57 protein-coding genes and 5 pseudogenes are annotated in these 54,871 nt (G+C 42.4%); 35 read left to right on the top strand and 27 right to left on the bottom strand.

All coding sequences use genetic code 11. The features are described 5' to 3' along the window. Positions 1 to 124: 124 nt before the first annotated feature. Positions 125 to 895 (bottom strand): annotated as a pseudogene (locus B9G53_RS13505) (transposase); the annotation flags it as partial. Positions 896 to 988: 93 nt separating this feature from the next. Continuing rightward, positions 989 to 1,503 (bottom strand): annotated as a pseudogene (locus B9G53_RS28515) (IS5/IS1182 family transposase); the annotation flags it as partial. Between the two features lie 190 nt (positions 1,504 to 1,693). On the opposite strand from B9G53_RS28515, the gene B9G53_RS13495 reads away from it, so the two are divergent. Both B9G53_RS13495 and B9G53_RS13490 read left to right on the top strand, forming a co-directional pair. Continuing rightward, entirely contained in the window at positions 1,694 to 1,972 is a 279-nt protein-coding gene (locus tag B9G53_RS13495) for a Uma2 family endonuclease (protein WP_094533129.1), read from the top strand. A 75-nt stretch (positions 1,973 to 2,047) separates the two neighbouring features. Next, complete coding sequence (locus B9G53_RS13490) at positions 2,048 to 2,719, top strand: phosphatase PAP2 family protein (RefSeq protein ID WP_094533127.1); 672 nt, start codon at positions 2,048 to 2,050, stop codon at positions 2,717 to 2,719. Here B9G53_RS13490 and B9G53_RS13485 read toward each other — a convergent pair. Then, complete coding sequence (locus B9G53_RS13485; protein ID WP_094533126.1) at positions 2,716 to 3,702, bottom strand: diacylglycerol kinase family protein; 987 nt, start codon at positions 3,700 to 3,702, stop codon at positions 2,716 to 2,718. The genes B9G53_RS13490 and B9G53_RS13485 overlap by 4 nt on opposite strands. Positions 3,703 to 3,922: 220 nt before the next feature. Here B9G53_RS13485 and B9G53_RS28510 point away from each other — a divergent pair. Continuing rightward, positions 3,923 to 4,051 (top strand): annotated as a pseudogene (locus tag B9G53_RS28510) (transposase); the annotation flags it as partial. 49 nt (positions 4,052 to 4,100) lie between these two features. Here the strand turns inward: B9G53_RS28510 and B9G53_RS13475 are convergent. After that, positions 4,101 to 6,755 (bottom strand): response regulator, encoded by a 2,655-nt coding sequence (locus B9G53_RS13475; protein WP_094533124.1) that lies wholly within the window; start codon positions 6,753 to 6,755, stop codon positions 4,101 to 4,103. 80 nt (positions 6,756 to 6,835) lie between these two features. Beyond that, on the bottom strand, positions 6,836 to 8,446 hold the full coding sequence (locus B9G53_RS13470; RefSeq protein ID WP_094533123.1) for a methyl-accepting chemotaxis protein: 1,611 nt from the start codon (positions 8,444 to 8,446) through the stop codon (positions 6,836 to 6,838). A gap of 308 nt (positions 8,447 to 8,754) precedes the next feature. On the opposite strand from B9G53_RS13470, the gene murD reads away from it, so the two are divergent. The 3 genes from murD (at position 8,755) to B9G53_RS13455 (ending at position 12,615) form a co-directional block, all read left to right on the top strand. Beyond that, complete coding sequence (gene murD, locus B9G53_RS13465) at positions 8,755 to 10,155, top strand: UDP-N-acetylmuramoyl-L-alanine--D-glutamate ligase (RefSeq protein WP_094533121.1); 1,401 nt, start codon at positions 8,755 to 8,757, stop codon at positions 10,153 to 10,155. 86 nt (positions 10,156 to 10,241) lie between these two features. Then, positions 10,242 to 12,122: a penicillin-binding protein 2 gene (locus B9G53_RS13460; RefSeq protein ID WP_094533120.1), complete on the top strand. Its 1,881-nt coding sequence runs from the start codon at positions 10,242 to 10,244 to the stop codon at positions 12,120 to 12,122. Positions 12,123 to 12,261: 139 nt separating this feature from the next. Beyond that, on the top strand, positions 12,262 to 12,615 hold the full coding sequence (locus B9G53_RS13455; RefSeq protein WP_094533118.1) for a VOC family protein: 354 nt from the start codon (positions 12,262 to 12,264) through the stop codon (positions 12,613 to 12,615). Positions 12,616 to 12,660: 45 nt separating this feature from the next. Here the strand turns inward: B9G53_RS13455 and B9G53_RS13450 are convergent, their stop codons facing one another. From B9G53_RS13450 to ndhC, 3 genes are read right to left on the bottom strand one after another with little or no spacing between them, the layout of a single operon-like run. Further along, positions 12,661 to 13,200, bottom strand: a complete 540-nt coding sequence (locus B9G53_RS13450; protein WP_094533117.1) for an NAD(P)H-quinone oxidoreductase subunit J — start codon at positions 13,198 to 13,200, stop codon at positions 12,661 to 12,663. Beyond that, the gene (locus tag B9G53_RS13445; protein ID WP_094533116.1) at positions 13,190 to 13,930 is read right to left on the bottom strand and encodes an NADH dehydrogenase subunit K; all 741 of its coding nucleotides are present in this window, start codon (positions 13,928 to 13,930) and stop codon (positions 13,190 to 13,192) included. Before B9G53_RS13445 ends, B9G53_RS13450 begins: the two co-directional genes overlap by 11 nt. Beyond that, positions 13,927 to 14,289, bottom strand: coding sequence for an NADH-quinone oxidoreductase subunit A (gene ndhC / locus B9G53_RS13440; protein WP_094533114.1), 363 nt, complete (start codon positions 14,287 to 14,289; stop codon positions 13,927 to 13,929). Before ndhC ends, B9G53_RS13445 begins: the two co-directional genes overlap by 4 nt. Before the next feature lie 495 nt (positions 14,290 to 14,784). Here ndhC and B9G53_RS13435 point away from each other — a divergent pair, with 495 nt between their 5' ends. Next, entirely contained in the window at positions 14,785 to 15,519 is a 735-nt protein-coding gene (locus B9G53_RS13435; RefSeq protein ID WP_094533113.1) for a heme oxygenase (biliverdin-producing), read from the top strand. 50 nt (positions 15,520 to 15,569) lie between these two features. On the opposite strand, the gene hemH is transcribed toward B9G53_RS13435, so the two are convergent. Both hemH and B9G53_RS13425 read right to left on the bottom strand, forming a co-directional pair. Then, positions 15,570 to 16,721 (bottom strand): ferrochelatase, encoded by a 1,152-nt coding sequence (hemH, locus tag B9G53_RS13430; RefSeq protein WP_094533112.1) that lies wholly within the window; start codon positions 16,719 to 16,721, stop codon positions 15,570 to 15,572. A gap of 262 nt (positions 16,722 to 16,983) precedes the next feature. Then, positions 16,984 to 17,727: a cobalt-precorrin-6A reductase gene (locus tag B9G53_RS13425; protein WP_094533110.1), complete on the bottom strand. Its 744-nt coding sequence runs from the start codon at positions 17,725 to 17,727 to the stop codon at positions 16,984 to 16,986. 302 nt (positions 17,728 to 18,029) lie between these two features. Between B9G53_RS13425 and B9G53_RS13420 the strand changes: the two genes are divergently transcribed. From B9G53_RS13420 to B9G53_RS13400, 5 genes are all read left to right on the top strand, one after another. Beyond that, a complete protein-coding gene (locus B9G53_RS13420; RefSeq protein WP_094533108.1) occupies positions 18,030 to 18,995 on the top strand; it encodes an acetyl-CoA carboxylase carboxyltransferase subunit alpha in 966 nt (321 codons plus the stop codon). A gap of 288 nt (positions 18,996 to 19,283) precedes the next feature. Then, on the top strand, positions 19,284 to 20,417 hold the full coding sequence (locus B9G53_RS13415) for a cache domain-containing protein (RefSeq protein ID WP_094533106.1): 1,134 nt from the start codon (positions 19,284 to 19,286) through the stop codon (positions 20,415 to 20,417). A gap of 21 nt (positions 20,418 to 20,438) precedes the next feature. After that, entirely contained in the window at positions 20,439 to 21,545 is a 1,107-nt protein-coding gene (locus B9G53_RS13410; protein WP_094533103.1) for a hypothetical protein, read from the top strand. A gap of 111 nt (positions 21,546 to 21,656) precedes the next feature. Then, positions 21,657 to 21,875 (top strand): hypothetical protein, encoded by a 219-nt coding sequence (locus B9G53_RS13405; protein ID WP_094533101.1) that lies wholly within the window; start codon positions 21,657 to 21,659, stop codon positions 21,873 to 21,875. Next, positions 21,833 to 22,189, top strand: a complete 357-nt coding sequence (locus tag B9G53_RS13400) for a type II toxin-antitoxin system PemK/MazF family toxin (protein WP_176453206.1) — start codon at positions 21,833 to 21,835, stop codon at positions 22,187 to 22,189. The genes B9G53_RS13405 and B9G53_RS13400 overlap by 43 nt, the downstream gene beginning before the upstream one ends. A gap of 76 nt (positions 22,190 to 22,265) precedes the next feature. Here B9G53_RS13400 and B9G53_RS13395 read toward each other — a convergent pair whose 3' ends face one another. From B9G53_RS13395 to B9G53_RS13385, 3 genes are all read right to left on the bottom strand, one after another. Next, positions 22,266 to 22,547, bottom strand: a complete 282-nt coding sequence (locus B9G53_RS13395; RefSeq protein WP_094533097.1) for a hypothetical protein — start codon at positions 22,545 to 22,547, stop codon at positions 22,266 to 22,268. A 199-nt stretch (positions 22,548 to 22,746) separates the two neighbouring features. Next, the gene (locus B9G53_RS13390) at positions 22,747 to 23,364 is read right to left on the bottom strand and encodes an ImmA/IrrE family metallo-endopeptidase (protein WP_176453205.1); all 618 of its coding nucleotides are present in this window, start codon (positions 23,362 to 23,364) and stop codon (positions 22,747 to 22,749) included. Beyond that, complete coding sequence (locus B9G53_RS13385) at positions 23,351 to 23,764, bottom strand: helix-turn-helix transcriptional regulator (protein ID WP_094533094.1); 414 nt, start codon at positions 23,762 to 23,764, stop codon at positions 23,351 to 23,353. The genes B9G53_RS13390 and B9G53_RS13385 overlap by 14 nt, the downstream gene beginning before the upstream one ends. 149 nt (positions 23,765 to 23,913) lie before the next feature. Between B9G53_RS13385 and B9G53_RS13380 the strand changes: the two genes are divergently transcribed. From B9G53_RS13380 to B9G53_RS28055, 4 genes are all read left to right on the top strand, one after another. Next, on the top strand, positions 23,914 to 24,153 hold the full coding sequence (locus B9G53_RS13380; protein WP_094533092.1) for a DUF2188 domain-containing protein: 240 nt from the start codon (positions 23,914 to 23,916) through the stop codon (positions 24,151 to 24,153). A gap of 83 nt (positions 24,154 to 24,236) precedes the next feature. After that, a complete protein-coding gene (locus B9G53_RS28060; RefSeq protein ID WP_217901581.1) occupies positions 24,237 to 24,962 on the top strand; it encodes a multiubiquitin domain-containing protein in 726 nt (241 codons plus the stop codon). Further along, positions 24,962 to 26,350, top strand: a complete 1,389-nt coding sequence (locus B9G53_RS13370; protein ID WP_094533090.1) for a ThiF family adenylyltransferase — start codon at positions 24,962 to 24,964, stop codon at positions 26,348 to 26,350. Before B9G53_RS28060 ends, B9G53_RS13370 begins: the two co-directional genes overlap by 1 nt. Positions 26,351 to 26,354: 4 nt before the next feature. Beyond that, positions 26,355 to 26,708, top strand: a complete 354-nt coding sequence (locus tag B9G53_RS28055; RefSeq protein WP_141211775.1) for a DUF6527 family protein — start codon at positions 26,355 to 26,357, stop codon at positions 26,706 to 26,708. Between the two features lie 138 nt (positions 26,709 to 26,846). Here B9G53_RS28055 and B9G53_RS28050 read toward each other — a convergent pair whose 3' ends face one another. Next, positions 26,847 to 26,984, bottom strand: a complete 138-nt coding sequence (locus tag B9G53_RS28050; protein WP_217901580.1) for a hypothetical protein — start codon at positions 26,982 to 26,984, stop codon at positions 26,847 to 26,849. Between the two features lie 20 nt (positions 26,985 to 27,004). Between B9G53_RS28050 and B9G53_RS13360 the strand changes: the two genes are divergently transcribed. Further along, complete coding sequence (locus tag B9G53_RS13360) at positions 27,005 to 27,349, top strand: type II toxin-antitoxin system RelE/ParE family toxin (protein ID WP_094533086.1); 345 nt, start codon at positions 27,005 to 27,007, stop codon at positions 27,347 to 27,349. Then, a complete protein-coding gene (locus tag B9G53_RS13355; protein ID WP_094533084.1) occupies positions 27,336 to 27,641 on the top strand; it encodes a DNA-binding protein in 306 nt (101 codons plus the stop codon). The genes B9G53_RS13360 and B9G53_RS13355 overlap by 14 nt, the downstream gene beginning before the upstream one ends. A 13-nt stretch (positions 27,642 to 27,654) precedes the next feature. On the opposite strand, the gene B9G53_RS13350 is transcribed toward B9G53_RS13355, so the two are convergent. Continuing rightward, positions 27,655 to 28,275 carry a type I restriction endonuclease subunit R gene (locus B9G53_RS13350; protein ID WP_094533082.1) on the bottom strand — a complete coding sequence of 207 codons (621 nt, stop codon included), beginning with the start codon at positions 28,273 to 28,275 and terminating at the stop codon, positions 27,655 to 27,657. A gap of 335 nt (positions 28,276 to 28,610) precedes the next feature. On the opposite strand from B9G53_RS13350, the pseudogene B9G53_RS29075 reads away from it, so the two are divergent. From B9G53_RS29075 to B9G53_RS28045, 6 genes and pseudogenes are all read left to right on the top strand, one after another. Beyond that, positions 28,611 to 28,875, top strand: a pseudogene (locus tag B9G53_RS29075) (PDDEXK nuclease domain-containing protein); the annotation flags it as partial. Positions 28,876 to 28,899: 24 nt separating this feature from the next. Next, complete coding sequence (locus B9G53_RS13340) at positions 28,900 to 29,514, top strand: LysE family translocator (protein ID WP_094533080.1); 615 nt, start codon at positions 28,900 to 28,902, stop codon at positions 29,512 to 29,514. A gap of 123 nt (positions 29,515 to 29,637) precedes the next feature. Continuing rightward, positions 29,638 to 30,123 (top strand): CGLD27 family protein, encoded by a 486-nt coding sequence (locus B9G53_RS13335; RefSeq protein WP_094533078.1) that lies wholly within the window; start codon positions 29,638 to 29,640, stop codon positions 30,121 to 30,123. Between the two features lie 325 nt (positions 30,124 to 30,448). Next, complete coding sequence (locus B9G53_RS13330; RefSeq protein ID WP_094533076.1) at positions 30,449 to 30,805, top strand: nuclear transport factor 2 family protein; 357 nt, start codon at positions 30,449 to 30,451, stop codon at positions 30,803 to 30,805. After that, positions 30,786 to 32,054, top strand: a complete 1,269-nt coding sequence (locus tag B9G53_RS13325; RefSeq protein ID WP_094533074.1) for a folylpolyglutamate synthase/dihydrofolate synthase family protein — start codon at positions 30,786 to 30,788, stop codon at positions 32,052 to 32,054. Before B9G53_RS13330 ends, B9G53_RS13325 begins: the two co-directional genes overlap by 20 nt. Positions 32,055 to 32,156: 102 nt before the next feature. Further along, positions 32,157 to 32,387, top strand: coding sequence for a hypothetical protein (locus tag B9G53_RS28045; protein WP_254923652.1), 231 nt, complete (start codon positions 32,157 to 32,159; stop codon positions 32,385 to 32,387). Between the two features lie 497 nt (positions 32,388 to 32,884). Here the strand turns inward: B9G53_RS28045 and B9G53_RS13315 are convergent, their stop codons facing one another. Next, complete coding sequence (locus B9G53_RS13315) at positions 32,885 to 33,955, bottom strand: LOG family protein (RefSeq protein ID WP_094533072.1); 1,071 nt, start codon at positions 33,953 to 33,955, stop codon at positions 32,885 to 32,887. A gap of 182 nt (positions 33,956 to 34,137) precedes the next feature. Here B9G53_RS13315 and B9G53_RS13310 point away from each other — a divergent pair, with 182 nt between their 5' ends. From B9G53_RS13310 to B9G53_RS13285, 6 genes and pseudogenes are all read left to right on the top strand, one after another. Beyond that, positions 34,138 to 34,437, top strand: coding sequence for a 2Fe-2S iron-sulfur cluster-binding protein (locus B9G53_RS13310; RefSeq protein ID WP_094533070.1), 300 nt, complete (start codon positions 34,138 to 34,140; stop codon positions 34,435 to 34,437). Between the two features lie 155 nt (positions 34,438 to 34,592). Next, entirely contained in the window at positions 34,593 to 35,723 is a 1,131-nt protein-coding gene (gene dnaJ / locus B9G53_RS13305; protein ID WP_094533068.1) for a molecular chaperone DnaJ, read from the top strand. A 78-nt stretch (positions 35,724 to 35,801) separates the two neighbouring features. Next, a pseudogene (locus tag B9G53_RS13300) lies at positions 35,802 to 36,218 on the top strand (DnaJ C-terminal domain-containing protein); the annotation flags it as partial. Positions 36,219 to 36,365: 147 nt separating this feature from the next. Next, positions 36,366 to 36,599, top strand: a complete 234-nt coding sequence (locus tag B9G53_RS13295; RefSeq protein WP_094533064.1) for a sulfurtransferase TusA family protein — start codon at positions 36,366 to 36,368, stop codon at positions 36,597 to 36,599. Positions 36,600 to 36,612: 13 nt separating this feature from the next. Next, positions 36,613 to 37,686: a small ribosomal subunit biogenesis GTPase RsgA gene (gene rsgA / locus B9G53_RS13290; RefSeq protein WP_094533062.1), complete on the top strand. Its 1,074-nt coding sequence runs from the start codon at positions 36,613 to 36,615 to the stop codon at positions 37,684 to 37,686. A 154-nt stretch (positions 37,687 to 37,840) separates the two neighbouring features. Beyond that, entirely contained in the window at positions 37,841 to 38,479 is a 639-nt protein-coding gene (locus B9G53_RS13285; protein WP_094533060.1) for a PsbP-related protein, read from the top strand. A gap of 56 nt (positions 38,480 to 38,535) precedes the next feature. Here B9G53_RS13285 and B9G53_RS13280 read toward each other — a convergent pair whose 3' ends face one another. The 4 genes from B9G53_RS13280 to B9G53_RS13265 form a co-directional block, all read right to left on the bottom strand. Then, positions 38,536 to 39,156, bottom strand: a complete 621-nt coding sequence (locus B9G53_RS13280; protein WP_094533058.1) for a heme-copper oxidase subunit III — start codon at positions 39,154 to 39,156, stop codon at positions 38,536 to 38,538. An 88-nt stretch (positions 39,157 to 39,244) separates the two neighbouring features. After that, on the bottom strand, positions 39,245 to 40,912 hold the full coding sequence (gene ctaD, locus B9G53_RS13275; protein ID WP_094533056.1) for a cytochrome c oxidase subunit I: 1,668 nt from the start codon (positions 40,910 to 40,912) through the stop codon (positions 39,245 to 39,247). 63 nt (positions 40,913 to 40,975) lie between these two features. Further along, the gene (locus B9G53_RS13270; protein WP_094533054.1) at positions 40,976 to 41,959 is read right to left on the bottom strand and encodes a cytochrome c oxidase subunit II; all 984 of its coding nucleotides are present in this window, start codon (positions 41,957 to 41,959) and stop codon (positions 40,976 to 40,978) included. 188 nt (positions 41,960 to 42,147) lie between these two features. Next, positions 42,148 to 42,369 (bottom strand): hypothetical protein, encoded by a 222-nt coding sequence (locus B9G53_RS13265; protein ID WP_094533052.1) that lies wholly within the window; start codon positions 42,367 to 42,369, stop codon positions 42,148 to 42,150. Between the two features lie 5 nt (positions 42,370 to 42,374). Here B9G53_RS13265 and B9G53_RS13260 point away from each other — a divergent pair, with 5 nt between their 5' ends. Further along, positions 42,375 to 42,599 carry a hypothetical protein gene (locus tag B9G53_RS13260; RefSeq protein WP_094533050.1) on the top strand — a complete coding sequence of 75 codons (225 nt, stop codon included), beginning with the start codon at positions 42,375 to 42,377 and terminating at the stop codon, positions 42,597 to 42,599. An 88-nt stretch (positions 42,600 to 42,687) separates the two neighbouring features. On the opposite strand, the gene B9G53_RS13255 is transcribed toward B9G53_RS13260, so the two are convergent. The 7 genes from B9G53_RS13255 to B9G53_RS13230 form a co-directional block, all read right to left on the bottom strand. Then, positions 42,688 to 44,130 carry a uracil-xanthine permease family protein gene (locus B9G53_RS13255; RefSeq protein ID WP_094533048.1) on the bottom strand — a complete coding sequence of 481 codons (1,443 nt, stop codon included), beginning with the start codon at positions 44,128 to 44,130 and terminating at the stop codon, positions 42,688 to 42,690. 310 nt (positions 44,131 to 44,440) lie between these two features. Beyond that, positions 44,441 to 44,674, bottom strand: coding sequence for a hypothetical protein (locus B9G53_RS26810; protein ID WP_141211774.1), 234 nt, complete (start codon positions 44,672 to 44,674; stop codon positions 44,441 to 44,443). A 2-nt stretch (positions 44,675 to 44,676) separates the two neighbouring features. After that, entirely contained in the window at positions 44,677 to 45,324 is a 648-nt protein-coding gene (locus B9G53_RS13250; protein ID WP_094533046.1) for a hypothetical protein, read from the bottom strand. A gap of 58 nt (positions 45,325 to 45,382) precedes the next feature. Beyond that, positions 45,383 to 46,171, bottom strand: a complete 789-nt coding sequence (locus tag B9G53_RS13245; RefSeq protein WP_094533044.1) for a YoaK family protein — start codon at positions 46,169 to 46,171, stop codon at positions 45,383 to 45,385. A 116-nt stretch (positions 46,172 to 46,287) separates the two neighbouring features. Further along, positions 46,288 to 46,833: a hypothetical protein gene (locus tag B9G53_RS27380; RefSeq protein WP_176453201.1), complete on the bottom strand. Its 546-nt coding sequence runs from the start codon at positions 46,831 to 46,833 to the stop codon at positions 46,288 to 46,290. Positions 46,834 to 47,383: 550 nt separating this feature from the next. Beyond that, positions 47,384 to 47,629 (bottom strand): hypothetical protein, encoded by a 246-nt coding sequence (locus B9G53_RS13235; protein ID WP_094533040.1) that lies wholly within the window; start codon positions 47,627 to 47,629, stop codon positions 47,384 to 47,386. 150 nt (positions 47,630 to 47,779) lie between these two features. Further along, a complete protein-coding gene (locus B9G53_RS13230; protein ID WP_094533038.1) occupies positions 47,780 to 48,961 on the bottom strand; it encodes a HEAT repeat domain-containing protein in 1,182 nt (393 codons plus the stop codon). Between the two features lie 345 nt (positions 48,962 to 49,306). Between B9G53_RS13230 and B9G53_RS13225 the strand changes: the two genes are divergently transcribed. From B9G53_RS13225 to recQ, 4 genes are all read left to right on the top strand, one after another. Further along, the gene (locus B9G53_RS13225; RefSeq protein ID WP_094533036.1) at positions 49,307 to 50,296 is read left to right on the top strand and encodes a permease; all 990 of its coding nucleotides are present in this window, start codon (positions 49,307 to 49,309) and stop codon (positions 50,294 to 50,296) included. A gap of 256 nt (positions 50,297 to 50,552) precedes the next feature. Next, entirely contained in the window at positions 50,553 to 51,617 is a 1,065-nt protein-coding gene (locus B9G53_RS13220; protein ID WP_217901579.1) for a hypothetical protein, read from the top strand. Positions 51,618 to 51,741: 124 nt separating this feature from the next. After that, positions 51,742 to 52,431: a Uma2 family endonuclease gene (locus B9G53_RS13215; RefSeq protein ID WP_094533034.1), complete on the top strand. Its 690-nt coding sequence runs from the start codon at positions 51,742 to 51,744 to the stop codon at positions 52,429 to 52,431. Positions 52,432 to 52,434: 3 nt separating this feature from the next. Then, the gene (gene recQ, locus B9G53_RS13210; RefSeq protein ID WP_094533031.1) at positions 52,435 to 54,660 is read left to right on the top strand and encodes a DNA helicase RecQ; all 2,226 of its coding nucleotides are present in this window, start codon (positions 52,435 to 52,437) and stop codon (positions 54,658 to 54,660) included. Positions 54,661 to 54,871: the final 211 nt, after the last annotated feature.

Below are 54,871 nucleotides of genomic sequence, written 5' to 3'. Positions count from 1 at the left end.
ACTTCTACCAGAAGACTTGAAACAGTATTTTCCATTTTGGCAACGTTCTGATACTTTACCCAAATGGGATATAACCATTGTTCCTAATTGATTGGTATCTTATTTCCTCGCAAGTCCCTTAGTTAGACCATTGCTGGATTTGCACCTGTCCGAGTTGCTCATCCTCTAGAGTACACTCTGACTGTGTTTTGCCCCAACTATCAGCATTGGCAAGTTGGAATTTATGACCATGTTTACGAGGACGACCACAGCCACTATAGGCTTCAGGGGCTTTGTATAAGCATCGATTCGGACGTAGACGCAGCAATAAGTCTGCTGGTATATCATCTGTCAAATTGACAAAGGCAGCACTGCCATACTCGCTGTCATAAGTAGCGATCGGTCTTACGGACAAATCTCGACATACTTGCCTTAGTTGAAAAGCGGCTCTTTGCGCTGCTGTCTCAAAACTACTGATTCGCTCATGACATAAAGGGATTGCCCAACTCCCTGTCATCTCTGGTATCCATCCCAAGGTGCTGTAGTCATGACCTAGCATGATGGGTTTGTTGCCTTCAACCAAATTTGGTTGATGCACAAAACTCCTGTCTTTTAGGGTTTTGGCATGGGGTCTTCCCCATCCTGTATGGTCTCCTGCTAGTAGTGGTCTTATATCTTTGGGTATTTGTTCGACACACAGTCGTCTGAGTCTTCCTCTTCTTGGTCGGTTATCTTTTAACGATTCATACAGACTTGACCATTTCCGTCGATACACTGCTGATAATGATAATTCCGCAAATGATTTCACGCTTGGACTAGTCAATACTGCATCCATTAGGTCAAATATTGCATCTCGTCCATTCCCTAAAAATCCATATACCTGTTGACGAAAGTCCTGTAGTTTATCAATAATCATGGCTGTAGATATGTCTTTCTTTTTTATCTACTTTAGGCAGTTTGTATCTCTTTTACTCTGCCTTTTTTTCCTTTTTTAGTCTAAACTCCAGTTACTCAACTCTGACAGTAATACACCTGCGGATACCAAAGACTCAATATGACCGAGATTGCGACGCACATATCCCAATTGCTGCCGAATTGCTTTGCGTAGCTTTTTACGGTTGGGTTGACGTTGTTTGGTGATGGTTAGATAGACTGTCCTTGCTTGAAGACGATAGGTGCGGGGTTTCTTTGGAAACTGTGCTTTCACTTGTTCGTAAAGAGCATCAATGATCTTATCAGTTTGTGCTCTTGCTTGATTCAATAGGTTGATGTCAGTGGGATAGCGAATATCGACTGGTGTGACAGTGGCATCTTTTTGATGATTAGTGCTCCCAGTGCCATCCGAAAGCTCTTGGCTGGTGCTCCTTCTCCTGCGCTGAATTGTTCGGCATATTCACTCTCAAAACTTTCCCATGGGATTAGTTTCGCTAACTTTACCCATCGATTCTCTCCTGATAGTTTTCCACTAAATGGAAGATAGAAGTTCTCGAATGATAGTTTTCCTTTTGCGGAACTTCGGCACATAAAATTTTATTGATGCAAGGGTTTTTCTTGCTTTTGGGCTTTTTCCTTGCACTCTATTAGCTTTTGCAACCTTTGAAAACTACTGATTGCAACTGTTTCTGCCTTTTTCAGCAAGCCCTAATTATAACTATTGTTACTGCGATCCTCGCGATTGCTATGCTAGGGAGTTTTTACAAAATATCCTTGCGTAATCGCTGAAGTCTTATCCCCTGCTACAGAAAGTCGCGATCGCGGGATTAAGTTACGCAACTATCTAAAGATCGACTCATTGCAAGAATATATGCTTATCAATTCAGATTCTCCGAGTATTGAGTTCTATCGTCGTAGCGATCGTACAGAGGTTTGGGAATATCTAACAATCAATAGTTCTGATTTAACCGTTAACAATCCTGAAGTTCAATTAGCTAGCATAGATCTTAATCTTCCACTATCACTCATTTATGAAAATGTTGATTTTAAGCGAGCATAACCGCCTATTTCCCAAATAATGAATAGCCTATAATACTTATTAAATCACATTAATCCTTGTATTAGGAGATTGCCGATGGCGCAGGTTAGTACTCGTCTTTACTGGTTGTTCCAATCACTCATTGCTTTCACTCCCTATCTGCTGGCAGGTTTGCTAGCAGGCACGCTCGTTTTAGCGCTAGGTGTTTTCATTGCTCGTTTCCTTCTCTGGGATTGGTTACTACCTTTTGAAGAGTTGTGCTTGTTAACTCTCAAAGAATGGACTAATCCAACCCTAGACCGATATATGCTGGCTCTAACTTGGATGGCACAGGGCGAAATTACCATTCCTATACTCATTGCGATCGCAGGAATTCTTATTTATCGTGACGAGGCAGTTCCAGCTCTGATTTTAGCGATCGGGCTAAGCGGTTCATGGTTGCTTAATGGAATTTTCAAGTCTTTCTTCCGACGTAAAAGACCTGATCTATGGGCTTCTTCTAAACGTCCGATGGATTACAGTTATCCCAGCGGTCATTCCATGAGTGCAATTTCCTTTTACGGTTTATTAGCGGCGATCTTAACGCAGTCTCTAAGTATTCCTTTAGGACTTACTGTTCCCTTAGCTGCGTTTTTAACCTTGGGGGTGGGCTTTAGTCGAGTGTATTTTGGCGTGCATTGGCCAACAGATGTCCTGAGTGGATGGGTTGCAGGCGGTATATGGCTTGCATCCTGCTTATACGGACTAGTTCAAATTAGTGGCATTTAAACTGAGATGGATGGGCGATCGGTGGAAATACCATCAGCTTGCTCCGTCAAACCATAACTATTGTTTGCGTCAACGAACTTTAATAGCAACTCAGGCGTAGGTACACAAATCAAAAGAGCGTCTGGAATAACTTCAACAGTGATTGGGGTAACTCCTAGATACTGTCCGTCTGCATGAACTTCTAAGGGGGGATAACTCTTAATCTCAATTTTAGCAGCTCGATGAGTATTGAGTCGCTCATGGGGAAGGCGTTCCCCCCGCATAGCTTTAAAGAAGTGACACAGATGATCCCATTTGGAGGGGTTATCAATATATATTACATCCAGTTTTCCATCATTCATTTTTGCGTCAGGCGCTAAGGCAAATTGCACCCCATAGCGAGGACTGTTGCAGATATTGACTTGCAAGATGCGTAAACGACGCATCCGTATGCCATCGAGGCGCAAGACCAAGCGGTGTTGTTTAAACTGTAAAAAAGTTTGGATACCTGAGAAGATACTTTTAAAAGCAGCCCAATAATTTTTCTTGATTCCTTCTTTGACTTCATCTCCACAAGGAAAGAGTGTCGCTTCTAGCCCCACGCCTACCACTTCCACAAAGTAATGATTGTTTGCCTTGCCCATATCAAACCGACCCCGCACTCCCTCTACCAGAGTCTGAATGGCTTGAGATAAATCGTTGGGAATATTTAAGCTAGCGGCAATGTTATTACGTGTTCCCATCGGAATAATGCCTAGCACAGTTTGAGTATGCATTAATCCTCTCGCTACGGCTTCAATTGTGCCATCGCCTCCCGCTACGATTACAAGCTCAGCACCTGCTTTAGCAGCCTCAGCCGCAAGTCTCTCTCCATCTTCATCGGGAGCGGTCGTACAGAGTTCAGCTTCGATGCCTTGATTGTGCAAAGCTTCGACAATTTCAGTTGACAGATCAGGTTTGTCAGCAGGGCCAGAAGTGGGATTGATGATGAGTCGGGTATGCATCTCTGTCGTTTTCCTATTGGTTTGAAGTTGGAAATATTAGGATAAAAGCTTGCTTATGCACACTTACTTAACAAAAAGTCTACAGTTCATTGTTTTAGATACGTCCAAAAAATGAGCCAATAGATCTAAAGTCTACGGACTATAGCAGTTTGTTGAGACTTTCCCTTCCCTCTATAAGCTGATATAACGAACTGACGAGATTACCCTCCCGACTCATAGAGGACTACATTTGGTTGTACTGTATCTGGTCTACGGTGAGTGGCGAGTACCGTGGAGTTTTAGAGTATGGCGAGGTAAGGGATATCCGAGTCCATCGGACTTAGCTTGTAAGTTGTTGGCGACAGTACCAAAGTAAAAAAAGCGCCATCTCTCTTTATTTGGGGTTTATGTCCACTGATTTAGACAAGACTTTTTAGTTCGATTAAAGCGCTAACTTTAGTGACTAGTTCTAAGGTTGAAAAACCTTTGGTAAGATAATCAGTTGCACCGAGACGGGCTGTCTCGCGTGACCATTCTTCCGCAAGACGGGATGAAATCACCAGAATCGGCATATCTAATCCTGCTTGACGACAGCGATCAATCAGCGTGAATCCATCCATACGCGGCATCTCAATATCCGTAATTAGCAAAGCAGGTTGACTGTGGCGTTGTAGCCATTGCCAAGCCTCCATACCATCATCGCAAGTTGTAATTTCGTATCCTTGTGGCGACAAGCCACTTTCAATGCGGCGACGCATTAGAGCGGCATCATCTACGACTAAAATTTGCCGATCGCTGGATAGATCAAGGAAGGAAGCTGTTGACTGAGAACTAGAAATTGTGAGGTGTTCAGTGCCTGATGAGAAGAAGGCTTCCACAAAGGAAAGTGCATCAATAACAGGAATCAGCTTCCCGTCAGGCATCAAGCTCATCCCGATTAAACCAATTGGAGCAACCAGAGGCGCAGGAATTGGATTTACCAATAGATCACTCTGTCCAGCTAGGGTATCGGCAATTAACCAAACGCCGCGATCGCTATCTGATTGTTTCGTCCGCACGGCGATCGCCGATGGTAAGAGTGTTCGGGTTTCAGTTTGTCCTTGCCAATATTGATAGAGATCGATCGCAGGTACTTTTCCTTTCTCTTCTTGTACTTCAATGGTGTAATCGGAGCGATCAGTCTTTTGCCAGAGCAGACTCTCAACGAGGGTAGTTGTGTAAATTTCGGAAGTGGGAACTGCAAAGGTGCGATCGCCTGCTTGCAAGAGCATACAGCGTACAAACAAATGCGGTACGGGAATCTGAATCGTAAAAGCTGTCCCTTTACCCATTTGAGAGATGAGGCTGAGCTTCCCATTCATCAGTGCGACTTGGCTTGCCACCACATCCATACCTACACCCCGACCAGAAATATCGCTAACGACTGTCGTAGAGGTAAAGCCTGATTGACAGAGTACGCTCAATAGACGTTCAGGAGTGCTAGTATCCATCAGTGGTAATCCTTTGGATTGGGCAATTTGACTAATGCGATCGGGATCAATGCCCCTACCATCATCACGAATACTAAGATCAAACATACTGCCGCGACGTTTTAGAGACATTTCGATTTTGCCCTGTAGCGGTTTGCCTAATTTCTCTCGTTCGGGCGCATCTTCGATGCCATGATCGTAGGAATTACGCAATAAATGTAGTAGCACAGGTTCTAAACTGCGAAGTGTGCCTGCATCAAGTTCCAGTTGCTCACCAATAATCGTAAACTGAACGACTTTGCCAACGCGAGTCATTAAATCTCGTAAAATCCCTCTCGATCTAAAAGCTAGGGTTGAGAAGGGAACAAGGCGACTTTCTTCGATGGTTTGTTGGAGATTGCGTAAGCTGCGGTCAAGGATTTGGATACTGTCGGCTGTGCGCCTTGCCGATTCACCTGTTTCTGAGCCTAATTCAATTAAGCGCAGACTAATTTCTAGTAAGCGGTTAATGGCGGTATATCCTTGACGATAGCGCTCAATTTTTAGTCCATCTTGCTCCCCTGATGCGTCTAGCAATGCATAATCATCTTGAACTTCGCGTAATTGGGTAATGTATTGAACACTATTTTGCGCGAGTGAGACTAACGGCAATAGATTGGAGTAAACCGATTGATAGAAACCTTGTGTAGCACGGGTTGCCATTAAGGTTTCCACTAGATACTGGGACGATCGCTCTAGGCGATCGAGTGGCACAGGAATTTGAATGTCCGCTGTTGGCGAAACTGATGCATTAGTCAAGGCTGGGACTTCATTCCCAGCAATTAAGTTCGATTCTATGCTTAGAGAGGGCGCTAGTGCTCCTTGTTCAGCTTCAAAAATTCCACCTTGACGAGCGCTTTCTTTGACCTTTTGCAGAAATGGCATCCATTCTGCGTGCCATTTTTCACAATCTAGGCGATCGCAAAGTTCAGTCCCCTTTTGTAAAAATTCATGCCAAGTAGCCGCTAAGTTTATTTCTGCACCAATTTCTTGCAATTGAGCCATAGTTTGTTTGGCGATCTCACAAGCTTCTTGAGAAACCTCACCTGTGAGTGGCAAATCTTCGATCGCCATTTCTAGCTCAAGCGTCACCAAATCAAATCCCTGATCAGCAAATTCTTGCTGAACTTGGCGCATTTCGTTCCATTCAGGTAGATATTTAGATTGAATCCGATCACGTAGGGTTTGAATATAGTTAACTGCTGCTTCGGGATCACTTTGATCGCCCATCTGAACTGCACCGATCAGCAATTCACCAGCTTCAATCAAAGACTTTGCTAATTCACCATCAGTTAAGGGCGGTGCAACATCTAGATAACGCAGATCGGAAAGAACGTCCTCTAATATCGTCGAAACTTGAAGTACTGCTTGAAATCCTACGGTGACAGAACCACCTTTAATCGTATGTACACAGCGATATAGCTGCTGAATATCTTCGCGCCAACTGGCAATACTTAACTGATGGACAGTCTGCACATAGAGTTGCAAATATTTCTGGGTATCTAATTCAAATAGAGTACGCAGTTCTTCTTGCAGTTGTAAATCATCAAATTCAGAATTTGGCATTATTTCGCTATTCGCTATCAATTTGTGATTAGGGTTCTGTGATAGATTTTAGTGACTCAGCGAAGCCGAGCCACTAAAATCTATCGATCAGTAATCGATTCCATCTCGTCCATTTCCGTAATCTGCGTTTCTAGCATTGGTGGTAAACGGAAAAACTGCACCCTTTCTAGTAGTTGACGAGCCAACATGCCCATCTTGCCCGATTGATCGCGGGTAAATTGAGCCTGAGAAGCAGAACGTTCCGCGATCGCTTCAATATCTTGGATCGAGGCTAAACTAAATTTGACAGCTTCCGCAATTGATCGCGATGAATCAGTTACAGCTACGCCAATTTCGGCTAGTTCCTCAGTTACAGTGGCGATGTTGGTAAATGACTGCTCCGAACTATTCACACTGTTAGTGAAGTCCGACACAAGGCTATTCACGTCGCGCACGTCTTGATCAATCCCCGACACAACCACATCCACAAATCCCGTCCTTTGTTGCAGTACCACTAGCCCCTGATTGGTTTGGGTTGCCAAGTTATTTACCTGTGAGGCGATCGCTTCAAATTCCCTTGCGACGGAGACAAATTGTTCAGGATCGCGTTGTTCTAGCGCCCTTGCCGCCACCATGGAGGCATTGGTCGCCAAAACCTGAGTTAAAGATGCAAGGCGTTTTTGATCCAACACAAATTGTTTCGCAAGAGCCACGAATTCCCCTAGATTTTTAATTCTTTGCACCATCTGCACCGTTGCTGCTTGCAGAGACTCAATCGAAGCCGTCAAGTAAATAATTTGTTCCTCCCCTTGCCGCACGGCTGATCGCACCCTCTGCACAGCTTTGTTGGCAGCGATCGCTTGTTGGGCTGCATCTTGAGCTAATTGGTTTACATCCTCAATTCCTAAACGGGCTTGCACCACCAGTGCTTCCTGTTGCTCAGCATTTTGGGATACCGCGATCGCTAACTGCTCAAGGCGATTAGTCCGAAGAGTTACCTGTTGTGCAGTCTGCAATACGGCTGCAAGCACCTCCGCTAATTGCTCTGATAGACGATTGAGAGTATCCGCAATTAAACCAGTAGCGTGGGGACTAACTTCAGCCTTAGCTGTTAAATCTCCCATCTCCAGTTCGGAAACCACATCCAACAGGTGCGAAATTTCATCTTGAAAAATATTATTTTGGGCTTCAGCCTCGACCTGAGCCGTAGACTGCTCCTGCTTATTTTGGGCAAGGTTAAAAGTCATCTGGTTAAAAATATCAGCTAACTTGCCAATTTCATCCTTAGCCCCAAGCTCCACGGTTGCGCCAAAGTCCCCTGCGGCATATTGTCTAGCGATCGCTTCTAGCCCCCGAATCCTTTTGCTAAGCGTACTACCGATAAATAAACCGAATATCGCACTAATCACAATCAAAATTACCCCTAAGCCAAACACAAATAAGGTGGCATCGGATAATTGCCTTTGCGCCTCTTGGTTGACAATCGGCGCGAGACTATTATTTAAATACAAAGCGGCGATCGCAAAGCCTATTAAGGATAAAAAGCTAGTTGAACCGATCGCAAAGAGGATTTTGGCGCTAATCGGTAAATTATTTAACCAACTACTCCTATTGGAAGCTTGTCTAGATATCGGGGCAGCAGCAGCAACGGCAGCCTTCCTCTTTCTTTTTGCATTCGCTTTCTTGCTTGAAAAGGGAGGTTTATTTGCCATATATCAACATATTCAACAGTTTAGCAATGTCAAAGATCAGAATAATTTGGAGTTTACTGATTAGTAAACCGTCAATTATCTTGTCTTTTAGGTTGGATGTTAACAACATACAGCTTTGTGTTGAAACTCTTGAGTGTGCTTCGCAACAATGTCAAAACCAATTTTAGAGTTTTCAACGCCTACGGCGTTGAAAACTCTAAAATTGGTTTTGCTGCTCTCTTAGCAGCCATAAAACAAATGTCAGCAAGTTCCTGTATTCTTGACTATTAACTTTTTAATTTAATAAATTTACAAATCAAGCGATCGCCATGCATCAAGCGTATGTACTGGGACTGGGACAGTCTGGAATTTCTGCGGCAAAACTCCTCAAAGCTGATGGCTGGCAAGTGACAGTTAGTGATAGTCAGGCAAGTGCTAGCCTAGAACAGCGTAAGCAAACCTTAGAGTCAGCAGGAATTGCAGTTGAGCTTGGAGGATTTCCTGACTTTGCCAAAATAATTGAGTCGGGGCAAAGTGTGGATCTTGTCGCTGTTAGTCCGGGGGTTCCTTGGGATTGCCCTGCCGTTGAACAGGCGCGATCGCTCGGTATTGATACGATTGGCGAGATCGAACTAGCTTGGCGCTACCTTAAGCATATTCCTTGGGTGGGTATCACAGGAACTAACGGCAAGACAACCGTGACATCTTTGACGGCAGCAATTTTTCAGGCGGCGGGGCTAAAGGCGATCGCCTGTGGCAATATTGGCTTTCCCGCTTGCGAAATTGCGTTACAGGTCTTGCATAAACAACTTCAGCCCGACTGGATTATTGCGGAGTTAAGCAGTTATCAGATCGAATCTACGCAAAGCGTCAAACCTCAAATTGGCATCTGGACAACCTTTACCCCCGATCACCTCAATCGTCACTATACCCTTGAAGCCTATCGAGATATTAAGGCAAGCTTAATCGATCAGTCCGCCCATATCGTCCTCAATGGTAATGATCCGTACTTGGAGAATTTTGGGGCAGCCATGTGGCCAAAAGCGATCTGGACAGGGATTGATGATCAGGTGGTGGAGGCGATCGCCGATGGTGCTTACATTGACAAAGGCTGGGTCAAGTTTCGTGGTGAGCCAGTTTTCCCAATCTCCCATTGGCAGCTTTTGGGAATTCATAATCGTCAAAATTTATTGATGTCGGTAGCCGCCGCCAAGCTAGCTGGGATTGACGCAAAACATATCGATCTTGCCATTTCTAATTTTCAAGGTGTTCCCCATCGCCTTGAGCATGTGTGCTTTTATGAAGGAATTGCCTTTATTAACGACAGCAAAGCCACAAACTATGATGCTGCGGAAGTAGGTTTAAAAGCAGTAAAGCCCCCTGTGGTCTTGATTGCTGGTGGTCAACCGAAGCAAGGTGATGCCAGTGCATGGCTAGAGCAAATTCGTCAAAGAGCGATCGGCGTATTATTAATCGGCGAAGCTGCGTCATTGTTTGCGGAAATGCTCAAAGACGTAGGGTTTAAAAATTATGAAATTGTCGAAACTCTTGAGAACGCAGTCCAACAAGCATCGTACATTGCCCATAGCCGCGCCCATAACCACCCTAGTCAGCCTTTACCAACTGTGCTATTCTCACCCGCATGTGCTAGCTTTGACCAGTTTGCTAACTTCGAGCAACGTGGCGATCGCTTCCGTCAACTTTGCCAAGAGCTTAGGGCTTCACCATAAAATAAAGACCAGATGTTTGATGGCGCGGCAATGCCTCGCTACTAAACATCGGTTCTTGTAGACAGAATTTCGCCAAAATTATAGTCATGAACCCATCGCTTCCACCTAGAGATCTTGCCACTATTAATCTTTTTAAACGTCGCACAGTGCTGATCTGGATGATTTTGGCTCTGTCAATGATTGGGTTAATTGTGCGCTTAGTTTTTTTACAAGTGGTGACATCATCTGACTTACTCGAAAAGGCGCGAAGACAGCAAATGTTTACTTTGCGACCATTTATTCCCCGTCGCACGATTACCGATCGCAAAGGTGCAGTTTTAGCTCTAGATCGCCCTGTCTATACATTATTTGCCCATCCCCATCTTTACAAAGAAAAACCTGAGGCGATCGCGGAAAAGCTTGCGCCGATCCTCAGACGACCCGCCGACAAATTGCTCAGTATTCTCAATCGTGATACGACTTCTACTCAAGTCGAATATTGGCTATCGGAGGAAAATGCTGATCGCATTTTTAACTTGCGTCTAGATGGTTTAGATCTGGTTCAACAGCGCCATCGACTCTATCCACAACAGGATCTTGCCGCTGAACTACTCGGCTATGTGAATGTCGATCATCGTGGTCAAGCTGGGATTGAACTTAGTCAAGAAAAATTATTAGAGCGTACCGATCAAGCACCTGCGGTTACCCAAGATGGCTCTGGGAAATTAATTCCTAATCGGATTCCTGCGGGAATGCTCCAAACCGATCGCACAAGCTTGCAAATGACGATTGATTCGCGCATTCAACGGACGGCTAGGCAAATTCTCAAGCAGCAGATGGTTAAGTTTGGTGCTAAGCGTGGATCAGTGATTGTCATGGATGCCAGAGATGGTGGATTACTCACCCTCGTAACTGAGCCAACCTACGATCCCAATCGCTACTATGAGTCCGATGTCAAACTCTTCAAAAATTGGGCCGTTTCGGACTTATATGAACCGGGTTCTACTTTTAAACCGCTCAATGTGGCGATCGCCCTCGAAGCAGGAGCAATTCAGCCTGATACCGTATTTAACGACGAAGGTGCTTTAACGATTGGCGGCTGGCCAGTCGCTAACTTTGACTACGAACAAGTCGGTGCAGTTGGGTCCCTCAGTATTAGTCAAATCCTAGAGCGATCGAGCAATGTGGGGATGGTGCATATCGTTCAGCGCATGAAGCCTTCAGTTTATTACGGTTGGCTAGAGCGGATTGGGCTGGGAGATATCTCTGGTATTGATCTCCCGTCGGAAACACCTAGTACCCTCAAGCCCCAAGAGCAGTTCCTTGAATATGTGATCGAGCCAGCAACAGCCTCCTTTGGACAAGGTTTCTCGCTTACACCAATTCAGATGGCGCAATTGCACGGTATTCTCGCCAGTGGCGGTAAGTTGCTCACGCCCCATGTGGTCAAAGGTTTAATTAATGAAGAAGGCGAAGAGTATTATCAGCCCAAATTGGCAACGCCTCGGCAGGTAATTTCGCCAGCTACGGCTCAAAGAGTTGTGGAAATGATGACTAATGTTGTCGAGAAAGGAACAGGTTTACCTGCGCGAATTCCGGGATATCGGATTGCTGGTAAAACTGGAACAGCTCAAAAAGCTTCAACCACTGGTGGTGGTTATGCCAATGCCAAAATCACTAGTTTTGTCGGTATTTTTCCCGCTAAAGAACCTCGCTATGTGGTGTTGGCGGTAATTGATGAGCCTGTTGGTGATGATGCGTTTGGTTCTACCGTAGCGGCTCCCATTGTCAAGACAGTAATCGAAGATATTATTGTCAGTGAGGGGATTCCACCAAGCCATCCTGAAGAAGTTATCTCCAAAATCCCAATTCTGGCTGAACCCACAGTCTCTCCATCCCCATCTCCTCAAGATCCAAAACCTTCTCCGAGTGCTTCCCCTAGTAATTCCCCAAGCGCTGAACCGACCCCATCCCGCGATCGCCCTTAAATAACGTGAGTTCGAGATATTTAAAGTTAAAGCAGTAAAAGCTTTGCTTACTGCTTTAACTTCCTAGAAAGGGCAAGTTTTGCGCCTCCTTTCTCACAGCTAGTTTGAAATTAACCCGAATTTACGTTACTTACTAATCATGAACCAGCACGAAAAAATTAACTATGTTGAATTTCCTGCAAAAGATATCCAAGCGACAAAGGATTTCTTTCAACAGGTTTTTGGATGGATATTTGAAGATTTTGGCTCCGAATACATTGCTTTTTCTAATCAAGGAATTGATGGTGGTTTTTACCATTCAGCCTTAGAGTCTTCCACTAGCAATGGTGCAGCGCTGATTGTTTTCTATAGTCAAGGGCTTGAAACTACTCAAACAAAAATTGAGCAAGCTGGTGGTGTGATTATAAAACCAATTTTTTCCTTCCCCGGTGGTCGTCGGTTTCACTTTACGGAACCAAGTGGCAATGAATTTGCAGTGTGGTCAGAGATCTAGCTTGATATCCACCTAAAAAAGAAGCACCCTTTGGGTGCTTCTTTTTTAGTATGCGTCTTGTAACTCGTAGAAGTCTGGTGTGACGTAATCCTTTCGCATGGGATAGCCGATCCAGTCTTCGGGCATGAGAATCCGCTTGAGATTGGGATGCCCTTCGTAGATGATGCCATACATATCGAAGGTTTCGCGCTCTTGCCAATCAGCAGTTTTCCAGATCCAGTAGACCGATGGACAACGCGGATCAGTGCGCGGAAGAAATACCTTGATACGTACTTCTTCGAGGCGATCGCTTTTATTAATCCCCTCATCGCTGAGCTTAGCCAGATGATAGACACTCACCAAACTATCGCCAGCACCAGCATCATAACCACATTGCATCATCAAGTAGTTAAAGCCGTATGCATAAAGCGCAGTCGAGAATGGCAATAGAAATTGGCGATCAATTTTGAGAATGGGAACACCCTGCTTATCCAAACCCAAAAACTCATGCTCAAAGCCATTGCTAGTTAGCCATTGCGAAACTGGGTCAGTTACCTCAGTTGTAGCTAATGCTGCTTCTTGATTTCCTGATTGATTATCTGCCAACGGTTTCTACCTCCTTCTGAGCCATTTGCAAAGCGGGCAAAGGAATACCCGACTCGACTAATTCCTTAGGTGGAGCCATACGGCTAGGCATTTCTAGGTATTGTCCAGTTAGGATTGGGCTAACTACCTTCATTTCATGCTTCACCGCATAGTAGCGATGGGTGCGATCAAGGGTAGCTCTTTCTTTAAAGCCTTCCGTACCGATTTTTTTACGCAATTTGATGATCGCGTCCATGATTGCTTCAGGACGAGGCGGACAACCTGGGATATACACATCAACGGGGATCAGCTTATCCACACCGCGCACTGTTGTATAAGAGTCGGTGCTAAACATGCCACCTGTGATTGTGCAAGCACCCATCGCAATTACGTATTTCGGTTCTTGCATCTGCTCATAGAGACGCACTAGCGCGGGAGCCATTTTCATGGTGACTGTCCCTGCGGTAATGATCAGGTCGGCTTGACGAGGACTAGAACGGGGCAGTAGACCAAAGCGATCGAAGTCAAATCTGGAGCCAATCATGGCAGCAAACTCGATGAAGCAGCAGCTAGTACCGTAGAGCATTGGCCAGAGGCTAGACATTCTCGACCAGTTGTAAAGATCGTTGAGGGTAGTCAAAACGACATTATTTGATAAGTCTTGGGTGACTTGTGGTGTAGCAGCGGGATTGATGAGGCGTTGGGTTTGTTCTTCGATGCTGAAGTCCAGACCAACGTTTTCGGATTTCATGACCATTCTAAGGCTCCTTTTCTCCAAGCGTAGACTAGACCTAATACAAGAATGCTAATAAAGATTAATGCTTCCACAAAAGCAAGCAAGCCTAGTTTACTAAATGCGACTGCCCAAGGGTATAGAAATACCGTTTCTACGTCAAAGATAACGAAGGCAAGTGCAAACATATAATAACGGATATTAAATTGTATCCAAGCTCCCCCAATGGGTTCACAGCCAGACTCGTAGGTGGTACGACCTGCGGCTCCCGATTGTTTTGGGCTTAACAGAGCCGATAGTGCTAGCCCCGATAGTGGGACAAGCGTACAAACGATGATGAATACCAGTAAGTATTCGTATCCGCTTAAAACCAAAATTTATTACCTCTTCAAGCTAGCTTGACTAAATTCTAAGTTGTACCTTAAGCACTTGGACAAAATAAATTCACTAAACCTGTAAAGTTGCGCTCCTGCGGAGCGCAACTTTACAGGTTTAGTTTTGCAATTTATTTTGTTCATCTAGACGTAAGCCTATTGTTTTACAAGAATTCTTGCTGATACAAATTTAGGAGATCATGACTACATTATATGGGAGCGATGGTAGATGAAAATTTGTTACAGACTAGAAATTTGTCTATGGGTTGGCTTATATAATTGAAACTTATGTCAAATGCTGTCGATTTGAGGCTTTAGCAGCGATCGCAGTTTTTGATTGACCTGCAATTATTTTTGATTAATTTATTCCAGCATATATTTCCATAATCGCTTTTATTGCTGTTTTTATTACTAATTTAAAATTCATGCTAGACGGTGCAAAGCTTTGTCTAGTATGAGCAAAGACACTATTTTAATTAAAAAAGTTTAGGAGAATCCATGAGTCAAGGTTTAGCAACTCTTTTGCGTGTAGGCACACAAAAATCTCACTCGGCTGCCGAAAGTACCGATTTTATTAAATGTTTTTTAAAGGGCGTAGTTGATAAGACATCCTATAGCAGACTCGTCGGAAACCTTTACTTTGTTTACAAAGCGATCGAAGCAGAGTTTGAAGTTCACAAAAATGATCCTGTTCTCAGCAAGCTTTATTACCGTGAATTGTGGCGTGAAAAGAGTCTGGAACTCGATATGTTGTTTTACTTCGGCTCCAACTGGCGCGAAGAAGTAAAGCCCACTCCTGCTTGCGAAAAGTATCTTGCCCGTATCCATGAGATCTCAGCTAATGACCCTGTGTTGCTAGTTGCTCATGCTTACACTCGTTACATGGGAGATCTTTCTGGTGGTCAAATCCTTAAAAAAATCGCGAAGGAGTCGATGGGCTTGAACGAAGGCGATGGGACTGCTTTTTATGAGTTTGATGACATTCGCAATCATGGCGAATTCAAAAAACGCTATCGTGAAGCTCTGGATACCTTGCCTGTGGACGCAGCAACGGCTGAGCGGATTGTGGACGAAGCCAATGCTTCATTTCATATGAACATGGCGATGTTCCGTGAGCTAGAAGGTAACTGGTTACTGGCTCTAACTAAGTTTGGCTGGAATTCTCTAATCACGAAGATCAAGGGTGAACCCAAAAACACCTCTGTTCGTCGTGAATCTAATGCTGCTAGCTAATTAATAACAATAAAAAAGGGGCGCTAAGCGCCCCTTTTTTATTGAAAAATTTATTGAAAGATTTGTCCGCGTCCTAGCCAAAGCTCTAGGAGCAAGATCAGAAAACCTAACATTGCTAAGCGTCCGTTCCAAACTTCGGCAGATTGGGTCATTCCCCATTCCCAACGCTCTTGAGGATATAGCTTGGTATTCTTTTGTGGTTGGATCGTTTCCGCAAAAGCTATAGGGCGATCGCTTAAAGCTTTCATCACTACGTCGGCTAAAGCTTGGATAAAAGTGGGGTCAGTATCAGGGGCAGGAACTCGTGCAAAGGTTTCAATGCCAGCATGTTCAGCGATTTCACGATATTCCATATCGATTTCTTCGAGGGTTTCGATATGCTCCGATACAAAGCTAATCGGAACTACAACTAATTCCTTGACACCTTGTTTGGCAAGTTCCTCGATCGCCACATCGGTGTAAGGCTGCAACCATTCAACTGGCCCCACACGACTTTGATAGGCGAGCTTATAGGGGTTGGGGCGATTAAGTTTTTGCATAATCAGTGCGGCACAGGTTTCGATTTCCTTTTGATAGGGATCACCTGCTTCTTCGATGTAGCTGACAGGTACACCATGAGCGCTAAAGAAAATATAGGCTTCGTTAGGATTTTTAACTTGATCGAGTTTGGTCGCAATCAAGTTTGCCATTGCTTGCAAGTAGCCTGAATTGTTATACCAAGAAGGAACAACTGTATATTTGATTTTTTGTAATTCGGGGTCGGCTTTCCAAATCCGATCTAGTAGTCTAAAGCTAGAACCTGTGGTGCTAATCGAAAACTGGGGATATAAAGGCAAAATTACTAATTCTTCAATTTTGTCCCGTTTGATTTGGGCGATCGCCTCTTCAGTGAAAGGATGCCAGTAGCGCATTCCCAAATAAACATGGACATCATGACCGTTTTGCTGAAGCTGCGATCGCAATGCTGCTCCTTGTGCTTCGGTAATCCGCCGTAATGGTGAGCCGCCACCAATTTTTTTGTAATTTTCCTGAGATTTTTTTGCACGCAGGGTCGAAATTAACCAAGCCAAAGGTGCTTGGAGTAATGGCGAAGGCAAGCGAATAATTTCTGGGTCAGAAAATAAGTTATACAAAAATGGGCGGACATCTTCTAATTTGTCTGGCCCGCCGAGGTTCAGCAGTAAAACACCTAGTCGCCCCATATCAATCGCTATATCCCTTTATAATTTTGGATCTGTTATTAAGATCAAGTTTCATTAATTATAACTAGGGGCAGGAGCGTTATACCGTTTTGTGCTGATCTTAAATGTATAGCAATGAAAGTTTTGCTTAGGACATAAACCCCAAATAAATGAAGGCGGCGCGAAGCGCCGCCTTCATTTATTTGGGGTTTGATTTGTTCTAGCTATCTCTTTTATTGCTATACATTTAAAAAAAGTGGCTTCCCAATTCATTTTCAAAAATCTAAAGCTGGTTTAACCATGCGATCGCCTCTTCGATACTTGTGACCTTTTCACCTATAGGCATGGCTGGACGCTGCACCATTATGATCGGAATTTCTAATTCTCTAGCCGCAGTAATTTTGGCATAGGTCGCATTGCCACCACTATTTTTACTAACGATCGCTTCAATATGATAGTTTCGCAATAACTTTCGTTCCTGTTCTAAACTAAATGGACCACGATCAAGCAAGACTTTGCTATTAGGAAGTTCAATTTCAGGCGGATCGATGGAGCGCATTAAGTACCAGATATGCGGGCTAATATGCGATCGCTGTAAAAAAGGCTCTAGTTGTTGTCTCCCTGATGTAATAAACACGCGATTTACAGATTCAGGAATTGCACTTGCTGCGGCTTCTACACTTTCTACTTCAATCCAATTGTCGCCAGTTGTTTTTTCCCATTGGGGACGAACGAGCATTAAGTGAGGAATGTTAACTGATTGTGTAGCGATCGCGCCGTTAATGGTTATTTGACCTGCACAGGGATGAGTCGCATCAATGAGAACATCAATTGAGTTTTCTTGTAAATAGTGAGCTAATCCTTCTGCACCACCAAATCCACCAATACGAACTTGTCCAACTAGAGCGGCTGGCTTTTTTGTGCGCCCTGCGAGGGAGCTAATTACTTCTATTTCGGGAATAGTGGCAAGTTTAGCGGCGAGTTTCACAGCATCACCAGTGCCACCCAAAATGAGAACTTTTTTCATGATTAGAAATATTGGGAAATTATGCCTTGCTGATTATTGAAGTTGCGAGCTATATGTTATCCCTTTTCTAGTCAATAAGCGATCGCGAAGTACAGAGCAAACCAGCAACACGGCTTGTCATTTATAGCAACTCAAAACCCACAAAGATAAATGGCGGCGCGAAGCGCCGCCATTTATCTTTGTGGGTTTAAGGTTCTACTTGATCTTGAATACGAAGTTCTTTCATAAATTTTAAAATATGCTTTTAACTATCCCTTTGTCTGCTAATCTGAGAATTGGTATCTACTATACAAAATTGCATCATGGCCGATCGCCAAATCCTGCTTGACTTTGAAAAGCCCATCGTTGAACTAGAAAACCGTATCGCCCAAATCCGCGAACTCGCGAATGACAACGATGTGGACATGGTTGGTCAGATTCAGCTTTTAGAGCAACGAGCCGAGCTTTTGCGGCGAGAGATTTTTTCGGGATTGGGTGCAATGCAACGGATGCAAATTGCAAGGCATCCCCGTCGCCCTAGTACCCTTGACTATGTGCAAGCCATAACCGATGAGTGGATGGAGCTACATGGCGATCGCAGAGGTAATGATGATCCAGCTTTAGTTGGGGGGTTAGCAAGAATTTGTGATCGCCCTGTAGTTATTTTGGGGCATCAAAAGGGGCGTGATACTAAGGACAACATGACCCGCAACTTTGGCATGGCTTCCCCAGGGGGATATCGCAAAGCATCAAGATTGATGGATCATGCAAATCGCTTTAAATTGCCAATTATTACCTTGATTGATACCCCTGGGGCATACCCTGGAGTATCGGCTGAGGAGCAGGGACAAGGCGAGGCGATCGCCGCAAATTTACGACAAATGTTTGGTCTAGGTGTACCAATTATCTGTACCGTCATTGGTGAAGGCGGATCGGGTGGAGCCTTGGGGATTGGCATTGGCGATCACATCATGATGTTTGAAAACTCGGTCTATACGGTGGCGACTCCTGAGGCCTGTGCAGCAATTTTGTGGCGCGACTCGGCAAAGGCTGGCAAGGCGGCGGAAGCGTTAAAAATCACGGCTCCTGACTTGAAGCGTTTGGGCATTGTCGATTATGTGATTGATGAGCCACTCGGTGGGGCGCATCGTCTGCCACTACAGGCGGCGGAAAATCTCAAAGCTGCCCTAGTCGAAAATCTCGATCGCTTAAGTAAGTTGTCTGTGGAAGATTTACAAGAGCTACGTTATCAAAAGTTCCGTAAGATGGGCGTTTTTCTCGAATCTTGAAACTTGACTTGAAATACTAAGCCTCAAATGATTTTTAGCCCTATACCCATGCAGACAAATGTACCGACACTTGTTTGCATGAGTATTAGCTGAGCTTAGTATCATCCCAAAGTTCAAAATAGTTACTTACTTTCGAGAATTGATGTCAGCAATTCTCATTATAGAGATTGCTTTTTTATAATGAGAATTGCTGAATTGACATTTAGCAAGAGATTATAACAGCAAGGTTACGTGGAACTTAGCTGCTATAATTGCGAAAATTATTTTGAAATTTTCTCGGATGGGTTCATGCAGTTAAGGATTAAAGTTCCATTACTGATTACTTTAGTTGCTTTGATTACATCGCTGTCATTGTCATTATTCTTTTATGCCACTGCTTTACAATCAATTGAGAATAATCAAAAAGCAGAACTAAACACAACGGTTACTTTAATTCAAAAATATACTGAGGAGCACACAAAAAAAGCTTTGTCTAGGGCAGAAATGGTTGCATCACTTCCTTCGGTGCAACAGGCTTTTCGGGCAAGAGATCGTGATCAATTAGCTCAGATACTTCTACCCGCTTTTGTGATTCAACGCGATCGCTATGATGTTCGTGAAGCCCATTTCCACTTAGCACCAGCAACATCCTTTTTGCGTTTATTTTACCTCAAAAAATATGGCGAAGATATGAGTAGTTTTCGCGAAACAGTCTTAATCACTAATCAAAAACAGGAACCGCAAAGTGGGGTTGAAATAAGTCGGCATGGATTAAATATTCGTGGGGTTGTACCAATAGCTGATGCTCAAGGGGCGATTGGAAGTTTTGAGGTCGGCATGAGTTTTAACGGTGTTTTAGATGCGGTCAAACAAGTAACTGGTTTTGAATTGGGAGTATTTATTGACAACGATCTAATGACGAAAGTCGCGACTGGACTTCCTGCACCCGAAAGCGATCGCGTGATTGGGGGCTTACGAAATGAAAGTTCTACTAACTGGAGTTTGGTGCGATCGCTCGTTTCCCCTGATTTGTTGCGCAAGGTCAACGATACGACTTTAAAATTGCAAAAAATTGATGGTGTTGACTATGGCGTTGCTCTATTACAACTACTGGATTTTAAAGGCAAGAAAATAGGTGTAGTTGTTGCTGGCAAAAGCTTTGAAGGTTTAACCAGTCAAGCCAATGCTGTTCTCATTAATGCTATGGTCATTTCATTATTTGCTGTAATCATTTTAGGTGGAACAGCGACGATTTTATTTAATGGATTATTGATGCGACCGATGATTGCTGTTGGTAATTGCATCACGAGTATGGCGATCGATGATGTTGCTAAACCTATAGATGATCTTGCCTCTCGTCGGGATGAAGTTGGGAAAATTGCTAGAAGTTTGGAACTAATCCAACAAAGATTAATTGGATTAAAACAAGACATTAATGGATAGAGCAAGAATAGCTAAAAATCAATGATTAATCTCCGTCGTTTTCTATTTACGCTAGGGCTTTGCTTACTATTGATTGTAGGGATAGGAGCCGCAAGTGGCTATTCTCAAGAAGCTGCTCCCATTGTTGCTGTGAAGCCAAATGTCACTGTGCCGAATAATGCTTTTCCAAGCAATGTCCCAAAGCCGATTAAGGTCGAGGTTGCTTTAGTGATTAACAACATCTCAAAAATAACTGATGCTGCGGGTACGTTCTCCGCAGATATTGATCTACGTTTACGTTGGCAGAATCCTAATCAAGCTTTTGATCCAAAAAACACAGGTGTTAATGAGCAGAGCTTCATTGCCGAAGAGGCGATCGCTAAGCTCGCTAATATCTGGAATCCCCAAATCGCGATCGCTAATTTGGCGGAAAAGCCACTAAAATCTGAATCAGAACTATATTTAAACGCTAATGGTTCTGTTGTATATCTTCAGCGATTAACTGCTACGTTTGAAGCTAAGTATAAATTGGCGGATTTCCCTTTTGACCAACAAGTTTTACCAATTCGCCTGATATCTAGGTACAACAGTAATAAAGTTGTTTTCTGGCAGACTCAGGATGACATTGATTTTTCTGGCATACCGCAGGAAATTCAATTATCAGGTTGGCATACTGGTGATGTCAACTTCTTATTCTCTAACTTTAAGGGTTTAGATGGAGAATCTCATCCTCAATTATTAGCCCAAACTATGGTGAAACGGATTCCCACTAGTCATATCCCAGGAGTATTTATCCCTCTGTCTTTAGTGTTGCTCGTACCAACCATCATCGCTCTATGGAGTAATGCTGACTTGGATAAACGAATTTCTGCTTGGTCAGGTAGTATTTTGACGATGGTTGCCCTCAGTTTTACTATATCGATCCGCTATCCAGCATTAAGTATCGATAGCGTATTTTTTCAAGTTCTTTGGTTAGGATTTGCCTTCCAGTTTTTAGGTCTATCTATCAACTTTACGATCATGAATCCAGCAATGGAAAGATTTTTTGGTGGCAAATATGTGGTTGCGGAAATAACAAATTTTTTGCGATGGAGTTTGCCATTGGCGCTATTAATTTTAGTCTCACGGGTAATTTTGCTGGCATTATAGATTTAGGCTGATCGCTCTTTTTAATCCGATCGCACTAATCATCTCTCCAAAAGGCGATCGTTTTTTGTTTTGTGCTACCATCAGTAGTATTGTGAGTAGTACAAAATAGTTATGAAAGTATCTATTTCTCTTCCAGATGAGTTAGTCCATTACGTTGACGATCGCGTAGAAAATCGTAGTCGGCTCATTGAGGGGTTACTGCAAGCATGGCGGAAGCAGCAGGAAAAGCAGGCGATGGTTGAGGCTTGTTTGTTGTTGGATGAATTGACAAATGATGAGGATGCAGCATGGCAGCAAGCGGCGGTTATCGATTGGGAAGTATCTGGTTAGTTAGTTTCGATCCTTCGATTGGTACAGAAATTCGCAAAACTCGTCCTGCGGTGATTATTTCTGGAACTGCTTTTAATCAGCGTAGTAAGGTAACTGTGTTACCGATAACTTCTGCTAATCCTAGCGATCGCTTACTTCCAGTAATTGTGCCTTTGGTTCCTTCTATTACAAATGGACTTAGCAGTAATTGTTTTGTGGTCTGTGTCGATCCGATGACTTTTGATAAACGAAGATTGATTCAATGTCTTGGTCAAGTAGATCCGAATCAATTGGAAGAGATACAGCAGATTTTGGTTAGGTATTTAGAACTTTAACTAGAAACGATATTTCAAGGGGCGATCGCACCAAATAATCTCTACAAAAGGCGATGAGATTTTTAAGCAGGGTCTATTATTTTTTGAAGTGATTCTGCGATCGCTTCATATTGTTGAGGTGTGAGGCTGATGCGATAAATTTAACGGGCAGACCTTCTAGTAGTTCTCCTTCTTGCCATTCATAGGGTTCATAGTTATCTAAACTTGACAAGTCGCTCTCTAGCCAGTCTGTATCTTCTTGAGTGCGTGAGTTTTCAGTTTGCCACACTAGATAGTTTAAAAAGCTAAGAACTTCTCGCAGCTTATTATCAGGGATAGTTTCTAAGCGCTGTACTATCTCGCTTTTAATTGTGTTCATACTAATTTTCTCGATTCACACTCAAGTTAGTTTTAGTTTAGCAAAACCTAGCAGTAAAGGCGATCACACCAATAATCTCTACAAATGGCGGCTACATGACTTTGCATATTCATGAGTCTATGGAGTTCAGTTCGTATTTAACGACCAAAGTTACGGAAGAGTTCGACAGAGATATTCAACTTAGCTTTTCACTTTTAATTTAGTTGCGATTATAACGTGGGATATTGTAAAGCTTGTCTTCAAGCTGCCGCCATTTCACATCTTTGAAATCGTCATCCTTAGCAAACTTAAAAAAAACTGCTTTTTTTACCAGTGCAGCATAGGAAAGAGTCGTTAGTGTCTTTTGTTTTAAATGAACCAATTTTTCAGCAGGACAAGATATACATTTTACAGATATATCCATGAAGTTTTCTCTAAAGTCCTTGTCTGGGAAAATTAATTCAGCAGCGAAGACTTCAGCACCTATTTCAATAAGCTCGTTTTGATTATGGTTGCCACAATATAATGAACCTAAATCTTTATCTTTCAAAAAGTGCTTGAGTTCATGACCCATTGTAAAAATTCTAGGCTCATCAGGTAAATCACGATTAAGCATAACTGATGCACTAGATCCGTTGTAGAAAAATGCACCTCTCAGCTTTTTTAATTTAACGCTTGAATGACTCCCTGGACGAGGCCATAAATCAATATCAATTTTATAATGCTTGTATATGCGTCGAAGATCCGACTTAAGTACACGAGGTGTCGCAATGTGAAAATCGCTGCGGATTGAACGAGCCAAACTTTTAAGCTCTTCGTAATACTCAGTTCGACTCATTCTGCTTTTTACCTCTACGGCTACTTTTGACTTTACTTGCTTGTTGTTGAAGATTTCTAGCTTTTCTATACTCAGCATATTTTTTGAGTTCTTCTATATCTTCTGGGGGGAGTTGTTGAGCGGCTCTCAATAAAGCAGTTATTTCAGCATCTCCAGAACGCTCTTCAGGTGGAAAGAATTCTAAGATAGATACATCAAGGCATCTAGAAAGCTTTTCAAGATCATCAAGAGTTGGACGATAAACAGCCGTTTCCCATCGGGAAATTGTGTTTGCAGTTGTCCCAACTTTTTGAGCTAGAGCTTCCTGAGATAGTTTTTCCTTAGCACGGAGTGCCCGAATGCGATCTCCTACATACTCAATTATTGACATTACAAATACATAGTGAAATTTTAAAAACATTGGTTTTATCCTCCTATAGGATAATCTTTCCTGTTGGCATTGACAACCCTTGAACCATCAATTATCCTGTAAAAGGATAAAGTTATACGCAAAAAGGATTTTTTGTGTTGACTTTTCTGAATAATCCTTATTTACAGGAGCTTTTGGCTATGTCTAATGATCGCTATGTTGTCAAACACCCTGACGGATGGGCTGTAAAGAAATCACACGCTGAACGAGCAAGTGAGGTTTGTGATACCCAGCGCCAAGCTGAAATCCGAGCTAAAGAGATTGTCTCTAACCTTGGTGGTGGAGAAGTCAGAATTCAGGGAAAAGATGGACGTTGGCGGGACTCCGATACGGTTTCTCCTGCTAACGACCCTAATCCTCCTCGTGATCGCAAACACTAGATTCATTAACCTCACCTACAAGCAGATGTAAGTAGGTGAGGTTCTCTCAAACTATTTATCAATTACAAAACTGGAGAATTTCCATGCAAGAAACTGAATATGATTTTTCCGAAGAAATTGTCGATCTTGAGCAGTTTGCTAAAGAAGGCAAAGTCCCTCCCACACGTTGCAAAGGCTATCGAATTCGCATTGACAAACAGACTTACGTTGTCACTGAACCTTCTAAAACTGGACGTGAACTTCTTGAATTAGCTGGAAAACAACCTGAACGTTTTAGCATTCGTCAAAAGTTCAAGGGTGGTCAAGTCAAGAAAATTGAACTTGATGAGCGAGTAGACTTTACAACTGTTGGCATTGAAAGATTTATGACATTGCCACTTGATCAGCAAGAAGGTTACACAGCCCGTCATCACTTTGATCTCCCAGAAAATGATCGAGAATACCTTGATTCCTTGGGCTTAGTTTGGGAGACAGTGATGGAAAACAATGTCCAACGAATAGTCATCCACAAATACCCTCTGCCAAATGGCTACAACCAGCAAGATGTATCGCTTTACCTTCTTATTAGTGCAGGATATCCTGATGCACAAATTGATATGGCTTTCTTTCATCCTGTAATAACTCGTGCAGATGGTAAGCCGATTCCAGCAACGAGTACGAGTGCAGCTTTTGATGGTAAAAAATGGCAGCAGTGGTCACGACATCGAACACCTGCCAATCCTTGGAGAGCAGATGTGGACTATATCGGAACACATATGGCTTTGGTTGAACATTGGCTGGAACGAGAATTTTTAAAGGGAAAAGCCTAATGAAAACAACACTAACATTGACTGATAAACAGCGTAAAATCCTACAAAAACACCTATTTCCAGATGATGGAAATGAAGCTGTCGCGATCGCTTTATGTGGGCGATTAACGAGTGAGCATGAAAATAGACTTATTGCTCACGCTATTCACCCTATTCCCCATGAATACTGTTCAGTAAGAGCACCAGATAGGGTTGCATGGTCTACAGAAATTTTGATTCCACTGCTTGAAGAAGCAATTAAGCATAATTTGGGGGTTGTAAAAATTCATGGACATCCTGAACATTATCCTTGGCACTCTGAAGTTGATGATGACTCAGATCGAAATCTTTTTCCTTCTATATACGGATGGTTAGACGACGGTTATCCTCATATCAGCGCAATACTGTTGCCTAGTGGTCGAATTGTAGGGCGAGTAGTTAATGCTGACGGAAGCTTTGATAATTTGGAAACCGTCAAAGTTGTAGGAGATGATTTATCTTTCTACCATGCTACACAAGACAACGGTCTTACGCCTGAATTTGCAAAGCGTACCGAGCAAGCTTTTGGGAAAGGTACATTTGATCTCTTAAAAACTTTAAAAGTTGGAGTGGTTGGATGTTCTGGTACAGGTAGTCCAGTAATTGAGCAATTAGCACGGCTGGGGATTGGAGAATTAGTTTTAGTCGATCCCGATAGCATTGAAGAGAAAAATCTCAATCGGATTCTAAATTCAACTATTGAAGATGTACTTCAACAAATTCCTAAAGTAGAGTTGATGAAACGCACCATCAAAAATATTGGCTTAGGAACATCAGTTGAAACTCATGCTCAGAATCTCTTTGATCCTAGAGTTGTCAAAGCAATAGCCAGTTGTGACATTGTTTTTGGATGTATGGACAGCGTTGATGGTAGACATTTACTCAACCGTCTTGCCACTTTTTACTCGATTCCCTATATTGACGTTGGTATTCGCTTAGTTGCTGATGGAAAGGGCGGTATAGATCAAATTTGTGGAGGTGTTCATTATCTGCAACCAGCACAATCACTCCTAGAGAGAAGACTATATACCCAAAAAGATTTAGAAGCTGCCAATCTTCTAAGAGTTGATCCTGAAAGTTACAAAGAAAGATTAAAAGTCGGCTATATCTCAGGTGTAGTCGAAGATAGACCTGCTGTCATCAGTGTCAATATGTTTTTTGCTTCTCTTGCAGTCATGGAGATGTTAGGACGCTTACATCAATATCGCAATGAGCCAAATTCAGAATATTCTATTTGGCAAGTAAGTCTAAGTGATAGTTTTCTAGAACATTCTTCAGACAATTCTACAAGTTCATATTTAGAGAATTACATTGGGAAAGGTGATGTTCATCCGTTACTAGGAATGCCTTCATTAAGCGAAAGGAGATAAAGTGATGCAGTGGTTTCAAAATCTCTGGCAATTTATCAAACAACATTTATGGAGAAAAGAACTTCTCTTTAAAGTGTATAAAGTTGATGATTTACCAGAAACCCTAATCTCTTCTAGACTATATGTTGTTGGTGAAGGCGATTACCTTTGGTATGCAGCAATGTTATGTCCTTGTAATTGCCAAGCTATTTTATACATGAATCTTTCTCCTGATGAGCGTCCAAAATGGTCTCTTTCATCCGATGTTCATAACAAAGCAACTCTTAAACCGTCAATTTGGCGAAAAGTCGGTTGTGAAAGCCATTTTTGGCTACGGGACGGAAAAATATACTGGTGTACAAGATCATCGATTAGATGATGGACATAACTATTTTATAGAGGCGATCGCTAGATGTAAAAATTTAGCGATCACTTTAGCTACAATTTTCATAAAAAGACTAGACTCAGAATCCTTATGGCAGAATTAGCATAGTCAGTCTCAGAACTAACAAAGTAACTATATGGCTGAAACAGTTGTTTTGCAAATACTAGAAGCATTGTACCAACGACTAGCGATCGCGGCAGGAGCAACCCAGCGATCGCCTAACAAAACACAAAAAGTCTCTAGTTCCATGACAAAATTAAAAAGTTTCATTTTATAAGCAATACAGGTTCATGGAAGCACGTCCACAAGAGGTGATCTTTTACGCTACCGAAGACGACGAGCGTCCCTTTGAGCTTTGGTTAGAGTCACTACGCGATCGCCAAGCAAGAGCTAGAATTAAAGCACGCCTTGATCGAGTTGAAAATGGAAACTTTGGAGACTACAAACCTGTTGGCTCAGGAGTCATGGAACTCAGGATTGACTATGGACAAGGTTATCGAATATATTTTGCTCAAGCAGGAGAAACCATAGTTCTTTTGCTATGTGGCGGTGACAAAAACACCCAAAATCAAGATATCATCAGAGCTAAGCATTACTGGGTAGACTTTCAGAGGAGAGAAAATGCCAACCTATAAAAGCTATCATTCTTACCTAATTGAATCCTTAAAAGATCCATTAGAAGCTGCTGCTTACTTAGATGCAGTCCTAGAAGATGGTGACTTTGAACATATTTTATTGGCTTTAAAAAATGTTGCAGAAGCTCAACAAGATATTACTAACAATTCAAAAAACAATAATCTGAATTTAGATATCAACCCTCAGCTACTTCCAAAACAACAACCCAGTGAGTTAATGACCATTGCTAAATTACTCAACCAATTAGGGCTAAAACTCTCGGTAACTGTTCAAGAAAAACAACCTGCCTAGTAACATCCAAACATCAAACTTCTATTTCTGCAATCTTGCGTAAAACTCGCCAGGCAACCTCTAACTCACCCTGATTAACCAGAGGAGACAAAACCTGAGACATTCCATATTGCTTACCCTCTAGCTTCACAAACACAATATCATCACCATTAGTCAACATCGCAAAAGTAGAGCGATCACTATTTGGACTAGCCATCAAATAAGCAAGAGTTTGTGGCAAAGCAGACCAAACCGAAAGCATTGTTTTCTTTGATTCTAAAACAATAATCCACAGGCGATCGCGCAATACCAACACATCAATTCGCCCCTGTAGAGTTTCTTCACTATCCGATATCTTGATCAGCACAGACTCTTCTGCCTTGAGAAGGAAAGGAGGATCATATAAACCAGTAATCGTTAGTAATGGAGAAACCAGCAACAACATCACCGTGCTTTTTAGCAAATGTCCACCAGAGCGATGATAAATATAACGCCGCCATAGAACTTCTAAACTAGCGCGATCGCTAGAATTCATCTCAGGAAGCTCGTCATACCATTCTGTAAAAAAATCCTTCAATTCACTACGACTCAAGCCAAATTTTTGTTCTGCTTCAACGATTGTTGTCACAGCCTCAGTAACAGCTAGTGTTTGCATAGTGAATACCTTGAGTTAGTACTCAGTCTCAAAATCAACTTTGCTTAGATTGTAGAATAAAATTGGTATAACCTGTCGAGAAACATATAGCTGAAATAGTTGTTTTGCAAATACCTCGCCAATTCAAGGATGAAATGCAACGCCTAGCGATCGCCATCTATCTACCCTAATACTTATTCTCAAAATAGAGAAGCACTATGAACGAAGCCGATCGCAACTCACCACAGATTAATTCAGATATTCAAGAAACAGCACAAAAACTCTTCAGCGAAATTAGTCAGCTTATTGATGCAGCCAAACAACGTGCCACCGTTGCTGTTATTAGAAATGCTGAACTTGTGCGTAAACCCGAAAACCCCATTGCCATCATTTAGAACAACTGCGTCAAGAGCAGCAAATATCACCCGATCTACTGCTCAAAGATCCCTACATCCTAGACTTTTTAGATATAAGCGATCGCTTCTCGAAGATGCCATTATCGATAATGATGACTTTTATATTGACCTGCTATTCTAGAACCTCAAACTCAAACGCCTTATGGCGATCGACCTCAAACTAGATAACTTTCGCCACGTATACAAAAGCAAAATGGAACTTTACTAATGAATCCCTAAGCAGTTTCCCATGATGACACTTAGCAATATTATTTCCCTCTTTACTGCCATGGTTATCTTGGCAGCAATTCCTAGTCTCAGTGTGTTAACTGTAACCACAAGAGCGGCTACCTATGGATTTATCCACGGCGTTTTCACAACCATCGGCATCGTAACAGGAGATATCATTTTCATCCTGATCGCCATTTGGGGTTTATCGTTTCTTTCTGAAACTATGGGAAGTCTCTTTGTTTTGATCAAATATCTTGGTGGTGCTTATTTGGTGTGGCTAGGAATCAGTCTATATAGGTCAAAAGCACAAGAAATTAAAGCTGATCAGCCTGTAAAGTCTTCATTGTTTTCTAGTTTTGTAACTGGGTTGGTCATTACTTTAGGTGACCAAAAAGCGACGTTATTCTATCTTGGCTTTCTGCCAGCCTTCCTTGATATCTCGAAAATATCTCATTTAGATACGATCGCCGTTATCTTAGTTGCCACATTAGCTGTAGGTGGTGTGAAGCTTATGTATGCACTTATGGCAGATAAAGTGAGTGCGATTGCTAGTTCTAAAACCAAAACCAGAATCAACCTAGTTGCTGGTTGCGTAATGATTGCTGTCGGCATATTTGTGATTGCTAAAGCATAGTTTCCCAATTTTTAGTGATGCGGCTTCTCCTCGTCACTAAAAATTTTACTGCGCGTCCTTTAGTTCTTAAACCTATTGAAACGAGTTACACTGACAGAATATTTGCTCATCATCATATAACCCATGACCTGTCCAGTTCCCAAAGACCAACAACCACTCAATGAATATATTGAACTTAAGGAAGCGTTCTTTTATCGTTGGGCAAAGCTAGCGCGATCGCAATATTTGCGAATGTTGTTGTTCATGTGGCTAGGATTTACCGTTATTTTTTCGCCAGTGGCGATGAGCATTGAGTCCCCCAGCCGACATTTATGGCAATTTATCTGTGTGGCAAGTATTGGCGGTGCTGTAGGGCTGATTTTACCAGTGCTGTTATTGCTATCAGGATGGAGTCACGTCAAGCAAAGACTGGATAGCGCGAAGATTTTTTATGAAGAGTCGGGTTGGTATGATGGGCAAACATGGGAAAAGCCAGAAGCCGATCTAGTCAAGGATCGATTGCTAGTCGCTTATGAAATTAAGCCAGTCATGACGAGATTACAAAAAACACTTTTGGGAATCATTGTTTTTCTTGCCCTTGGCTTTGGCACTCTAAATATTTTCGGCTAAATGTCATTTTATAGCTATAGCTATTCTTGTTAGGACATAAAACCCAAATAGTGTGAGGCGGCGCGAAGCGCCGCCTCACACTATTTGGGTTTTGATTTGTCCTGATACAGGTGGCTATAGCTATAAAAGTCATTTTAAAAAGATGGAGAAAAGTGCTATGCACTTTTCTCCATCTTTTTTATGCCCTATAGGGGGAAGTTAATTTGCTAGTAAAAGGCTTAATATATGTTTACAAACTAATAGAATGTATAGCAAAACTCTAATAAAGCATGCTTAGTTTCGTTAAACGAAGTTTTTAGCTTTAAAGTAGTTGAGGTAAGGGAATATGACAGTTTTAGATCAATATTTTAAACTTTCTGATCGCGCTAGTGACGACGAACAAGCATTTAATGAGTTGGTAGAGTTGTTTGCGGAGCAAGCTGAAGTTCATCCATCTGGGGCGCGAAAAGTAGTTGGCAAAGATGAAATCGCCCAACTGTACCGTAAGTTTTTTCAATCTTATTCAGGAATGCAACGTGTTTGGACGACCAGAAAGACGGAAAATGGACTAGAAGCAATTTGGGCGATCGCAGGTAAGCGTGATAGTGGTGAACTATTCGCGATGCAAGGACGACATATTGCCGAAGTCGATGCCCAAGGCAAAATCTACGCCTTAGAAGTTCATGTCTCCAAAGCTAATTAATCCATCTCCTGAAGAATATCTTGCCAGTTTCGATAAGTTTGGCATTCATCTCGGTTTAGACCGAATTTATCAACTGCTCGATACTTTAGGAAATCCCCATCAACAAGTTCCCGTGATCCATGTCGCAGGCACAAACGGAAAAGGTTCTGTTTGTGCTTTTTTGCTGTCAATTTTGCAGGCTGCGGGTTATCGGGTGGGGCGTTATACTTCACCGCATTTACTGGATTGGCGAGAACGGATTACGATTAATGGCGAATGGATTAGTAATCAGGATTTGCTAGAGGCTTTGGAGCAAGTAGAAGCGGCGATCGCTCCTGAATTTCCACCCACTCAATTTGAAGTGATTACGGCAGCGATGTGGTGGTATTTTGCTAGACAGAAAGTTGATATTGCGATCCTAGAAACGGGTTTAGGGGGAAGATTAGACGCAACGAATGTATGCGATCGCCCTTTAGTTTCGGTGATTACTTCCATTGGTCTAGATCACTGTCAGCAATTGGGAAATACATTAGGAGAGATCGCTTCCGAAAAAGCAGGAATTATTAAACCAAAATGTCCTGTCGTTATTGCTGATAATCATCCTGAAGCGATCGCTGTTTTGCAAGCAAAAGCAACAGAAAATGCTGTGCCTAAAACCTTGGTAAATGCAGCGATGAGAACAACTACAGGTGCTATCTATCAAGGTTTTGAGTATCCTTTGCCATTATTAGGAAATCATCAGTTAATTAATTCGGCAGTAGCGATCGCCACGATCCACTCATTACGAGATCAGGGTTGGCAAATTAGTGATGCGGCAATGCGTACAGGGATGGCAAATACTCAATGGTCAGGACGCTTACAATGGGTGGAATTTAACTTAAATGGCAAGCCCTATAAAATCCTAATTGATGGAGCGCACAATGTAGCGGCGGCGGAATATCTACGTCAATTTGTCGATGAGGCTTTCCCTAATCAGCGCAAACGTTGGGTAATGGGGATTTTGAATACGAAGGATCAGTTCGGTATTCTCAAGGCACTTTTAGATCGCGATGATTTACTTTTTCCTGTACCTGTACCTAACACGGCAACTACCTCACCACAGGATTTGTCTCAAATTGCATCTTCTCTTCTCACGGTTAAGCCACATCCTTATGAAAGTTTAAATTTAGGACTAGCATCAGCTTTTGAGGATCAGCAAAATGATGTGATTATTCTTTGTGGATCTTTATATCTAGTAGGAGAATTTCTCAGTCAACTAGCAATAGCTTAGGGCTTCGCCGTAAAAAAGGAACCAGATTTTTGATGGGATAAAGTCGGTAGAAGATTTAGTTATTACTCAGCGTAACTTTGAGAAGCTTGTCGAGTCCGACCATTGCTAGCAGGAGACCATACAGGATGGGGAAGACCCCATGCCAAAACCCTAAAAGATAGGAGTTTTGTACATCAACCGAATTTGGTTGAAGGTAACAAACCAATTGTGTTGGGGCATGACTACAGCACCTTGGGATGGGTACCAGAAATGTCAGGGAGTTGGGCAATCCCATTGTGTCACGAGCGTATCAGTAGCTTTGAGACAGCACCCAAAGAGGCGCTTTCCAACTGAGACAGGTATGTCGAGATTTAACGGTAAGACCGATCGCCACTTATGACAGTGAATATGACAGTGCCGCCTTTATGAATTTGACCGAGGATATTCCAGCAGACTTACTACTGTGACTACGTCCGAATCAATGCTTATACAAATCACCTGAGGCATATAGTGGCTGTGGTCGTCCCCGCAAACATGGTGACAAATTCCAACTTGCCAATGCTGCTAGTTGGGGAGAAGCCCAATCAACTTCTACCCTAGAGGATGAGACTATCGGGCAGGTGCAAATCCAACAATGGTCTAATTTACACTTTAAGAAATCTGCCCAACGACATTTCCAAGTTATTCGAGTCACCCATCCCCCTTGCGCTAGTTGTTAGCTTGGGTGGACGAACAGATGCCAACTTTGCCTCAGCTTTGGCGCTTGTACTTACGTCGTTTCGCCATCGATCATTGGAATCGCTTTGCCGAACAACGTTTACATTGGACTCTCCTATAAAAGCATTTTTAGCCTAACGTTGTTCGGGATGACAAATTAGCGGATTGCCACTATCACAAGTGTCATTGATTGCGGCGATTAACTCATATAAACGTCCAAACCCATGCTGATTGAAGTGCATCGCTAAACGCGGCAAATCAATAATATGTGGCTCATTTGCCTCCTTGGGGAGAGCCGCGCTACGTTCGATCTTGCCCCTGATTAAAATATCGCTGAAATTATCATTTAGACGCTCTAAATGTTCATCAGTAATTTCAACATGCAACCGAATTACGAATAAATCTCCAACCCATCGGCAAGAGTGATAAACACTATAAAACGAAGCAATAAATTGGCAAGCTTCATCAATATCGTCAGTGATTTTGTACAAACTTCGATCTTCTTTCGTAATCAAGCCCCTTGAAAGCAAATTATTCTGGACAAATACATCCCAATCATTCCAATAGTCACCACCTTTTTTGTCCATTAATACAATCGGGCGCGGCGTTGTTCTCCCTGTTTGGCAAAGTGTCAAACATTCAAAAAACTCATCTTGTGTGCCAAATCCCCCTGGGAAAAGAGCGATCGCATCACTCTCTTTTATAAAATAAAGTTTGCGCGTAAAGAAATAGCGAAACCTAACTAGCCGTGAAGCTTCAGACAAAAATCCATTACTTGATTGCTCAAAGGGGAGGGTGATATTTAAGCCAAAAGAATTATTACCTGCGCCTTCATTACCAGCCGCCATGATGCCGCCCCCAGCACCAGTAATCACCATAAATCCTTGCTTGGTAATTTTCTCAGAAAACTCAAAAGCCTGACGATATTCAGGTGCATTCACGTCAGTACGAGCTGAGCCAAAGATGCTCACTTTTCGATTAAAGCGATGGGGATAAAACATGGAGATCGCTTTTTGCATATCCTGCAAAGAACCCGTCAGAATTTTCCAGTCTAACCGCTCTGCATCGGTCTGACTCAGTTGGGCGATCGCTTTTAAAGCCCTATAAATTAGCTCTCCATGCTCAGTTGATTCAAGACTATCAACTAGCTTATGTAAATCATGAGAAAGAGCTTCGATGTCTGAACTTGAAGGAATTTTAGCCATATAGATTAATATTAAGCCGCGCTTGGCATGTAATCGCCCCCTCTCTATTTTTGATGGCACGGCGAAGCCGCGCCATCAAAAATCGGTTCTTTATTTTACGGCGAAGCCCTAATGTTTATTGTTCCCCTTTTGATAGGATAATAAGTAAGTAATAAAAATTAACAAAAAATTAACACTCAGCTATGGCAAACATTACGTTTGTGAATGAAGGAAAAGAGGCGATCGCGATGGACGGCGCAAACCTTCGCATAAAAGCTCTCGAAAACAACATCGACATCTATAAATTTGTTGCGAAGCTCACTAACTGTAATGGTTATGGACAATGTGCCACCTGTGTTGTCGAGATTGTCGATGGGCTTGAAAACCTATCGCCCAAAACTGAATTTGAAGAAAAAAAGCTTAAAAACAAACCAAATAATTATCGTCTCGCCTGTCAAACCTTGGTTAATCAAGGAAATGTGAGTGTCAAGACTAAGCCGTAGTTTTTCGATTTAAAGCTTGGCAAAGCCGAGCTTTAAATTGAGATATGTGCGGTAAAACGTACTCTTTCTTATATGACCGAACCAACGATTAAGTGCTACGTTAGTTAAACTAGAATAATTGTCTATGAATCCTTTAGGCGACAGAGAAACCCCCTATGGCGCGTGATTATTACGAAATCCTCGGAGTTGATCGCAATACTGACAAAGAGGAAATCAAACGAGCATATCGACGTTTAGCTCGAAAATATCACCCCGATGTCAACAAAGAAACGGGGGCAGATGAACGATTTAAAGAAATTAACCGTGCTTATGAGGTTCTCTCAGAGCCAGAAACCCGTGCAAGGTACGATCGCTTTGGCGAAGCTGGCGTATCAAGTGGCGGAGGTGGCTCACCTGATATGGGCGATATGGGCGGATTTGCCGATATCTTTGAGAGCTTCTTTAGTGGATTTTCTAATACGGGACAACAACAAGCACGCCGCCGTAGTGGTCCCACGCGCGGAGAAGATCTACGCTTTGATCTGAAGCTAGAATTTCGCGAAGCAGTTTTTGGTGGTGAGAAACAAATCAAAATCTCCCATCTAGAGACCTGTGCAACCTGTAGCGGTTCAGGCGCAAAGCCGGGGACACGTCCTCGCACTTGCGGAACCTGTAGCGGTACGGGGCAAGTGCGTCGGGCGACACGAACCCCCTTTGGTAGTTTTACTCAAGTGTCTACCTGTCCAACTTGTAACGGCACTGGTCAAACTATTGAGGACAAGTGTGAAAGCTGTAATGGGCTAGGACTAAATCAAGTTACCAAAAAGCTAAAAATCACGATTCCCGCAGGTGTCGATAGTGGAACCAGATTAAGGGTATCCAGTGAAGGTGATGCGGGACAACGTGGTGGTCCTTCGGGCGACCTCTATGTTTACTTGTTTGTACAAGCGGACAATGAGTTTGAGCGTGAAGGTATTAATGTTTTATCGGAAATCAAGATTAGCTATTTGCAAGCAATTCTCGGTGATAAAATTGCCATTAATACTGTGGATGGCAAGAAGCCACTCACGATTCCAGCAGGGACACAACCAGATACAGTCTTGACGCTAGAGGGGTTGGGTGTGCCTAAGTTGGGCAATCCTGTCGCTCGGGGTGATCATTTAATTAGAATCAAGATCGATATCCCCACTAAAATCGGTAGTGAAGAACGCGAAGTCCTTGAAAAACTTAAGGAAAAGCAGTTTGGTAATGCCGCGAAAGGTGGCATTGGTGACATTTTAGGCGGTATATTTGGCAACCAAAAGTAAGAGTAGCTTTCTAAAGTCCATGCAAAGCATGGACTTTAGAAAGCTAGACCGAAAATACCTGTAGCAGAGAAAGAGGTTGACATGGGTATATTTAACAATATTCTTGAAAGTTTCTTTAGTGGCTTTTCAGATATAGGTCAACAGCAACAAGACCGCCGCCAAAGTGAATCAACTAAAGGCGAAGATATCAGGCTTGACTTAAAACTGGAATTCCGTGAAGCCGTTTTTGGTTGCGAAAAACAAATCAAAATTGTGCATCTAGAAAATTGCAGCATTTGTAGCGGATCTGGAGCCAAGCCTAGTACTCGACCACGCACCTGCATTGAAGAGAAGTGCGAAAACTGTAACGGGTCGGGACTCAATCAAGTTACCAAAGAGATGAAAATCACAATTCCTGCAGGTGTCGATAGTGGCACAAGATTGCGGGTTGCAAACGAAGGGGATGCAGGATTACATAGCATTCCATCAGGCGATCTGTATATATATTTGTTTGTGCAACCTGACAATGACTAGGTAATCGTGGTGAAATAGGTGATATTTTGGGTGGCACATTAGGCAACCAAAAGTAATATTTAGTTTTCTAAAAGCCATGCAAAGGTTTTGAGAAGGGTAAATCGAAAATATCTGTAGTAGAGAAAGAGTATGTGCATTCAGGCTATCAAATCCATTGATTTACGCGGCGTTCCCTGTCCGCTCAGTTTTGTGCGGGCAAAATTGCACCTTGAAAAGCTAGAGACTGGACAGTTGCTGGAAGTATTGCTGGATGGGGGGGAACCAATTGAGCAAGTTCCTAATAGCCTGATCTCTGACGGTCATCAGGTCAAAGGGATTGAAGAACGCGATCGCTTTTTTGCTTTGACAGTCCAAAAAGCATGATGCAAATTATCCTATGTTGGCTATAACAGGTACAGTCTTGGCTGTACAAGCCAACTACTATCGCGTCATGTTAGATCAAGCTTTCAGTCTAGAGTTGCTTGATGAATCGGGACAGAAATTTAGCCAGTTTGTTTGTGAGTTACTCTGCACTCGTCGGGCGCGACTCAAAAAAATTGGACAGCAGATCTGTGTAGGTGATCGCGTCACAGTTGAAGAACCAGATTGGCAAGGTGGACGGGGAGCGATATCAGAAGTATCGCCACGTCGTAATTTGCTGGATCGTCCAACTGTGGCGAATGTTGATCGGATTTTATTAGTTTTTGCGTTAGCTGAACCAAGTCTCGACCCGCATCAACTAAGTCGCTTTTTAGTAAAAGCTGAAAGTACTCAAGTTGATGTTTTACTGTGTCTAAATAAACGCGATTTGGTTAATGATGCAATATGGACAACATGGTGCGATCGTTTACAGTCATGGGGGTACTCACCGATAGCGATTAGCACTTATACCAAGGAAGGTATTAACGAACTAGCGCAACATTTACAAACTGGTGTAACTGTTGTGGCGGGACAGTCAGGTGTTGGCAAATCTAGCCTAATTAACCTATTAATCCCGAATTTACAAGTCCGTGTTGGTGAAGTTTCTCAACGCTTAGGGCATGGAAAACATACTACCCGCCATGTCGAGCTATTTGCGTTGCCTGCGGGAGGATATCTTGCTGATACCCCAGGTTTTATGCAACCTAATTTGACAGTTACACCACAAGAATTGACGGATTGTTTTCCTGAAGCCAGACAGAGATTAGCTTCAGGGGATGTCTGTCATTTTAATAACTGTTTGCATCGTCGTGATGAGCCAGATTGTGTAGTGCGCGGCGATTGGGAACGCTATGAGCATTACTTGGCATATTTAGAAGAGGCGATCGTCTATCAGCAAAGACTAAAAAATACAGCTAACGCAGATGCTTCTGTCAAAGTCAAAGATACTAGTGATGGTAAGCAACAACAGGAGCCAAGGTTACTGAAAAAGCGCTATCGCCGAGAGTCGCGTCGCAGCGAGCATCAAAATTTGGATACAGATGATGATTAGCAATACAAGTGATGAAGGCGGCGCTTCGCGCCGCCTTCATCACTAACAGAAAGCTAACCTGTCAAAAAAATGGTTTGTGTGATTACAAGGCACGATATAGTATCTAACGAGCTTCAAGCTTATTCCCCAATCGAAGGTCGTATCTTAATCACACATGAAAAAGTATATTTCCCTTGCCGCTGGTTTAGTCTTATTTGCAGTCAGTGCTTGCACTCCGTCTACCCCTGTAGCTGAGAATACACCTCCCCAAAAAACTACAGCTACAGCAACGCCCACTGACAAACCTACAAGTACACCAGAAGTTAAAACGGGCGATAAGCCTGCAACCACTAATGCTTGGCAAGATTACAAATCATCGACTGGGAAATTTAGTGTGCAACTCCCTAGTAAGCCACAAGAGCAATCTCAAGACCAAAAGACTGATGTGGGAACAATCAAGTTGAATATGGTGATTGCTGAAGCCAATGAATCAGGATATTTTGTGGGCTATGCCGACTTTCCTAACAAAATTGCCGATCCTGCGGCTGTTCAAAAAGGGTTAGCAGATTCTGTCAAAGGTTCAGTTGCTAATCTCAAAGGCGAAATTAAGTCAGAAAAGGAATACTTACTCGGCGATATTCCCTGCCGTGATTTTGAAGCTAGTGGCAAAGTTCAAACCACTGATGTATCCATGAAAGGAAGATTTTGTCTTGCAGACAATCGTCTGTATCAAGTATTTGCATTGGGGGCTGCCGATAAAATTGCTGCATCCGATGTCGATCGCTTTATTACCTCTTTCAAGATTGAGAAATAAATTTTGGAATTTGCTTAAAAAAGAGGCGACGCAATGCGTCGCCTCTTTTTTGATGTCTACAGAATATAAAGCAATAAAAATAAGACAATCCAGACAATATCGACAAAGTGCCAATATACAGAGGCAGCTTCGATTCCAAAATGACTCGTGTTGCTGTAATGTCCAGTTTTAAGCGATCGCACTAATACTGCGGCAATTAGCGACAAGCCAATAATTACGTGCAAGCCGTGAAAACCTGTCAAGACATAAAAGGTACTAGCAAACAGATTCGTGGTTAGCCCAAACTCTAAATGCTGATATTCATATATCTGTCCAGCAATGAAGATCGCGCCCATGATAAATGTGGCGAGAAACCATAGCTGAGCCGCTTTGACTTTATTTTCTTTAATCGCGTGATCGGCTTGATGAATTACGAAACTACTGGATACCAGAATAATTGTATTGATTCCTGGTAAGAGAAGTTCAAGTTCGGGTGTACCTTCAGGAGGCCAAGACGTGGCAACTGAGCGGAAAGTCAAATAAGCAGCAAACAAGCCAAAGAAAAGCATTCCTTCAGAAATCAGGAAAACAATCAAGCCAAACACCCTTAGATCTGGATGTTCAGCGTGACCAGCTTCGGCGGTATGAGCATGAATTGCTTCATCTTGTGTTGTAACTGGAGCGATCGATCCTTGCATAGATTAATGTTTGGATAAATGAACTGGAGAAAAATTTGAAGTTTTGATGCGTTACGCTGCGCTAACGCATCCTACATAGAATTTCAGATTAAGTTGCGGCTTGAGATGCAGCGATCGCCTCTTTGCGAGCCTCTTTATATTCTTCGCCATAGTCATAGGGACCATTCAATAAAACAGGCTCACCAACCCAGTTATGGGGAATTGGTGGTGAAGAGGTTGTCCATTCCATCGTCAATGCATTCCAAGGATTATCAGGTGCTTGTTCGCCCTTAAACCAACTATAAACAGCATTGATTACGAAAGGAACTGTAGAAATCGCCAGTACAAAAGCACCAATTGTACAAATTACATTGATAGGCGCAAATTGAGGATCGTACTGAGCCACGCGGCGCGGCATACCTTGCAAGCCAAGAATATGCATCGGTCCAAAGGTTAAATGCATTCCGATAAAGGTCAGCACAAAATGTACCTTGCCCCAAAACTCATTCAACATCCGACCCGTCATTTTTGGAAACCAGTGATATAGCCCCGCGTAAATGCCAAAAACGCTGCCACCAAAGAGGACGTAATGGAAGTGAGCAACTACAAAATAGGTATCGTGAACATGGATATCAATGGGGGCGGAGCCGAGCATTACGCCGCTAAGACCACCAATTAAGAATGTGGAGATAAAGCCCATCGCAAATAGCAAAGGACTTTCTAAGCGTAACTTACCACCCCAAAGTGTTGCCACCCAGCTAAATACCTTGATACCTGTGGGTACGGCAACTAGCAACGTAGCCACCATAAAGAAAACACGCAACCAGTCAGGTGTGCCACTGGTAAACATATGGTGCGCCCATACAAACAAGCCCAAAGCACAAATCATCATGCTGGAATAGGCGATCGCCTTATAACCAAAAATCGGTTTGCGGCTATGGGGAGGCAAAACTTCAGAAATAATCCCGAATACAGGCAAAACCATCACATAGACGGCAGGGTGCGAATAGAACCAGAATAAGTGTTGGTACACGACGGGATCACCGCCACCTGTAGGGTTAAAAAAGTTTGTGCCAATCAACAGATCGAAGCCTAATAGCACCATTGCTCCTGCTAAGACAGGTGTTGCTAAAAGAGCAAGTACTGAGGTTGCCATCATCGCCCAACAAAACAGGGGCATGGTAAACAAATCCATGCCTGGCATCCGCATCGCCCAAATTGTGACAATGAAATTCACCGCCGCTAAAATCGATGAGGTTCCCACCAAAAGAATGCTGCCAATCCAGATCGCTTGACCAACATGCTCATTGGTCAAAATGCTCAAAGGTGGATAGGCTGTCCAACCTGTGGAAGCAGGACCAAAAAAGAAGCTGCTCATTAGCAACATCCCCGCAGGAATCGTCAACCAAAAGGCGATCGCATTCAAACGAGGGAAAGCCATGTCACGCGCCCCAATCATCAAGGGGATGAGGTAGTTACCAAACCCACCTGTTACCGCAGGCACAATCCACAAAAAGATCATGACCGTGCCATGCATTGTGAACAAGCTGTTATAAAAGGCGGGATCGACTAGATCGGAATCGGGTGTGGCTAGTTCTGCGCGCACCACAGATGCAAGCGCCCCACCGACTAAATAAAATACAAAAGATGTAACGAGATATTGAATCCCAATAATCTTGTGATCAACGCTAAAGGTGAAAAATTCCCACCAAAGAGTTTTTTGGGGTTCTAGTCCCGATGCGCCCGAATTTTCGGTTGGGGTAAGGGTTTGGGTCATAGGAAAATGTTTGTAAAATAAGTGCTGTTTTGGTATTTAACAATCTGGACTCAGCCACATTGATTAATGGTTCATCATCATGTGCTGATGTTCGCCGCCGAGTTGAGCAACTTTCCCAGCTAGATATTCTTGTTCAGACATTTGAGATACCGATGGGCTTGAATTTGTAGCCACGATCGCTTCGGGATCGTTACTGGCAATCTCTTGCTGCTCCTTTAACCATGCTTGATAGTCTTCAGGGGTATCAATTACCATCGTGGTACGCATACCGCCATGATACGAGCCACATAACTCAGCACAGACTACAGGATATTCTCCAACCACGCGCGGCGTGAATTCGAGATAGGTTTCACGTCCGGGGATCACATCTTGCTTGATCCGTAATTGAGGAACCCAAAAGGCATGAAGCACATCCACAGCGTTCATATTTAAACGTACTTTTTTGCCAACTGGTACATGGAGTTCAGCAGTTGCGATTTCGTCGGTGTAGTTAAAAATCCAAGCGAACTGCATGGCGCTGACATTAATTGCGACAACATCATCGCTACCAGCAGGTAATGTACCTGCCATTAGCACACCATCACTATTGGACGAGGCAAGAGTTGCTTTTGACATCGGCATTCCCCCTCTTTCATGATTAGCATTTGCCACAGTTTGATGCATACCGCCATGAGCCATACCACCAAGATCTTGCGTACCTTGCATAGCGGTGTATACGTCAAAGCTATAAATGGCTACCCACATCACAATTACGGTGGGGATGGCTGTCCAAACGATTTCAAGGCTTAAGTTTTCATGAATGGCGGGACCATCGGTGTTATCACCCTTACGACGGCGAAACTTAATGATCGAATAGATCAATACGCCCTCAACAATCAGGAAAAATCCGAAGGCGATCGCCAAGATCGTATTAAAAAGCCCGTCATATAAGACTGCTTCGTCACCTGCGGCAACTGGTAGTAAGCCATTATTGCGTGCGTACCAAATGCTAGCTGCAAAAATCAGCCCAATGATTACGACCACTGAAATTAAGTTGTTTTTTTTCATGACTAGGTTGCCCTATCTTGCTGCTCCTATAGAGTGGATCTCGGTCAATTGGAGCTTACTAGCAGCTCATTTCTAAATCAGGACAGATTGACATACGGTCTATCTTGTCATTTATTTCCAGAATGAGGGGCAATTGTTTGTAATCTTTTAGCAATTTCTTTGGGATCGCTATGAAAATACAATCTTTGTCAGCCTTGAGCGATCAGAAAAATACATGCCATCTGACCATCTAGGCACTGGTCATTTAAGACGTGAGGGAATGAAAGCCGCGCAATGATAGTAATACCAAATAACAAAAGAGAGGCAACAGATAGATCATCCAGTATGGAATCTCTACCGACAAGGGAAGCAATTACAGATTTAGTCATTTCGGAGAGACGATTCTTGACAAAAAACCGCAACTCATCCATATTTTTTGGCAAAGCAAATCTTAACCCTTGGGATCAAGAAAAACCTCGGTGTGGATTCTCTCGGTTTGCCATTCTTTACCCTTTGCACTAAGGCAAGTCTTTCCGATGACAAGGCTTTGCTTGAAATGTTTGCTCAAAACATTGATTACAGAACTTTAGCCAACGCTAATGCGAGAATTCATCTTTGCTTTATCAGGTTTATGCTTAAGCGCCTTGCTAAAGCTTCCTAAGATGCCAAATGGGTTCTATAAAATCCAAGAAGTAAGGGTTGATGCTTTGCGCCAAACCTTACTTCTTGGATTTTGAATTGTATAGACATTAAGCAGGATTTTCTTGAGCAACAAGAACTTCTTCTTCAGATCTAGGCAGTAGCCAACTGAGCAGAATTGCTGTTAAACCACCTGTCGAGATAGCAGACCCAAAGAGATTGCTAAAAATTGGAGGCTTACCAACAAAAATCTCAGGGGCAAATACCACTCCTAAGCCTAAACCTAGGGAAACAGCAACAATAATCATCGAACGACGATCCAGTCCTGCGGATACCACAATATTCAACCCAGCTACAGCGATCGAGCCGAACATAACTAGAGTTGCACCTCCCAAAACGGGTTGAGGAAGTGCTTGAAATACACCACCAATAACAGGTAACAATCCTAAGATGACAAAGATTCCAGCAACAAAGAAACCAACATAACGGCTTCCTACACCTGTCATTTGGATAACACCATTATTTTGACTAAAGGTTGTATTAGGAAATGTATTTAGCACTGCCGCAATCAATGAATTAACACCATCTCCTAATACGCCACCTTTAATACGACGAATGTATACACCACCCTTAACAGGTTCTCCAGATATAGACGAAGTAGCAGTCAAATCACCGACGGTTTCAATTGCAGTCAAAACGTAAATCAAAATGAAAGGCAAAAAAGCTCCAAAGTCAAAACTGATCCCATAACGGAAAGGAACAGGAAGCCTAAAGAAAGGAAGTTGACTAAGAGAGCTAAAGTCAATGATACCAAGGAATAGAGAGATAATAAAACCAACTACTAGCCCGATCGCGATCGCGCCCATTCTTAAAAATCGATTACTCGAAAGAGTTAAAAAAAGCACAATCAATAAAACAGTTCCGCCAAGGGCTAGATTTTGCAAGCTGCCAAAAGAACCATCCTTTTGAGCTAAAGATACAGCCCCACCAGCTAGGCTGATCATCCCAGTTTTAATTAGTCCTAAGCCAATGATCATCACTACCGTTCCTGAAACAACTGGAGTAATAATTTTGTTAAAGAGATGTAAAAATTGGCTCAAAATAATTGCTACAAAAGAACCAAACAAACAAACTCCAAAAATTAATGCTAGAGCTTGTTCTGGTGAACTTCCTTTTTGTAAGGCAACGGTTCCTACGCCTAAAATGGGACCAAGGAATGCAAAACTAGTTCCTTGCAGACTTAGTAAACCTGAACCAACAGGACCGATTCTTTTACATTGAATATAAGTGCAAATTCCAGAAGCAAAAAGCGACATACTGATCAAATAACTAGTATTTGCCGCATCTAATCCCAAACTACTACAAATAATAATTGGAGGCGTAATGATCCCCACAAAAGCAGCAAGAACATGCTGAAAAGCTACAAAAATAGCTTCAACAACTGGTGGTTTATCATTTAAACCATAGATTAATCCTGATTTAGTTACCACGGGCGGCTCAGCAATATCTTCACCTAGTTGTTCTTCTGGGTTCAGTTCTTTATCTGCATCCATAATTTCTTGCTTAGATTGCTTGGAATATATGCTTGTATACTGTATACATTCTCTCAAAACTATTCCGCTAGAATAACTACAAAATCAGAAAATTAGATATGAATAAAAAAGCGGCGCTTTGAGCTGCTTTTTTATTCATATCCATAGAAATGTAATTTTTTAAAGCCACAACAAGGCTACGCCTTGTTGTATAGCAATTCAAGGGATAGCTAGAATATAAAACCCAAAAGATGAGTGGCGGCGCTTCGCGCCGCCACTCATCTTTTGGGTTTTGATTTGTCCCAAGCAAAACTTACGTTGCTATGGTTTCCTAAAAAAAACTTGACCCTAATCGCCGAATTAGATAAATTGACTCATGCCAAAGATGCTGAGGTGTAAGTCCAAAAAAAACTTTGGCGACAATAAGCCCAATCGCTATAACTACAAATGGAACGAACAGCGATCGCGCAACTTTCTCTAGCGAAGAAAATATAACCATTGAGGCAACTATTGCAGCTACCAGAAATAGCCAATCGGTGAGACGATGGGATATGAAGCTATCCATGCTTATTCTTTTTCCTCAATAGCCTTCATTTTTGCGGTAACTTTCTCGACTATTGACTCAGCCGAAGGCGCTAAGGGTGACTTATCCTTTGCCATTTGCATACCAGCAGTTATTTTTGCCCCAATTTCGGCGGAACTAGGAATAAATAGCTGTTTATTTTTCAAAAATAGTTGTTTCTTTTGAGCAGGGGTAAGGGTTGCGAAGATATCTTTTTTGGGAATCGCTTTGAATACAGTACTTAGCTTAGTTTTTTGGGCAGGGGTGAGAGTTATCGCTTTAAAAGCCTTACGAAAACTAGTTCCTGCGGCAATTTTAGCAGCAAAATCTTCTTGTTGTTCTGGAGTCAAGACACTCTCAATTTGGGGCAAAATCTCAGTTTCTAATTGCTTAAGTAAGTTCGTTGCTTCATCGGGAGTTTTAGGTGCAGATGCCGCAACTGGTTCAGAAGCTTTAACTTCTTCAACTACTGGTTCAGATACTTCAGCTACTGGTTCAGATACTTCAGTCTCTGTGGGAGATTCGGAAACATCTGCTACAGCGATGAGAGTTGTTAAAGGTGAAGAGAGTGGCTCAGCTTGAACACTGTTGCCAGCGAATAATCCTAAAAGAACTATCAAACTGATACAAATTGCTAGTAGACGTTGTTTCATTATTTTTTCTGTGAAATTTTAAAGGATAGATCGATGAGCTTCGCAGTTTGGGCGAAATTTACATAGAGTTTCTGCGACCATGTTCGACAAATGCAGCGATCGCTAAAACTGTAATAATAATCAAAGGCAGAGATAGACTCCACCAAGATTCAGAAACTAAGACAAAGCAAGCTGCGAGCAATCCACCCAAGGCAAAACCTGTGATCGTAGGAATAAATCGGCTAATTCTTTCCAAAGATTCCGCTGCTTCTGTTTCCGTTGCTTCTGTTTGAGACTTTGCCAACTTCGCACTAAAAAACTGCACAACATCAATGGTTAGTTGCGTAGTATTTCCCGTCATAACCGTCGTGGGAATGTAGCTTTTAAATACTCCTTTTGACTCCTTCATCAGGGCATTTTGAATCGCCATGGCAATTACACCAGAAATGCCAATGGGCAAGATTAATTCTTCTTGGACATCGAGTAAAAGCGCAGGTGAAAGGGTCATGCCTAGTGAAAGAAAAACCGCTAAGGCGATCGCCTCTGCTGTCAACAAAACTCCAAACACGCACCATTGCTGACTGCGAGAATAACGAGCTAGTAGAGATGTTAAAGCGACAGTTACTACAAATGTCGGCAACATCAACAAACGAGTAATAGTTGTCTCAGTGTCAGCACTAACAAACGAAGATCCAGCTAATGCAATGTTGCCAGTCACATGGGCTGTGAACAATCCAAACAAAATGATAAATGCAGAAGTATCAACAAAACCAGCCACCCAACTTAATAGAAATCCTGCTGGCCCGTCGCTGATTAAGTATGCACTAAGGTTGAACTTAGATTGCGATCGCGGAATTGCCGAAGTCATTTTCTTGCCTTGAATTAGATTCTGAATAGATTATTTATCAAGTGCTAGGTGAAGCTGGTAATTTCTTCTATCCCTAGCACTCAATTTAGAATGCAAATAAAAACTCAGTTGTAAGACTAAGGGCTAACAGTAGGTTCACTTTCTACAGGTGACTCTGTTGATGGCTCTGCAACTGTTTCTTCAGTCTCTTTCAATTTATCTTCAGCAACTTCTTCGGCCGCTTCTTTTTCTGCTTCTTTAGCTTTCTTGGCTTCTAGCTTAGCGGCTTCTTTAGCTTTCTTGGCTTCTAGCTTAGCGGCTTTCTTAGCGGCTTTTTCCGCAGCTTTAGCTTCTGCTGCTTCTAGATCAGCTGCTTCCTTCAGCTTTTTTGCTTCCAGTTTGGCAGCAGCTTTTGCTTTTTTTGCTTCCAGTTTAGCAGCAGCTTTTGCTTCAGGAGTTTCAGCAGTTGCTTCAGGTTCTACCACTGCATCTGCAACTAAACCAACAAAAATAGCACCATTTTCAGTCAATTGAATTGAGTTTGTTACGGATGCTTGTGCATGAATAGGGTTGCCGAAAAATACACTCAACATCAGAACTAGTGATAAGCACAGGCTGTTAAATCTAGTAATTAGCTCAGGACTAGGTGATTTAAACATCTTCATGAATTTGTTTTTAAGCATACTTTTGCTCTACTGATTTTTGAGTACCGAAACTAAACTAATAAACTCAATCTAAAGGTAGCAATTACACTACTTAATCACTAACATTAATACTGTTAAAAAATGTCAATGTAAAATAGATTGAAAAATTGGTTGCACGACCAAAACGAAACATTAAATCAATGTACTTGATTTGTCATACATATCTTATTACAACAGTATATCCATACAATAACGGTATTCTAAACTACTTTTTTGTTAAATCAACTAATTGTATTAGCGTCTTAAAATTTATTTGCATGTGAATTTTGGGGAGTAGTTATTATTAACTAATTTCTTTGTGATTTTATTAAAAATTAATTTTCATCGATTAACTTTAGGTGATTTACTTGTTAACCAATGATTTGAAATATCATTGGTTAACAAGTAAATATTTTTTAATAGATATAAACACAAATTGTATTGACGATATAATGATTACAATTTTATAAATTATTTAAAACTGCTACATTGCAATTTTAAACAGTTATTAGACATCTCAAGATACTTTTGCTGTTTGAGCTAAAATTCGCTACACAATATTTAAGCCAGTAAGTAATTGCCAAGTAAAAACACTAATAATAATGTCACTATCGTCTGCAAAGGCTGAGGAATGGAAATCATCATAAATGTCGCCAATCTGTCTAATCAGAACATTGATAGTAAGAGCTGCTTCAGTCTGCCCATTATCAATTAGGAAGTAGTAATACCAATTCACGAAGGTGTAGCAATATTTTCGTGAATCAAAACCCAAACCTAGTAAGGATTTTAAAAACATAAAATAGCCTAGCTATTTTATGTTTTGGCATAATTTACTTTTACAGCCTATGTATACTGTATACACAAAGAGTTGATATGGCAATATTTAGCCCAAAAGAATAAAGGCGACGCAAAGCGTCGCCTTTATTCTTTTGCTTAGGTAGTGCGTTTAACCCTGAATTGTCGTAAAGTCTGATTCGTCACCAAAATCCCTGAGATTAGAGACGGAATAATTCGGTATAGCAACTGTATGCTTAATATTATGCAAAATTTCCTGTGCTTCAGGTGAATTTATCTGTGCTAAGGCTCTCAAAATAGCGCTACGGACTGAGCGATCGCGGTCTTTTAGAGATTGAGAAAGATAGAACACAGCATCATGAGTGCCAATTTCCCCCAAGGCTAGTGCTGCGTCACAACGCACATAGGCATATTCATCATCTCTCAGGACTTGAGCCAGCATTGGGACGACTTCCTCCATCCCAATCTGCCCCAAGGTACGGGCGGCAACGCTGCGGGTATGACTAGAAGGATTGCTGAGCATTTTTGCCACAGGCGCAATTGCGGGAACACCAATATTCTTGAGTGCTTGCACGGCTTGAGACTGGACACTAATATCACTATCGGTAAGTAAACTCGCTAGGGAATTAGCTGATAGAGGGGATTTAATCTGACCTAGCGCCCAAGCTGCTTCAAAACGGACTGATTTACTACCATGCTCAAGGGCTTCGATTAAGGTGGTAACCGCAAGAGGCGAGCTAATTTGCCCAAGGGAGTGAGCAGCATGAACTTTTACCATGTCGTCACTATGTTTTAAAGCCTCAACTAGGGGCGATACCGCAGGTAAACTTGCGCGACTAAGAGCTTTGGCACTGGCTGCTTGGACTTGAATCGATGGATGACGTAATAACTGTACTAAAGCGCTGATTGCTTCCGCACTGCCAATCCAGCTTAGGGCTGCTGCGGCTTGCCAGTGAATTTGACGGTGAGGGTTTTTGGTGGCAGCAATCAAAGGGGCGATCGCTACAGGTGATCGCAAATAGCCCAAGGCGATCGCCGCTTTTTTGGATATAGAAACTTCATCGCTTTCGAGGCGTTCTAGCAATGCGGGTAAAACATTATCACGACAACGAATCAGCTTTTGTAACGCTGATGAAAATTGGTCAGAACGCACAGCCGCATCGAACTCAGCTAAAATTGCTGACTCACCACCCAAATCGGGCGCAGACATCACATAACGATCTTCGGGAAGTGCATATCCGGGAGACACAGGAATCCGATAATCTTCTAACTTAGGTGGAGTGATTTTAGAAGTGGTAGGGATTGCGGGTAGTTTAGGCTCTGGTGCGGTCATAGTAGCTGTGTCCTATTAAGCATTGGTGCATGGTTTAGTCCCGTTACCCATGGCAGCAAATTTGAGTTTTACTGCCTTAACATTACATTTTACGAGAAGAGTCCCAAAAATTTTTAAAATCTGTAAGTGCTTTACGATGATCGGGAACTCAGATTATCCACAAAACCAATCTTTACAGAGCTTTCATCGATAAAATCGATATTTCTAGAGATTTTATAAAGGACTGGATAAGCTTCTATAATTGTTAAGCTAAAAATTAATAATTTAGCGATCGCCTTAAATCCTGAAAATTAAAAGAACAGTTTGCGTCCTTAATAATCTCTGGGAATGTCAAATAGCGCAACTATGAACCAACTTCTCAGTGCCTTTACTTTGTTTTTGAGCCTCCTTGTGGAAGCGTTACCATTTTTATTGATGGGGGTTTTGCTATCGGGAGCTTTATTAATCTTTGTAGATGAGCGGAAACTGATCGCGATTTTACCCAAAAATCCATTCCTAGGCGCATTAGCAGGTAGCTTACTAGGATTTATGTTTCCTGTGTGCGAATGTGGCAATGTGCCTGTGGCAAGGCGGCTCATCTCGCAAGGTGCGCCAATCTCGGTGGCGATCAGCTTTTTAATGGCTGCGCCAACGATTAATCCTGTAGTGATTTGGGCAACTTGGACAGCCTTTCGCGATCAGCCTGAAATTGCAGTTTTACGAGTTGTACTGTCATTTATGGTTGCTAACATTGTGGCAATGGTATTTAGCTCTCAAAAGGATTTACGCGCCATTTTGCAACCAAATATTGCGATCGCCTTGCCAGCGCCCAAAGTCAAAGCAGGAGCCGTGCCTGTGGGGACATTCTTCTTAGGCGAAGATCGCAGCCAACCTTTGGATTTTGCGGGTTACATATCAACTAGCAATCAAGTTGTAACTAAATCCTTGCCCGATCGCTTAAATCTCCTATTAGATAATACCCTCGCAGAAATGCGTGAGTTAGGTGCAATTCTAGTCATTGGTAGCGCGATCGCTGCTGTCATCCAAGTTTGGGTTCCGCGCGATATTATCCTGAGTTTGGGGCAGGGTCCCGTTAGTTCGATTTTAGCGATGATGATTTTGGCTGCGATCGTTTCGATCTGCTCGACGGTGGATGCATTTTTTGCTCTATCCTTTGCCGCTACCTTTACGGGCGGCTCATTGCTTGCATTTCTCGTTTTTGGTCCAATCATCGATCTCAAGGCGATCGGCTTGATTTTAACGATTTTCAAAAAACGAGCCGTGGTTTATATGTTTTTACTGACCGCCCAGCTAACATTTTTAAGCTGTCTGTTTATCAACTTTCAGATTCGCTAAAGAAAATCCAAGAACTCAAGTTCTTGGCTAAAAGCTAAAGTCATCTAAAGATGACTGAACAAAATCAACCCGTTGAACCCGTTTCAAAGGGTTTTAGTGCTTAGCCTGCACTTGAATGGCGTTCGCAATATGTGTGATAGAGAGACAGGTCTTGGGGCTTAGGACAAATCTTCGCTCTGCGTAAGGTAAGTTACTATATGAGACGGGCAACTTTTATGTTGCTTGTGTTGCAAAGTTATTAAATCAAAGGTTGTCTGTGTCCGTGAGCGAATCTGTACTCGAAACTATTTCCGTTGCATCTATTCCCAATGAAGCTTTAGCCAGTCTTGATCTAACAGATTTTTCGCTTAACTTGCCAGATCCTAATGATGAAGGTTTAGCAGAAGGTCAATTTTTAGCAGAAGTCGATCAGGCTTGGCAAGTATGCGATCGCTTCGATTTGCAGACAGATATTTGGCGCGGTAGAATTTTACGGACTGTACGCGATCGCGAGAAAGCAAATGGAGAAGGGCGCGGCACAGGATTTTTAAAATGGCTTCAAGAGCGTGAAATTAGCAAGTCTCAGGCTTATTCATGGATTCAGCTTGCTAATAGTGCAGACACCTTAATGGCGGATGGTCAGCTAGATGCCGATGATATCCGTCAATTTAGTAAGAGAGCTTTTTTGGAAACTGCCCAAGCTTCTACGGAAGTACAGCAATTGATAGTCGATGCGGCAAGAAATGGCGAAAAGATTACCCGTCGAGAAGTTCGACAACTTTCCGATGAATGGACATCAATGAGTTCTGAGCATCTTCCCGATGAGTTGAAAGAAAAAATTGCTGCCCATACAATTCCCACTCGCTATGTTGCACCCCTAGTTAGGGAAATCGACAAACTGCCTGAAGCCTATCAAACTCCATTGAAACAGGCGATCGCTGATGGTTCTGATTTGGATAATATTAAACTGGTTACGGCTGATGCTCAAAGGCTAACTAAATATTTGAATAATACTGGTCAAGTCCAAGCGATCGCTAACCGTTCAGTTAATATCGATCTTGCCCTTGAAGAAGCCCTAAGATTGGGATGTCTCAAACTTGCCTCGGATTTAGTTAGTCAAGCTTCGCAACTTGAACAGGCGATCGCTAAGCTCTACAGCACATGGAAGCGAGTGTCTTCATCCGCCGATCAGCTATATGTGGAAGCTGGTGCAAGCACTCCCAATTTAATCGATTTACTTAACTCCCTTGATTCCCTAGCTAGCCAAAATGTCACGGTACAGATTGGGAATGATCGCTCAGGACGGACAATTCGCTTACAAATCACCGAAGAAGATCAATAGATGCTGAGGTGTAGATTCCCGACTTTTTTGAGTAAATCTTCAAGTGAGTCACTGCCTTCGGCAGTGACTCACTTGAAAACCGCTATGTTAAAATCATCAACAATCAAACCTAACTGGACTAATTATGACTATTACGGTTAGCGCAAAGGCAAACGATCCCCAAAATAGTGTAGAAGTCAAGCCAGAATTTGAGTCTGATGTTTGGTTAAAAGCATCTTGGGATAAATTTCTAGCTCTTACTGAAGAGCCAAGCTTAGATAAGGCTCGGTTTTATTATGACCAGAATTTAATGAGGATTGAAATGTCACCCGTTGGACCAATTCACGCTCATGAGAACTCGATTGTTTCTAACGCAGTTCGATTGTTTGCTACTCTTGCCAACATTATTATCTATGAGTATACCAACTGTAGTTTTCGGAAAAAGAATAGTGCTGAATTTCAGCCAGATATAGCTTTCTACCTAGGTAATGGATTAAAAATTCCACCTAGGAATAATTCTCCAGTTGATTTAAATGAGTTTGATTTGCCAACCCTAGTTGTGGAAATTTCTGCAACCACTATTCAAGATGATTTGAGTTATAAAAGACTGCTCTATGAACGTTTAGAAGTTCAAGAATACTGGGCAGTGAACGCCAATACATCAGAAGTATTTGCCTTTGCGATCGCCAATGGTCGTAGTGGTAGAATTTCGCAATCACAAGTTCTTGAAGGATTAGAAATTAACATAGTTGAAGAAGCATTAAGGCGTAGCCAAAAAGAGGAAGACGATGGTGCGATCGCCCGATGGTTATTACAGACTTTCTCGAAATCATAATTTATGACAAATAGCGATCCTTTACAGCAAGCGCTGAAACAATATTTTGGGTACGAATCCTTTCGGGCGGGTCAGCGCGAAATTATCGAAGCAAGTCTCGCGGGACGCGATACTCTAGCGATTATGCCTACAGGCGGAGGTAAATCGATTTGTTTTCAATTACCTGCGTTACTAAAAACGGGTGTTACGATTGTCGTTTCGCCATTAATTGCTTTAATGCAAGATCAAGTTACAGCGCTCAAAGAGAATGGAATTGGCGCGACTTTTCTGAACAGTACCTTATCAGGGAGGGAGACTAATCAGCGATCGCAAGCTATTTTGAATGGAGCAATTAAATTAGTTTATGTAGCTCCTGAACGTCTATTTGCCGAACAGTTTCTTGAATTTCTAAATATTATTAAAAATAAAATTGGGATTGCAGGATTTGCGATCGATGAGGCGCATTGCGTCTCAGAATGGGGACATGATTTTCGTCCTGAATATCGTCAACTAAGTCGAATTCGTCAAATATTTCCTGATGTACCGATGATTGGTTTGACGGCTACAGCAACCGAAAGAGTCCGAGAAGATATTAGCCAGCAATTAGAACTAAAAAATCCCTATATTCATGTTGCCAGTTTCAATCGTTCTAATCTCTATTATGAAGTTGTTCCGAAGCAAGGTAATGAGCAAACCTATGTCAATCTCTTACGTCAAATCAAGCGCCTACAGGGTTCAGGAATAGTTTATTGCCTCAGTCGTAAGCGCGTCGATGAAATAGCTAGCCGTCTCCAAGAAGATGGCATCGAAGCAATTCCCTATCATGCAGGACTGGGAAATAAAGAACGGGAAGAAAACCAAACGCGATGGATTCGTGACGATGTACAGGTAATGGTAGCAACTGTTGCCTTTGGTATGGGAATTAATAAACCTGATGTGAGGTTTGTCATCCATTACGATTTACCACGCAATATTGAAGGCTATTATCAAGAGTCGGGACGGGCAGGACGTGATGGTGAGGATTCTCACTGTACTTTGTTTTTGGGCTATGGAGATCTAGAAACAATCAAGTATCTCATCGCTCAGAAAGTCGATCCGCACACCAATGAACCATTAGAAGCAGAACAACGCATCGCACAACAGCAATTACGTCAAGTGGTTGACTACGCCGAGGGTTTAGCTTGTCGCCGCACGATTCTCCTACGTTATTTTGGCGAACATTTTCATGGAGATTGTGCCAATTGCGATAATTGTCTCACGCCGAAGCCAATGGAAGATTGGACAGTGGAATCTCAAAAGTTCTTATCCTGTGTGGCAAGAACCAAGGAAAGATTTGGTGCAGGACATATCATTGATGTATTGCGGGGTTCGCGTAAAGAAAAAGTATTACAACATGGTCATGAGCATCTCTCAACCTATGGCATCGGCAAAGATCGCAGTCTCGATGAATGGCGACAACTTTCGCGATCGCTAATTCATCAAGGGCTATTAACCCAAACCACTGATGGCTATGGCATTCTCAAACTCAATGATCGTAGTTGGGAAGTAATGCGAAACCAGCGCAATGTATTATTGCCAATAGAACGGGATACTGAGCCTGTCTCTGTTGCTGATCGCGAAAGCGTAAAAGAAAGATCCGTTGATGTGGATATTCTCTTTGAGAGATTGCGATTACTACGTAAAAATCTTGCCGATGAGCAGGAAGTACCGCCCTACGTAATTTTTAGTAATGCGACGCTTAATCAAATGGCTGAGCAACAACCCACTAATCGCAAAGATTTCGCTAAATTGTCAGGGGTTGGTGCGAAGAAGCTAGAGCAATATGCTGATGACTTCATCGCGATTATTCTCGAACATCATCTCAAATATCCGCCTGCGGAACCTACTGAATCAACTGCATCTAGAGTCAAACAGGAATCTACACCAAAATCAAAACTATCAAAAGCGAGTACACAGCGCGAAACCCTAACCATGTATGAGAATGGCTTAGATATTGATGAAATAGCTCGCGATCGCGGACTTAAACCCGCAACAGTCTGGACGCATCTCGTCCAATTAATTGAAGCTGGTTATGCAATTAACTGCGATCGCCTTGTGCCACCAGAACGTCAAACTGTAATTTATGAGGCTTTAGATGCGATCGGTGGGGATTCCTTACGCAATCTATTCGATCACCTGCGAGAGGAATATACCTATGATGAAATTAAGATCATTCGCGCCATTTGGCAAAATGAAAAAGAACCTTTATAGCCCCATATGGCAACTTACTCCCTTCCCGCTGTAAGGCATGGTAAAATATGAAATAAAAAGACAGTAAAAAAATGAACCAAAACGAAGCGCTTCTGAACAAGCCGTTAGATCTCAAAGATTGGCAGAAGCAGTTCAATCGACATCAACAAGAGTACCTAAGGCATCGATTGGAAGCAATCAAAKTACTTTATGAAGGATATAGTCGGAAGCA

This window comes from Pseudanabaena sp. SR411 (assembly GCF_002251945.1).
Lineage (GTDB): Bacteria > Cyanobacteriota > Cyanobacteriia > Pseudanabaenales > Pseudanabaenaceae > Pseudanabaena.
The sequence above is the reverse complement of the archived record's forward strand: the minus strand, read 5'-3'. Positions and strand labels throughout refer to the sequence as shown.

Excerpts from the sequence above, each read along its gene's own strand:
- B9G53_RS13425 (WP_094533110.1), bottom strand. The coding sequence starts at position 17,727 with ATGAAAAAAGTTCTCATTTTGGGTGGCACTGGTGATGCTGTGAAACTC.
- B9G53_RS13245 (WP_094533044.1), bottom strand. The coding sequence starts at position 46,171 with ATGACTTCGGCAATTCCGCGATCGCAATCTAAGTTCAACCTTAGTGCA.
- B9G53_RS13390 (WP_176453205.1), bottom strand. The coding sequence starts at position 23,364 with ATGAGTCGAACTGAGTATTACGAAGAGCTTAAAAGTTTGGCTCGTTCA.
- hemH (WP_094533112.1), bottom strand. The coding sequence starts at position 16,721 with ATGGGGCGACTAGGTGTTTTACTGCTGAACCTCGGCGGGCCAGACAAA.
- B9G53_RS13410 (WP_094533103.1), top strand. The coding sequence starts at position 20,439 with ATGATTAATCTCCGTCGTTTTCTATTTACGCTAGGGCTTTGCTTACTA.
- B9G53_RS13455 (WP_094533118.1), top strand. The coding sequence starts at position 12,262 with ATGAACCAGCACGAAAAAATTAACTATGTTGAATTTCCTGCAAAAGAT.
- B9G53_RS13460 (WP_094533120.1), top strand. The coding sequence starts at position 10,242 with ATGAACCCATCGCTTCCACCTAGAGATCTTGCCACTATTAATCTTTTT.
- B9G53_RS13250 (WP_094533046.1), bottom strand. The coding sequence starts at position 45,324 with ATGAAACAACGTCTACTAGCAATTTGTATCAGTTTGATAGTTCTTTTA.
- B9G53_RS13445 (WP_094533116.1), bottom strand. The coding sequence starts at position 13,930 with ATGAAATCCGAAAACGTTGGTCTGGACTTCAGCATCGAAGAACAAACC.
- B9G53_RS13270 (WP_094533054.1), bottom strand. The coding sequence starts at position 41,959 with ATGAAAAAAAACAACTTAATTTCAGTGGTCGTAATCATTGGGCTGATT.
- B9G53_RS13215 (WP_094533034.1), top strand. The coding sequence starts at position 51,742 with ATGACTATTACGGTTAGCGCAAAGGCAAACGATCCCCAAAATAGTGTA.
- B9G53_RS13435 (WP_094533113.1), top strand. The coding sequence starts at position 14,785 with ATGAGTCAAGGTTTAGCAACTCTTTTGCGTGTAGGCACACAAAAATCT.
- B9G53_RS13370 (WP_094533090.1), top strand. The coding sequence starts at position 24,962 with ATGAAAACAACACTAACATTGACTGATAAACAGCGTAAAATCCTACAA.
- B9G53_RS26810 (WP_141211774.1), bottom strand. The coding sequence starts at position 44,674 with ATGGATAGCTTCATATCCCATCGTCTCACCGATTGGCTATTTCTGGTA.
- B9G53_RS13295 (WP_094533064.1), top strand. The coding sequence starts at position 36,366 with ATGTGCATTCAGGCTATCAAATCCATTGATTTACGCGGCGTTCCCTGT.
- B9G53_RS13340 (WP_094533080.1), top strand. The coding sequence starts at position 28,900 with ATGATGACACTTAGCAATATTATTTCCCTCTTTACTGCCATGGTTATC.
- B9G53_RS13350 (WP_094533082.1), bottom strand. The coding sequence starts at position 28,275 with ATGCAAACACTAGCTGTTACTGAGGCTGTGACAACAATCGTTGAAGCA.
- B9G53_RS13225 (WP_094533036.1), top strand. The coding sequence starts at position 49,307 with ATGAACCAACTTCTCAGTGCCTTTACTTTGTTTTTGAGCCTCCTTGTG.
- B9G53_RS28060 (WP_217901581.1), top strand. The coding sequence starts at position 24,237 with ATGCAAGAAACTGAATATGATTTTTCCGAAGAAATTGTCGATCTTGAG.
- B9G53_RS13385 (WP_094533094.1), bottom strand. The coding sequence starts at position 23,764 with ATGTTTTTAAAATTTCACTATGTATTTGTAATGTCAATAATTGAGTAT.
- B9G53_RS13230 (WP_094533038.1), bottom strand. The coding sequence starts at position 48,961 with ATGACCGCACCAGAGCCTAAACTACCCGCAATCCCTACCACTTCTAAA.
- ctaD (WP_094533056.1), bottom strand. The coding sequence starts at position 40,912 with ATGACCCAAACCCTTACCCCAACCGAAAATTCGGGCGCATCGGGACTA.
- murD (WP_094533121.1), top strand. The coding sequence starts at position 8,755 with ATGCATCAAGCGTATGTACTGGGACTGGGACAGTCTGGAATTTCTGCG.
- B9G53_RS13470 (WP_094533123.1), bottom strand. The coding sequence starts at position 8,446 with ATGGCAAATAAACCTCCCTTTTCAAGCAAGAAAGCGAATGCAAAAAGA.
- recQ (WP_094533031.1), top strand. The coding sequence starts at position 52,435 with ATGACAAATAGCGATCCTTTACAGCAAGCGCTGAAACAATATTTTGGG.
- B9G53_RS13400 (WP_176453206.1), top strand. The coding sequence starts at position 21,833 with ATGGCAGCAAGCGGCGGTTATCGATTGGGAAGTATCTGGTTAGTTAGT.
- B9G53_RS13380 (WP_094533092.1), top strand. The coding sequence starts at position 23,914 with ATGTCTAATGATCGCTATGTTGTCAAACACCCTGACGGATGGGCTGTA.
- B9G53_RS13415 (WP_094533106.1), top strand. The coding sequence starts at position 19,284 with ATGCAGTTAAGGATTAAAGTTCCATTACTGATTACTTTAGTTGCTTTG.
- B9G53_RS13325 (WP_094533074.1), top strand. The coding sequence starts at position 30,786 with ATGTCTCCAAAGCTAATTAATCCATCTCCTGAAGAATATCTTGCCAGT.
- B9G53_RS13280 (WP_094533058.1), bottom strand. The coding sequence starts at position 39,156 with ATGCAAGGATCGATCGCTCCAGTTACAACACAAGATGAAGCAATTCAT.
- B9G53_RS13235 (WP_094533040.1), bottom strand. The coding sequence starts at position 47,629 with ATGTTTTTAAAATCCTTACTAGGTTTGGGTTTTGATTCACGAAAATAT.
- B9G53_RS28055 (WP_141211775.1), top strand. The coding sequence starts at position 26,355 with ATGCAGTGGTTTCAAAATCTCTGGCAATTTATCAAACAACATTTATGG.
- B9G53_RS13310 (WP_094533070.1), top strand. The coding sequence starts at position 34,138 with ATGGCAAACATTACGTTTGTGAATGAAGGAAAAGAGGCGATCGCGATG.
- B9G53_RS13285 (WP_094533060.1), top strand. The coding sequence starts at position 37,841 with ATGAAAAAGTATATTTCCCTTGCCGCTGGTTTAGTCTTATTTGCAGTC.
- B9G53_RS13490 (WP_094533127.1), top strand. The coding sequence starts at position 2,048 with ATGGCGCAGGTTAGTACTCGTCTTTACTGGTTGTTCCAATCACTCATT.
- B9G53_RS13335 (WP_094533078.1), top strand. The coding sequence starts at position 29,638 with ATGACCTGTCCAGTTCCCAAAGACCAACAACCACTCAATGAATATATT.
- B9G53_RS13265 (WP_094533052.1), bottom strand. The coding sequence starts at position 42,369 with ATGGATGAGTTGCGGTTTTTTGTCAAGAATCGTCTCTCCGAAATGACT.
- B9G53_RS13255 (WP_094533048.1), bottom strand. The coding sequence starts at position 44,130 with ATGGATGCAGATAAAGAACTGAACCCAGAAGAACAACTAGGTGAAGAT.
- B9G53_RS13405 (WP_094533101.1), top strand. The coding sequence starts at position 21,657 with ATGAAAGTATCTATTTCTCTTCCAGATGAGTTAGTCCATTACGTTGAC.
- dnaJ (WP_094533068.1), top strand. The coding sequence starts at position 34,593 with ATGGCGCGTGATTATTACGAAATCCTCGGAGTTGATCGCAATACTGAC.
- B9G53_RS13355 (WP_094533084.1), top strand. The coding sequence starts at position 27,336 with ATGCCAACCTATAAAAGCTATCATTCTTACCTAATTGAATCCTTAAAA.
- B9G53_RS13420 (WP_094533108.1), top strand. The coding sequence starts at position 18,030 with ATGGCCGATCGCCAAATCCTGCTTGACTTTGAAAAGCCCATCGTTGAA.
- B9G53_RS13395 (WP_094533097.1), bottom strand. The coding sequence starts at position 22,547 with ATGAACACAATTAAAAGCGAGATAGTACAGCGCTTAGAAACTATCCCT.
- B9G53_RS13360 (WP_094533086.1), top strand. The coding sequence starts at position 27,005 with ATGGAAGCACGTCCACAAGAGGTGATCTTTTACGCTACCGAAGACGAC.
- B9G53_RS13485 (WP_094533126.1), bottom strand. The coding sequence starts at position 3,702 with ATGCATACCCGACTCATCATCAATCCCACTTCTGGCCCTGCTGACAAA.
- B9G53_RS13330 (WP_094533076.1), top strand. The coding sequence starts at position 30,449 with ATGACAGTTTTAGATCAATATTTTAAACTTTCTGATCGCGCTAGTGAC.
- B9G53_RS13315 (WP_094533072.1), bottom strand. The coding sequence starts at position 33,955 with ATGGCTAAAATTCCTTCAAGTTCAGACATCGAAGCTCTTTCTCATGAT.
- rsgA (WP_094533062.1), top strand. The coding sequence starts at position 36,613 with ATGTTGGCTATAACAGGTACAGTCTTGGCTGTACAAGCCAACTACTAT.
- B9G53_RS27380 (WP_176453201.1), bottom strand. The coding sequence starts at position 46,833 with ATGCTTAAAAACAAATTCATGAAGATGTTTAAATCACCTAGTCCTGAG.
- B9G53_RS28050 (WP_217901580.1), bottom strand. The coding sequence starts at position 26,984 with ATGAAACTTTTTAATTTTGTCATGGAACTAGAGACTTTTTGTGTTTTG.
- B9G53_RS13475 (WP_094533124.1), bottom strand. The coding sequence starts at position 6,755 with ATGCCAAATTCTGAATTTGATGATTTACAACTGCAAGAAGAACTGCGT.